Raw genomic sequence first — 57671 nt, forward strand, 5'->3', positions numbered from 1 at the left:
AGACATAGCTTATACCGGATGAACGGTAAAAAGGGGGATTGTGCAGACGGCTTGTCGGGGGATTGGGACGGTTGGTCGAGTGGGATCGGAGCTGCCTGTTAATCTGAAGCGGGCAATCAAACCGGGCTGGAAACTGCTGCCGAATTCCCGGTGCTACGTGCATGATTGCTGAGTTACCGAAAATAAAACCAACGATCTGCGCTTTCCCGCCACGGTTTTTCGATCCTGTCGCGGATGCGCCGCCATTTTCCGCACACCCAATTCTTGCTGATGGATGCGTCAACCTTACAGCAATACGCGCATTTATGCGTCGAAGAGCCGGAAAACGCCCGCTGTACTGATATACTCCAGCATTTGCAGCCGGAAGAAGCCGCCGTTTACCAGCGCTTGCAACAAACCCATCAGCGGCTGGAGCAGGAACGGATTCCGATGGCATATTTCCAACAACAATTGACCCAGTTGAACATGACTTCGATATTTGACGAACAAAAATTCCTCCATCTCGCCGAAAGTACCCAGCAGTTACTGGAATTCATGTCCATCATCTACGCGCCGATAGCGGCTACGCCATTGTCAAAACTTGCTCCAGTGGCGCTGGATGTCAAAGTATTACGCCCCTTGTTAAACGATTTGGTCAACCTCGGTTTTCTGACGGTCAATGGCGTTAATTACTACGCTTGTGTAGAGGAAATTCGTGACGAATTGACCCGTCGCAGCTTGCGTGAAGGACGTTTTGTTAACTGGGCAAAGATTGTCGTGGAAAACCTTAGCCCCGAAGCCCCGCGTCATGCCTATGGTCATGAGTTCTGGGCAGATGTGAACCATGCTTTGCGTGATCTGCGCCTACAGGCATTGCTGGGAAACGGTCAATGGCTGGCAAAACTGTTGGAACATGCCAACCGACAGTATGCTGTTGCGACAAAGTTTCGCCCGCATCCGTGGTTCACATTGTGGGGAGATACGCTTGATCCCGCGTGGCTGCCGTTTATTCCTGAAACCATTTTCCTGCAATTTATCGCCCCGATTTACTTATCCGTCGCTGACAAGAATAACGAGAATGCCAGCCCACTTTGGGCGCATTGCCAGCAATTACTGCAAGCCGAACAGATGGATACCAGCGCAGTCTGGACAGTGTTTGGCAGCACGTATTACTGGCAACTGTTCCAACGTCAACAATGGGCAAGTCCCTTAGCGGCGCAACCTCCCGCCGATAGTGGAGGGCGATTGGAAGATTGGCATCTGTTTGCTTCGGCGCAAGCACTTTCCCAAGGTAAGCGGGATGAGGCTATCAACCTGTATCAAGCAGGTTTGAAACTGTTACGCAAACGTCAAAGCAGCCGCAAGGCGTTGTACGGTACACCGCTGGAAGCCTTGTATGTCCTTGCGCTATTGCTGGATGGTTCTGACAAAGCTATCAAAGAAATTCCTTCATATTTCAAAGAGTTTGGCGCTAAGAACCAAACATATCAAATACTGGTGTATTTCGCCAATTCTCGACTGTTCGGCAAGTCAGAGGCATTGGATAAGGACGTGGAAGCATGGCAACAAACGCCCCTATCATTCCTATTTGCTTTGATCGTGTGCCATTGGTTAGAGCAAGCGATCCCCAGCGCATGGTTGGATCGGGCAGAAAGCGTTAGTGAACAAGTTGCCCAAGTGGGTTATATCTGGTTGGTGGGCGAATATGCGGCTGTTTTAGCACAATGCCTGCCTAAGAATGACAAGCGCAAACCTATTTTTACCGATTTATCCGCCGCTGCGCACACCAAGGCAGGCACGCAACCGCTGATTACCCTGTACCAACCTCAACCCGCGTGGGAACGTACTTTGCAGGCGTTGCAGCGTTTGGGTGCTGCAACGCCCAGCAAATCGACTGGAACTGCCAAAGTCGGTGCTGAACGGGTCATCTGGGAATTAAGCAAGCAAAAATACGCTTCCCAAACCGAGTATTCGCTGCACCCCACCTTACAAAAAGCCACCAAAACGGGCTGGTCGGCGGGGCGCAATATCGCCCTGAAACGGCTTGCCACCGAACCGGAAACCGTTGCTGCGTTGACCGATGAAGACCGCCGCCTTTGCCAAGGCATCCACCTTTACAGCTATGGCTATTACGAAAAAAGCTACGAACTGCACATTACTAATGCATGGCAGCACCTGATCGGGCATCCGCGTGTATTCTGGGTAGGGGCGACGAATTCCCCGCTCGACATCCAGCAAGGACGCGAAGAACTGCAAATCCTCAAGGAAAAAGGCAAGCTACGCATCAAGCTATTCCCCGAATTACCGCATCCCAGCGACGCATACAAAGCCGACAGCTATTTTGTGGTGGAAGAAACCACCCTGCAACTCAAGCTCTACAAACTCACTGCCAGCGTGTTGCAATTGCACAGCATTTTGGGCAAAGACGGTTTGCTTGTCCCCAATGAAGCGGAAGCGACTGTCCGCCAAACTCTGTCTGCACTTGCGCCGTTGATCACCATTCAGTCCGACATCGCTGGCATGGATAATGCCGAAACGGTCGAAGCCGATCCGCGTTTGCACCTCCATCTATTGCCGTGGGGCGAAGGCTTGCGGATGTTAATGCGGGTGCAACCCTTCGGCGACATTGGCCCAATCTTTCCACCGGGCAGTGGGCGCAGCAATGCCATGACCGAAGTTGATCGCAAGCTGCTCAAAACCACCCGCAACCTCAAGCAAGAGCGCAAACAGGCGGATGCACTGCTACAAGATTGCCCCGCCTTATCCACTTGGGAAGATCCCAGCGATGACCTGTTGCTGGACGACCCCGAACAATGCCTTGAAGCACTGCAACAACTCCACGCCCTCGGCGACAAGGTAACGTTGGCATGGCCGGAAGGCGAGAAGTTGCGCATTACCCAGCAAGTCAGCGGCAACAATCTCTCGCTCAAGATCAAGCAGTCCGGCGAATGGTTTGACATCGACGGCAAGCTGCAAGTCGATGACAATCTCGTGTTGACCTTGCGTCAATTGCTCGACCTCAGCCAAACCGCGACAGGGCGTTTCGTACAATTGGCAGACGGGCAATTTCTCACCCTGACGCGCCAGTTCCAGAAAAAGCTTGATACCTTACGCGCTTATGCGGAAACGTCCGGCAAGCAGGGTTTGAAAGTCGGCGCACTCGCAGGCATGGCGCTGGAAGATTTCATCGACGAAGCAGGCAAACTCGAAACCGACAAACACTGGAAAGCACAAGTCACCAAGCTGAAAAACGTCCGTGATAGCCAGCCAGTTGTACCTGCCAACTTGCAGGCGGACTTGCGTGACTACCAGACGGAGGGTTTCCGCTGGATGATGCGTTTGGCGGAATGGGGCGTGGGCGGCTGTCTGGCAGATGATATGGGTTTGGGTAAAACCGTGCAGACGCTGGGCTTGCTGCTGGCGCGTGCTGACAAGGGCGCGGCGTTGGTGGTTGCCCCCGTGTCGGTGTGCAATAACTGGTACAGCGAATGCCAGCGCTTTGCCCCCAGCTTGCGTCCGGTGTTTTACCGTGGCAAAGACCGCCAAGCCTTGCTAGATGATTTGCAGCCGCATGACCTGTTGATTGCCAGTTACGGGCTGTTGCAACAAGACAGCGAGGCTTTCCAAGCCATCCGCTGGACAACGATTGTGCTGGATGAGGCGCAAGCCATTAAGAACGCCAACACCAAGCGCACCCAAGCGGCTTACCAGTTGCAGGGCGATTTCCGGTTTGTCACCACGGGTACGCCGATTGAAAACCATCTGGGGGAATTGTGGAGCTTGTTCCGTTTCCTCAACCCCGGTTTGCTGTTTTCGCAGCAAAAGTTTGGCGAACGCTTCCAAACCCCGATTGAACGCGACCACGACGACAAGAGCCGCCACGCGCTGAAAAAATTGGTACAGCCCTTCATGTTGCGCCGTACCAAAAATCAGGTATTGCAGGAATTGCCGCCGCGCACGGAAATTACCCTCTCTGTGAGCTTGAGTGATGCGGAAATGGCTTTGTATGAAGCCTTGCGCCAACAAGCCTTGGAGCGCCTTAGCGAAGAAACGGCTGAGGGTGAGAACAAGCATTTGCAAGTGTTGGCGGAAATTACCCGTTTGCGTCTGGCGGCGTGCCATCCGCAATTAGCGATGCCGGGCAGTGCGTTGCCGTCCAGCAAATTGCAGGCATTCGGCGAATTGGTGCTGGAATTGCGCGAAAACCAGCATAAAGCACTGGTGTTCAGCCAGTTCGTCAAACATTTAACGCTGTTGCGCGAATGGCTGGACGGGCAGGGCATTGCGTACCAGTATTTGGATGGCTCGACCCCGATGGAACAGCGCAAGGAACGGGTAGATGCCTTCCAGCGCGGCGAAGGCGACATTTTCCTGATCAGCCTCAAGGCAGGTGGATTTGGGTTGAATCTGACGGCGGCGGATTACGTGATTCACATGGATCCGTGGTGGAATCCGGCGGTGGAAGATCAAGCCTCCGACCGTGCGCACCGCATTGGGCAACAACGCCCCGTGACGGTGTACCGTTTGGTGGCGGAAAACACCATCGAAGAAAAAATTGTTAAACTGCACGCACTCAAGCGCGATTTGGCGGATAGTTTGCTGGAAGGCTCGGATGTGAGCGGCAAATTGTCGGCGAAGGATATGCTGGAGATGATTCGTTGCGGCGTTTGAATAGTTACCAAAGGATATTAAATTGAACACTTTAGTCTTCGACATCGAAACCATCCCCGACATTGAAGGCGGGCGCAAACTCTACGACCTTGGCGACCTTGGCGACCTCGACGCTGACGGCATCGCCAAAGCCATGTACCACCTGCGTTTCCAGAAAACTGGCACGGAATTTCTGGCGCACCACCTGCACAAAATCGTCGCCATTTCCGTCACCTTCCGTGGCAAAGGCGACGATTTCAAAGTCTGGACGCTGGGTGACGAATCCGCCGACGAAAAAGAAATCCTGCAACGCTTTTTCGACGGCATCGACCGTTACACCCCCACCATCGTGTCGTGGAATGGCAGCGGTTTCGACCTGCCCGTAATCCACTACCGCGCTATGAAGCACAAAATCTGCGCTCCGCGTTACTGGGACATGGGCGAAGACGACAGCAGTTTCAAGTGGAACAACTACATCAGCCGCTACCACACCCGCCACACCGACCTGATGGATTTGCTGGCACTTTACAGCGGACGCGCCAATGCGCCATTGGACGAACTCGCCTCGCTCTTCGGTTTCCCCGGCAAAATGGGCATGAGCGGCGCGAAAGTGTGGGATGCGTATCAGGCAGGCAAACTCGCCGACATCCGCAACTATTGCGAGACCGATGTGCTGAATACCTGGCTGGTTTACTTGCGCTTTCAGTTGATGCGCGGGCATATCCTCATCGACAAATACAACAGCGAGTGCGAATTAGTGCGCAAACATTTACAGCATTCCGGCAAGGAACATTTGCTGGCATTTGAGGCTGCTTGGGAGGTAGGTGCATGAATGCTGCGACCGTTCCACCCGATTACATGATCGAATTTGCCAAGGTGAATAAGTGGTACGGCAATCATTTCCACGTCCTGCGTGACATTGATTTGCAAGTCCGCCGTGGGGAACGCATTGTCATTTGCGGCCCTTCTGGTTCGGGCAAATCCACGCTAATCCGCTGCATCAACCGTTTGGAAGCACACCAGCAAGGCAAGCTCACCGTCGACGGGCTGGAACTCAGCGATGACGTGAAAGTGTTGCACGAAGTCCGCCGCAAAGTCGGCATGGTATTCCAGCAATTCAACCTGTTCCCGCATTTAACCGTGCTGGAAAATCTTACGCTAGCACCGATTCAGGTCAACAAACTCTCCAAAGCCGATGCGGAAGAACGCGCCATGGCGCAACTCAAGCGCGTACAAATTGCCGAACAAGCGCACAAATACCCGCTGCAATTGTCCGGCGGGCAGCAACAGCGTGTTGCGATTGCGCGTACCTTGTGCCTTACCCCGCAAGTGCTGCTGTTCGATGAACCCACCTCCGCCCTTGACCCTGAAATGATCAAGGAAGTGCTGGATGTGATGACCGAACTCGCCGAGCAGGGCATTACCATGCTGTGCGTCACTCACGAAATGGGCTTTGCCAAATCGGTGGCGGATCGGGTGATTTTCATGGATGCGGGGCAAATTGTGGAAGAAAACAACCCACATGACTTCTTCAACCGCCCGCGCAACGAGCGCACGCAGGCGTTTTTAGCGAAGATTTTGGCGCATTAAGCCTACAGCGTCACCTGCGTTCCAATTTCCACCACCTGATCCGATGGTAGATTGAAGTAGGTGGCGGCACTTTCCGACTGGCGCATCATCCAGCCAAACAGCGCACAACGCCAATACGGCAGCACGCCTTCGCAATCGACAATCGCGGTACGCGCCACGAAAAACGTGGTGCTAGCCGCTGGTAATGCCAGTTGGTAATTGATTGTCCCGCGCAATGCTTTGCTCAAATCCGGGTTTTCGCGGAAACCAAAGCGTACAGTCACGCTGTAAATCCCCGGTGCAAGCCCCGTCACCATCAAACGATCTTCCTCCTCAACATACGGCACTTCCTCATTATCCACATGCAGGAACACAATTTGCTCGTGCATCACCTTGTAATGCTTGATGTTATAAAACAAGCGGCTAGGCACAAGGTTGGGGTTAGAAGCCAGATACACCGCCGTCCCAGCCACACGCGGAATCTCGCTGTGCGGGTCGGCGACAAATTTGCGCATGGTCACATTGATTTTGCGCCGATGTTCCGCAATCAATTCGCTGCCTTTCTTCCACGTTGTCAGCAAGGTGAAAATGACCAGTCCCAGCAAAATCGGCAACCACCCACCATGCCCGATTTTGCTCAGGTTGGAACTGAAGAACATGATTTCAAACACAATCGCTACCAGTACACTGGCAATAATCGCCTTACGCAAGCGTTGATTGGGGCGTGCTAATGCGACCAGCAAAATCAGTACGCTGGTAATAACCATCGTGCCAGATACCGCAATACCGTAAGCCGCAGCCAAACCACTGGATGAGCCAAATCCCAACACCAGCAGAATAACCCCTAGCAACATCAACCAATTCACGCTGGCAATGTAAATTTGCCCTTGTTCCGAATCAGAGGTGTGTTGCACCCGAATGCGCGGCAAATAGCCCAAGCGCGTCGCTTGCTGGGTAAGCGAATACGCTCCAGAAATAGTGGCTTGCGAGGCAATCACGGTCGCCATTGTTGCCAATATGACTAACGGCACGAGCAAGCTATCTGGTGCGAGAAAATAGAATGGGTTCTGCGCCATTGTGGGGTCACGCATTACCAAGGCCCCTTGCCCAAAATAATTCAGCATCAAGGCAGGCCACACCAAGCCATACCAAGCCAGCCGGATGGGTTTTGCACCAAAATGCCCCATGTCGGCATACAAGGCTTCACCGCCAGTCAAAGCCAGAAACACAGCGGAGAGTAATACAAACGCGGCAATCGGGTGATGGAGAGTAAAGTCCAGCGCGTACAATGGGTTCAGGGCTTGTAACACCTCCGGCGTTTGCAGAATGCTGCTGATACCCAACGTTCCCAAACTCACGAACCACACCACCGTAATCGGGCCAAACAAGATGCCCACTTTCGCCGTGCCAAACCGCTGGATCAGGAACAGGCTGATTAAAATGCCCAAGGTAATCGGGATAATCAGGTGTTCAAATTGCGGGGTTGCCACGCTGATCCCTTCTATCGCCGACAATACCGAAATGGCGGGGGTAATAATGGCATCGCCGTAAAACAACGCGGCAGCAAACACCCCGATCAGTGCCACCGCTTTTGACCATTGCGGCAGGGTACGGCGCGTATGCCGATGCGCAAGGGCTTGCAAAGCCAACACGCCGCCTTCGCCCTTATTGTCGAAGCGCAAGACCAGCCATACGTATTTGAGCGAAATAATCAGGGTAATCGCCCAAAACAGTGCCGACAGCGTAGCCAGCACATTCGCGTGGCTGGGTGCTAACCCATGCGTAAAGGCTTCTTTGAAGGCATACAGCGGGCTAGTGCCAATGTCGCCGTAAACAATGCCCAAGGCGGCTAGGGTCAATGCCCCCAGCTTTTGTTTGGGAACGTGCGAGTGAGTCATATCAGGATTCCTTCCTACAGTTGGAAACGGTAGCCAATGCCGGTTTCGGTGAGTAAATGGCGGGGTTGGCTGGGGTCATCTTCGAGCTTCTGGCGCAAATGCCCGACATACACGCGCAGGTAGTGATTGCTCTCCACATACGTGCTGCCCCAAACCTCGCGCAGCAAATGGCGGTGAGTCATGACCCGACCTGCATTCAGCAGCAGCAGGCTTAACAGGTGAAACTCAATCGGAGTAATGCGCACGGCTTCCCCGCGACGGCGCACTTGGCGTTGGGACAAATCCACTTCAATATCACCGAAATGAATCAGCGGACTGGCGGTTTCCGGGTTGAACTGGCTGCGGCGCAACAGGGCGCGTACCCGTGCCAGCAATTCGCCCGTCGAAAACGGTTTGCTGAGGTAATCGTCAGCCCCGGCATCCAGTGCCTTGATCTTGTCTTGGTCAGCACTGCGGGCAGACAGCACCAATACCGGCAATTTTGACCAAGTGCGCAAGGTCTGAATGAGTTGCACGCCATCACCGTCGGGCAGCCCCAAGTCCAGAATGAGCATGTCCAGCCGTTGGGTGCGGATGTCTTGCAAGCCTTGGGTGCAAGTACCTGCTTCGGTAACTTGATAGGCTTCGCTTTCCAAGGCGGTGCGGACGAAGCGGCGGATGTGTTGTTCGTCTTCCACCACCAGAATATGGTTGATGGCTGTGGTCATGGGGTATTGCCTGTGGGGTGGAAGGGTTCGGGTTCGATGATCGGCGGCGTGCCGAGGGGCAGATGAAAGCAGATACATCCGCCGCCCTGCGCTGGATTGCTGGCAGCAATATCGCCGTCGTGTGCTTCAATAATGGCACGGCAAATGCTTAAACCCAGCCCCACACCGGGGATGGTGGATTCGTGGTTGCCGCGTTCAAACAGCTCGAACACTTGGTTCAGCTTGTCAGCCGGAAAGCCTTCGCCGGGGTTGCACACGCAAATTTCGACCTGTGTGGGCAGCAGTTTGGCGGTGATGTGCAGGGTGGAATCGGCAGGCGAATACTTCGCGGCATTTTCCAGCAAATTGCAAAACACCCGTTCCATGAGGATGGCATCGAATTCCAGCAAGGGTAAATCGGCGGGCAGGCTGACTTTGACGGGGTGATGGCGCAGGGCAACTTTGAGCAGCTTGGTGCTTGCGCCGATGACTTCTTCCAGCGGCTGCCATTCCTTGCGGAACTTCATGCCGCCTGCTTGCAGCCGTGCCATTTCCAACAAATTGCTGACCATGCTATTGAGGTGTAAGGCTTGGTCGCGGATGGCGGTAATGGTTTCCTGTGTGTCGGGCGGCAAGGGCGGTTTGCTCAGTTTCAGGGATTCTGCCAGCCCGTACAGCGAGGTGAGCGGGGTACGGATGTCGTGTGACAGGGCGGAGAGAATGGTATTGCGCAAGCGTTCCGAGAGCATTTGCATCCGCGCTTCGTGGGCGACTTTTTCGAGTTCGTACAGGCTCAAGGCTTGCTGTTCACGGGTGTTGGCATCGGTGGCTTGCTGGCGTAATCCGGCAGTCAGGTGGGTAATGATGAGGGCAACGACCAGCATGACGGCAAAGGTGACGAGGTATTGGGCGTGGGCAACCGAGAGTGACCAATGCGGTGGCACAAAAAAGAAATCGAAGGCAATCACGCTGCAAAACGCGGTGAGGATAGCGGGGCGACGACCCAGCTTGACCGCTACCAGTGCCACGGTCAGCAAAAACAGCATGGCGGTATTGGCTAAATCGAGGTGGTTATGCAGCGGCACTGCCAGCAGGGTGGTGATGCCGACCGCCAGCAATGCCAATAAATGCCGTTGCCATAAAGGGCGGGCTTCCAATCCATTTTTCATCTGACACCAGATTCACAGTGGGGCTATGGCGCGAAGTCTGGCAGTTTGGAAATAAAAATGGTGTAGAAATTTGTCGCCAAGGTTTGCCCCTTAACAATACTAGTGGTGGGCGTGGCGATTCCGTGAACCCATGCTAATATAGCTATAATCATCCACATGGAAACCACTATGCGAACCTTGCAAATGACCTTTGATGACGATCTGGTGGCTGAACTCGATCAGGTTGTTCAGGAAAACCGTACCAACCGTTCCGCTTTCACCCGCGAAGCCTTGCGCATGGCAATTGCACTCTATCACCAACGCAAATTGGTGGAAAAACACCGCGCTGGTTACTTGCGCCACCCTGTTGCCCCCGACGAATTTTCAGTGTGGGAAGAGGAACAAGCATGGGGTGATGAATGAAGCGTGGCGAAATTCGTTGGTACACGTTCAAAGAGCCGGATAAACGCCGTCCGGTAATGATTTTGCTGCGCTCTGACATTATCCCGTATTTGGGTGAAGTGACTATCGCACCGATTACTACCACCATCCGCGACATCCCCAGCGAAGTGGCATTGAGCGTGCAGGATGGTATGCCGCGTGAATGTGCCATCAATTTCGACCATATCCAGACGGTGCAAAAAGGCAAGTTGGGGGCTTTGATTACCACGCTTTCCGCGCACAAACTGGCGGAAGTGGATCAGGCTGTCAGCTTTGCCTTGAGTTTGAATGGTTTTGACGGGTTTTGATTAATCATGCCTCGCGCATAATCCGCAACACCCGCTCATCCATGCACGAACGCATAAACGCATTCATCGCGCTTTCATCACCCGAATCATAAAACGCCAGCATCAAGGTGTTGAATTCCAGTTGGCGTTTGGCGGGTAGGTTGATTGCGGGATAGCCGTGCTGGAGCAAATGCCCGTTCATCATGAAACGCCCCATGCGCTTGTTCACGTCGTAGAAAAACTGGCAACGCGCCATCGTCAGGAAAATGTGGATGGCTTGGTCGTAAATGTCGTCGATGTAGGCAAGGTCGGTAATCAATGCCTCGAAACGGGCGGGCAATTCGGCGACGGGTGGGGGCATGTAATCTGTTCCCGCGATGAATACGCCACCGGAGCGGAAGCGTCCCCATTCTAATGCCTCTTCTTTGCCCGCAGCGGCGTGGAGTGCGCAGGCTTTTTCGGCGGAAATAGTGAATTCGCCGCGTTCGAGCCAGCTAAACAACAGCCGCCATGCGTTGCCTTGATTTACCGTAATTTGCTGGTCGGAAAGTTTGTGTCCGCCTACGGTGATGCCGTCCAGTAGGGTCTGGACTTCTGGCAGGGTCATGTTGATGCCTTCCAGATTGACCGCATCGCAGACGAATTCGCTGAGTTGGCGTTTTGCCAGCATTAGCGCGGTGGCGGGGTTGGGGGGGATTTGCCAGTGGAGGTCGTTCATAATCATGAAATCCCTGCTTCTTTGCTAAGTTTTTCATATGTAACCATCATTTTTTTTCCAATATATTTTCTTATTTCTTCATCAGAAATTTGTAGCTCCCTGCAAATCAAAAACCAAAGACTTGACGTTATCAGAAACTTCGAGATGAAGATTGAGGTGATTCCCATTCCCACGCCAAGCCCAACTAAAAATAACAATGATGGCGTTAATAACAAAAATTTCTCCAAGCTCACATTTCCCACTACCGATAACATCCCCCACATCCCCGACAACGTCCCCAGCGACAAAAAAAACGCGGATAATGGCAACGACGATAAGCGCAGGCGTGGGAGCGGCGCTAAAAGACTAAAAATATAGATATTAATGAATGTTGCGACTGATTTTGCAAATGGAAAGTACTTGAATTGCGGTTCGTCAAATAATACGCGCCATGTTTTTTCTTGGATGGGTATCTCAGAGTGGTTTTTTGATAAATCGGCTTTTAACAGCTCTGCAAAGAATGTTAAGACTTCTTTTGTTCTTAATGCATCATTAATATGCATATTCATTGTGTTTTTTATAGAAGTGGCAGATGTTTTATTGAAGGAGAATAATTGGCTAATGACTTTGGCTTGCAGAAGTTCCATGTAGGATTTGTGAGCAAATTTGAACATGCCATCTTTGCTCAAGTCTGTTACCAATAAACCACAGGAACGTACATCAGTATTGATCTTTTCGATAATTTCAGTTCGGCGAGTATTCCACTCAAATCGTGCATTACTACGTAGAGGACATGCATCCTCACCTTTTAATGAACTGACGGAACGCGAAACATCTTCTGGAACTGCATCAATCAGTCTGTTGACCGTTTTGGTTAATTCATCTTTGCCTATTTGATTGGGTAAGTTTTTGACAGCCATGTATGCAGCTATCCCCATCATAAAATAATGACGTTCCGCTGTATTTAATATCATGAATGGGCGTTCATCATTTTTATCTTGTTGGCGTTTTAATGTTTGTTGAATGAATAGATCAATAACAGTTGCTGAATTGATATGTTCATGTTTATGAAGCTCTTCGCGTTTCCAAAGTAATGCCACCAAATGCAGTAACGATGGGCGTGAAGCAACCTCTAAAAATTTCTTATCTTCTTTGGCGAGTTGCACAATTTCATGGCGAACTTGCTCATCTGCTGAACGTAAGCTATTTTCAATCTGTTCAACATTAAATGGCTGAAGATACAGTGTATGTGTTTGGTCTGTTTCTCCTAGTGCGCGAGTTAACTCCTTGCTATCCAGAAAGAAGTTAGGTCGTCCGGTAATGATTAGTTTTGAGCGCTGATAGTTTAATTTCCACAAACTATGAAAATGACTAATTCGTGCTTCAGTATCACCACTCAAATCAATTTCATCAAAGCCTTCAAAAATCAGCAGCAATCTCCCCGCCATGTGTAAATGCAATAGTGCCTTAACATTAATCCCATAACGATAAGCCCATGTTGCCAATAACTCTTCTGGTGGAAGGCTTCTTAATGTTTTACCTCGAAGCTCAATCAGTATTGGAATACTAGTGTGAGTATCGAAACTGTACTGCTTGATCAAATGGTAACTAAGTAACAAGGAAACAGTACTTTTACCCTGTCCATATTCACCTAGCACTGCTAGTTGCTTGCTAGAATTATCTCGTAGCCATTGTTGAATATACACCTCTAATGATTCAGGTTGAGGTTCTGCTTCTTTTGCCAACCGATACAAAGAGGGAGTGTAAGTGTCCTGCAAAGTTAAATGACTTTCTGGAAGTTTTGCACGTTCAACCCGATATTGAATGTCGGCAAAATAATCGGAAAAGTCCACTAACTCCAATAACAGTGCGGCTTCATTGGTGTAAGTGATGCTGTAGTCAGGATGATGCTCTGCTGGATTGGGTTCACCCTCTTTATGGGTGATGATGAGTTCAATCGCTTTTTTCTCTTGATGATCAGCAACTTTGCGAGCGTAATCGAGCCACGCAGATAACGCAGCAGCACTAGGGACATACTGTGGGCAAGCGAGTAACACTAATGCCCCTGTATGCTTTTCCTCACCTATCCAACATTTGTGCGCAGGGTCGAATTCACCCCCAAACAAGTAGCTACGATTACGCAAGCACCACAATTGTTTGGCGCGTTCGTGCCATGTCAGTGTCTCCGGTCTATCCAACAGCGTATTGTACTGATCAGCTTCAGCGGAATAGGGTTTACGTTTCTCCTTCGCATCCGGTGTTCTTTCCAAGAACAGACGAATATCACGCAAAATACTGGCTGGGTCGCAGTTTTGCTCTTGTTCATGCTGGGCAAGGCTTTTTTGCCCATTCCAGTTTTTGAATACGCTTACGTATGCGACGGCTAACACCAGAATGACGAAGAAAAATAGCACTGCTTCCAATGGACTGAGCGGCGGTGTTAGCGGCTGAAGATTGAAGCCAAAAGGCTTAAGTAAGATCATCAGCACACTGCCGATGATGGAGTTCTCTAGGAGGAAGGCACTCAGATACAACCCCACAAAACCAAAGATCCCTATAAAACCAAAAAAGGCAAAGCGTTCGCGGGTGTGACGATCTTTCTTCCACCATACATAGAAAGCCCACAGTGCCATGCCACTCACCGCGATAAGTAGCGCGAAAAGAAGCCAGTCAAACGCAATACTATTGGTCATAAGAAATGATTTTAGTTAGACAAGAATTTGCGCAGTATAACATATTGATGACCTTCACCACTGTTCGCTTATGCTATGTTTGGTAGCAAGCACACAAGAGCTTTATCGCAGGGGTAAACGCATGAACCAAAACATCCTGACCATCAAAGTAGGCACAAGCATCCAGTCCTCACTGGCACTCGCCCAACAAATGCTAGAACGCCTCGAAGTCGGCGAAGAACCCGCTCCTTACTTCGGTGTAGGCTTCAAAAACGTCAGCCAGATGCTCAGTGTTTTCACCCCCAAACGTTGGGACTTGCTGGCAGTGTTACGCGAACACGGCGTAATGAGCATTGCCGAACTCGCCCGCACCTTGCAACGCGACTACAAAAACGTCCATAACGACGTGGAACGCCTGATGGAATGGCTTGCCATCGAACGCGATGCTAACGGCAAAATTTTCACGCCCTACTCAGAAATCGTAGTTGACGTGCATCTGCCCCAGCAAAAAGCGGCTTGAGGAAATAACGCTAACAACACCAAACAGCATTGATTTCACCCCTCATCCGTTGTCATAATGTCAACATGAAAGCAACACTCATCCTGAAAGACAGAATCGTGTACGAAGGCGGATACATACAAGAAATGGTGATCTGGGAAGTGCCGCAACCCGTGGCAGGCAGTCAGCATCTCTACAAATATCGCCTATTCTTCGGACTACCAAATGATCGGATTGTCGGTTATGACAACGAACGCCCCAAAGGTGATCACCGACACTATGGCGAGCGCGAAGAGGCTTACCCTTTCGTTACCATCCAGCAACTGGTTGGAGATTTTTTAGCTGATGTAGAAGAACAACGGAGGCAATACCATGCAAAACAACCCTAAACGCACCCTCGAAATCAAAATCCAATCTGAAAAACAGGCGATGCAAGCCTCAGCAGCGCGTTTCCTGACTGCGTGGAATAAAAGCGAATACGCAGGCGAATACCTGACGTTCACTTCCCCCAGCATGTTTTTTGAGGTGATCAACGCCCGTCGTTGGGATTTGGTTATAAAACTGCAAACCCTCGGTAAAACCAGCATCCGTGAACTAGCGCGGCAGTCAGGGCGTGATGTCCGACGGGTACACGATGACATTAAAATCCTCATCGAACATGGCATTGTCGAACAAGATGCGGAGGGTGTTTGCGTACCCTACGACGAGATTCATGCCGACTTCACCCTGATGGCAGAGGCTGCGTAACCCGCCAACCCCTGCTTGCTGCTCTTTGTCTGTAAACGGCACATCGCATCGGAAACGGATTTTCCGTATGACCTGACCTATACGACCCTGATTTTATCAGTTCTAATGGTCATGGTAGGCGGGATATTGTTAGCCTACCTGATACGCTACGTGCTATGAGAACAAAGGTCATTATGCGAAACACCGCCAAATTCACCATCACGCTGACAGCCCTGTTGCTGGGCGCTGCTTTGCTCAGTGCTTGTGGCGAGACCAAGGACGCGCAGGGCAAAGCGCCACCGAAAGAAACCGAAGTCGGTGTCGTCACCCTGCAACCCGAAACCGTCACCCTGACCAATGAATTAGCGGGGCGAGTCACGCCGTTGCAAAGCGCCGAAGTGCGCCCGCAAGTCACCGGCATTATCCAGGAACGCCTGTTCCAAGAAGGCTCGCAAATCAAAAAAGGCACGCCACTTTACCAAATCGACAGTGCCACCTACCAAGTTGCCGTCGATACTGCCGCCGCCCAGCTTGCCAAAGCCGAAGCCACCTTGAACGCCGCTCGCAGCAAAGCCCAACGCGGGCAAGGCTTGGCAACACGCGGATTAATCAGCCGCGACAGCCAAGATGACCAGCTCACCGAACAAAAACAAGCTGAAGCCGATGTCGCCGTGGCGCAAGCCGCCCTGAAAACTGCCCGCTTAAACCTTGCTTACACCCAAGTCAAAGCCCCGTTGGACGGTTTCATCGGCAAATCCGCCGTCACCGCTGGCGCATTAGTCACTGCCAATCAAGCCACTACGCTGACCACCATCCAGCAACTCGACCCGATTCTGGTGGACATTACCCAGTCGAGCGCGGAATTGCTTAACCTGCAACGCGATGCCGCCGTACCCGTCAAACTGCTTTTATCGGATGGCAGTGCCTACGCCCACGCAGGCAAACTGGCATTTACCGACCTGAACGTCGATGCCAATACGGGCAGTGTCACCATTCGCGCCGAATTCCCCAATCCCGACCGCCAGTTGCTACCGGGGATGTTCGTGCGGGCGTTGCTGGGTTCAGCCGTGCGTAACAATGCGCTACTCGTGCCGCAACAAGGCGTGACTCGCAAAGCCAATGGCGAAGCCAGCGTTTGGGTCGTGAAAGCCGATCATTCGCTGGAAAAACGCACCGTACAAGCCACTCAAGCGATTGGCAGCAAGTGGTTGGTGGAAAGCGGTTTGCAAGCAGGTGAACAGGTCGTGGTGGATGGCTTGCAAAAAATCAAGCCGGATACGAAGGTCAAGGCTGTGCCAGTCGGCGGGGGTAAGTAATGTCCCGTTTCTTCATTGACCGCCCGATTTTCGCGTGGGTTATTGCTATCGTCATCATGTTGGCGGGTATCCTCGCCATTCCCAAGTTGCCGATTGAGCAATACCCCGACATTGCGCCGCCGACCATTTCGGTGAATGCCAGCTACCCCGGCGCATCCGCCAAGATTGTCGAAGATTCGGTGACGCAAATCATCGAGCAGCGCATGACGGGGCTGGATGGCTTGCAATACATTGCCTCCAGCAGCAGCTCATCCGGCAGTGCCAGCATATCGCTCAGTTTCAGCGCGGATACCGACCCCGACATTGCGCAAATGCAGGTGCAAAACAAGCTGCAACTGGCGTTGACACAATTGCCCGAATCGGTGCAACGCCAAGGCTTGCGCGTGACCAAAAGTTCCAGCGGCTTCCTCGTGGTGCTGGCGTTTGTCTCCGCAGATGGCAGTATGAAACAGACCGATATTGCTGATTACATCACCACCAATATCCAAGATTCGATCAGTCGGGTGGAAGGGGTCGGCAATACGCAAGTGTTTGGCGCGGCGTATGCGATGCGCATCTGGCTTGATCCGTTCAAGCTTACCCAATACAAGCTGACCACCAGCGAGATCAAAAGCGCGATTCAAGCACAAAACACCCAAGTATCGGCGGGGCAATTGGGGGCAACGCCTGCCATGCCTGACCAGCAATTAAACGCTACTGTCACCGCGCAATCGCGCTTGCAAACCCCCGAACAATTCCGCGCCATTGTCCTGAAAACAGCGGCGGATGGGGCGGTGGTACGTCTCAGCGATGTGGCACGGGTGGAATTGGGTAGCGAAAACTACGACGTGATTTCGCGCTACAAGGGGCAGCCGTCGTCGGGTTTGGCGGTGACGTTGGCGAGTGGTGCCAATGCGCTGGCAACCGCCGAAGCCGTGCGTGCCAAACTCACCGAGTTGGAAGCCTATTTCCCGCCCGGTTTGAAGGCTGAAATTCCCAGCGATGCCTCGCCGTTCATTCGCATTTCCATCAAGGGTGTGATCATCACGTTGCTGGAAGCGGTAGCACTGGTGTTCTTGGTGATGTTGGTGTTCCTGCAAAATTTCCGGGCAACCTTGATTCCGACCATTACTGTGCCCGTGGTATTGCTGGGGACGATGGCGGTGTTGTACGTCGCGGGTTATTCCATCAATACCTTGACGCTGTTTGGCGTGGTGCTGGCGATTGGTTTGTTGGTGGATGATGCGATTGTGGTGGTGGAAAACGTGGAACGTTTGATGGTGGAAGAAAAGCTTCCAGCGCGTGAAGCCACCCGCAAATCCATGACACAAATTACCGGCGCATTGGTGGGGATCGCGCTGGTGTTGTCGGCGGTATTCGTGCCAATGGCGTTTTTTGGCGGATCGACAGGGGTGATTTACCGCCAGTTTTCGATCACGCTGGTGTCAGCAATGGGCTTGTCGGTGCTGGTGGCGTTGGTGCTGACTCCGGCGTTGTGTGCGTCGTTGTTGAAGGAGAAGAAGTCCCCCCCATCCCCAGCCCTTCCCCCGCAAGGGGTGAAGGGAGCAAGAAAAAATGTGTACCAAGCTATCGTCAAACGCATGATCCTAAGCCCCTTCCGCTACCTGATCATCTACGCACTAATCATCGGTCTGATGAGCTTTTTGTTCGTGAAACTCCCTACCTCTTTCCTGCCTGACGAAGACCAAGGCGCGTTATTTGTGCAAGTCCGCTTGCCACCGGGGGCAACGCAAGAACGTACCCTCAAGGTGATTGCACAGGTCGAACAGCATTTTATGGACAAGGAAAAGGACGTGCTGAAAGGCATGTTTGCCACTGCTGGCACAGGCACATCCGGCAATAGCCAAAACGTGGCGCGGGTGATTGTGCGTTTGGTGGACTGGTCGGAACGTCCCGGTGCTGATCAGACAGTACAAGCTGTGGCGCAACGGGCAACTGCCGCATTCAAGCGCATCCGCGATGCCAGCGTGGTGGCAAATGCACCGCCTGCGGTGCGCGGTTTGGGCAATGCGTCGGGGTTTGAAATACGCTTGCAAGACCGTGCCGGATTGGGGCATGAAGCTTTGGTGGCAGCGCGGGATGATTTCGTGAAGCAAGCGAGTCAGGACGAACGGCTTACCGGCGTGCGTGCCAATGGGCAAGACGATACCGCCCAGTATCAAATCGACCTCGACATTGCGCAGGCGGGGGCAATGGGCGTGTCGATTGCCACCATCAATGATACCTTGTCTACCGCGTGGGGTGGCTCATACGTCAGCGATTTCATCGACAAGGGGCGGGTAAAGAAGGTGTACGTGCAGGGCGAAGCCAGCAGCCGTATGTTGCCGGATGATTTGAAGCTGTGGTTTGTGCGCAATGCGTCCGGTGAAATGGTGCCGTTTTCAGCGTTTGCGACGGGGCGTTGGGTCTACGGTGCGCCCGTGCTGGAGCGTTTTAACGGCATGTCGTCGATGGAAATCACGGGTGCGCCAGCGGTGGGCGTGAGTTCCGGCACGGCGATGCAGATTGCGGAAGACATTATCAAAGGTTTGCCAGCAGGGATCGGCTTTGAATGGTCGGGCATGTCGGCACAAGAACGGGCATCGGGGGCGCAAGCACCGTTGCTGTACGCGATTTCGATGCTGGTGGTGTTTTTGGCGTTGGCAGCGTTGTATGAAAGCTGGTCGATTCCGTTTTCGGTCATGCTGGTTGTGCCGCTGGGAATTGTCGGCGCATTGCTGGCAACCTACACACGCGGTTTGAGCAATGACGTGTATTTTCAGGTGGGTTTGCTGGCGACGATTGGGCTGTCGGCGAAAAATGCCATCCTGATTGTGGAATTCGCCAAGGAATTGATGGGGCAAGGTTATGGGCTGATTGAAGCAACGTTGGAGGCGGTGCGGATACGCTTGCGTCCGATTTTGATGACCTCGCTGGCGTTTATTCTGGGTGTATTGCCGCTGGTGATTAGCACAGGGGCAGGGTCAGGCAGCCAGCATTCCGTGGGGACGGGCGTGATGGGCGGGATGATTGCCGCGACCGTGCTGGGGATTTTCTTTGTGCCAGTGTTTTTTGTGGTGGTGCACAAGATTGTTTCTCGCGCAAAACACCATTAGCCTAAATAGTGTCACGAAATTTATTTATTAATTGGTCAATCACCATCCATCAGATTGCCACTAAATTATGCAGCAACTAAGGGAAGCCACATTAGCCAACAGTCAAAATACTGAACGCCTGCTGTGTTTACGCTATCATAAGCAATCTGTCACTCTTTCCGACATGATCAAAAGGAGGATAACAATTATGTTGCTTGCACCCGACCACGACATTATCCACAGGATTGAAATCCTACCCCCCGAAGCACTGAAAGAATTACGCCAGTTTATTGATTTTCTGTACTTTTCCTACAAAGTTCGCTCTCCCGCAGAGAATGCAGCCACTACTATTTCTACCCCCAATCCATTAGCCGCATTGGCAGGTTGCTGGGAAGGCGAGTTGATACGTGAGCCGCAAGGGACATTTGAGGTTAGACGAGGATTAGACTGATGTGGCTGCTGGATACTAATGCTTGGATTGCCTATCTCGGCAAGAAGCCGTCTCCTGTCCATCAACGTGTAGCTGCCGCACCGCAAGGGACGGTGTTACTTTGCGATGTAGTGAAAGGTGAATTGTTGTTTGGCGCTTATAACAGCGCACGTCAAACGGAAAATTTTACCCGTCTGCACACATTGTTTGCAGTCGTTGACTCTCTGCCATTTGATGGTAAGGCTGCTGATCATTTTGGCGAGATACGTGCCTACCTGAAAAAACAGGGTAAACCCATCGGCCCGTATGACTTACAAATTGCTGCCATTGCCCGTGCTTGCGATTTGACGCTGGTCACACATAACACGGACGAATTCAAGCGTGTACCCGATTTACGCTTGGAAGATTGGGAACTGTAGTCAGAACATCGAGGATAACCTCACCATGTGGTGGTGCTGAAACTGGTTACAAAGCTGTCACCCAAACGCCCACCGTAAGCGTTGCCCCCGGTGGCCCGACGAATGCGCCTGCCACGGGTGGCACGGATTCGGGCAAGCGGGCGACCGCTACGGCGATGTGGTCGGTGCCGACGATTGCGCCAATGGTCGGGTCGAAACCTTTCCAGCCTGCGCCGGGGAGGAACACTTCTGCCCACGCATGAGTCGAGCCTAAGTCGGTTGGGGCAAGTTGGGTGTGCAAATAGCCGCTGACAAAACGCGCGGCGAAACCCAAGCTGCGGGCAGCTTCCATGAACAGATACGCCGAGTCACGGCATGAGCCTGTGCCACGAGTGAGCGTTTCGGTGGTGGATTGCACCCCCGGTTCTTCGCGCAATTGATACACCAAGGTTTGCTGGATGCGGATGGCAAGGCGTTGCAACAAGCTGTAGGTTTGAATCTTCTCGCCCGGTTGCCAGACGCTGGCTACCCATTGGCGCAACTGACCGTTACTCACGGTATTCATGTAGGGCGCGAGTACCACTTTGTCTTCCGGCTTGTAGGCGAAAGGGTAGTGTGTCGCGTAATCTTCCACCAAAAAATCGAGCGGCGACTGGTTGTATTGCTGGATGATGATTTGGCTTTCGATCGCAAGCTGCTGGGTCGGCGTGGTGAAGGTGGCGATGGCAACGGAATTGTCTTCCACGTCCCGATGCCAGCGCAGGGACGCGGCGGGCGTAATGTCGAGGGTGGAAGATTCGATGTGTAGTTCGTAGCCTTCGCGGGGGCGCAGGCGCAAAGTGTGCGGTTCAAGGCGCACGCTGGCAGGGAAGTTGTAGTAGGTGCGGTGTAGGATTTTATAGCGTTGCATAAAGGTGATGCTCTAAGGGATCATTCAGAAGCGAAATGACACTGTGCAGCATAACACTTCTTGTACCTGCCCGTGCTAAACTGACTGCATATATCAGTCAAAATGTTGCCATACTATGATCCAATTTCCCTACGGTATCAGTGATTTCCAGCGCATTCGCTCCCAAGGTATGTTGTACTTTGACCGCACTGCCCACATCCCCGCGATAGAAGCCGCAGGCGATCAGTTGGTGTTCCTGCGCCCGCGTCGGTTTGGGAAATCCCTGCTGTTGTCAACGCTGGCGAATTACTACGACCGCCACACGGCAGATGACTTTCCTGCGCTATTTGGCGATCTTGCCATTGGCAAAAATCCTACCGCCGAACACAACCAGTACCTGATCTTGCGTTGGGATTTTTCCAAAGTGTCGGGGCAGGGTGATATTGAACAGATTAAGCGCAATCTGTTTGAGCATATCAACGTGGCGATTGAGGAGTTCGTGGAAAAGTACCGCCATACCCTGACCTCTGCGGTAACGATTTTGCCTCACAATGCGATTGCTTCATTTGAATCCTTGGCGGGCGTAGTCAAAAACAGCGGGCATACCGTCTACCTGCTGATTGACGAATACGACAATTTCGCCAATGAAATCCTCACCAGTGACCCGCGTGATCGAGTACGTTACCACGACTTGCTGGAAGGCGAGGGCGTGTTGAAAACCTTGTTCAAAGTGATCAAGGCGAGTGCGTCCGAGGGCAAAATTTCGCGGGTATTCATCACGGGTGTTTCCCCCGTGGTATTGAGCGACATGACCAGTGGCTACAATGTTGCCACCAGCATTTATCTGGATGAACGTTTCAATGCCTTGTGTGGGGTGACGCAAGACGAACTGACGTTGTTATTGCAGCAAATTCTGCAAGCCCATCAGCAGGATAGCAGTAAAATTACGAGTATTCTGGATGTGATGCGGCGATTCTATAACGGCTACCGCTTTTGCGAAGTGTTGACGTTGCCGCTGGTGTATAACCCCACCTTGAGCTTTTACTTTTTGCGCCATTACCAGCAGAACGGCGATATGCCGCGCCAAATGCTCGACGGCAATCTGGCGATGGATGCGGGGCGTATCCGTTACATTGTCAACCTGCCAGCAGGCGCGGCAGTGATTGACCAGATTCTGGATGAAACCCGCACCACCCCCTTGCGGCAATTGGAAACCCGCTTCGGGGTAGAACAATTGCAACGGGTGCAACACGATCCGACTTACATGCTCTCCCTGCTGTATTTTTTTGGCGTGTTAACGATAGCAGATGTGGATGGCATGGGGCGGCTGGTGCTGGCAATCCCCAATCTAGTGATCCGTGGTGTGTATGTTGAGCAACTCAAAGAACAAACCTTGCCGCGCTTTGAAGACCAGCAAACCGCACAATACTTGGCAGAAAACTTCTACCAGACGGCTGACTTGCAGCCCGTGGTCGAATTTGTCGAGAAAAAATATTTCGCCGTGTTCAGCAACCGTGATTACCGCTGGAGCAACGAACTCACGGTGAAAACCGCCTTCATGACGCTGCTGTTCAACGATCTGTATTACATTATGGATTCGGAAGCGGTCATCCAGCGGCGTTATTCTGACCTGTTGATGATTATCCGCCCCAATATGCGGCGTTTCCCGCTGCTGAAAGACATTGTGCTGGAATTCAAATACGTGTCGCTGGCAGACGCCAAACTCACGGCGGAACAGGTGCGCAACCAATCCCGTGAAGCTTTGACAGCATTACCTGTGGTGCAGACAGCGATGCAGGCGGCGTTGACCCAGTTGCAGGATTACCGTCAGGCACTGGAAACCAAATACCAGCAACCTGAGCGTTTGCATTGTTTGGCAGTGGTGTCGCTTGGGTTTGAGCGTGTGTTGTGGGAAGCGTGCTAACGCCACATCCAATCCCGAATTTCCGGCATATCTCGCCCATACTGGTTAATGTACTGCCGATGTTCTACCAGCTTGTCCTTAAGCTGCTGCTTCAGATAACTACCCTTGTCGCCTGTTTGCGGCAAGCGGTCAATGGCATCCATCACTAAATGGAAGCGGTCGAGGTCGTTCACCACCGTCATATCAAACGGCGTGCTGATCGTGCCTTCTTCCTTGTAGCCGCGCACATGGAAATTGTCGTGGTTGGTGCGCCGATAAGTCAGCCGATGGATCAGCCACGGGTAGGCATGGAACGCAAAAATCACCGGCTTATCCTTGGTGAAAATCGTGTCGAAATCGGCATCGCTCAAGCCGTGTGGATGCTCGCTCTGCGGTTGTAGTTTCATCAGATTGACAACGTTCACCACGCGAATTTTCAGGTCGGGTAAGTGTTCGCGCAGGATCGACACCGCCGCCAGCGTTTCTAGCGTCGGCACATCGCCACAGCACGCCATGACCACATCAGTTTCCGCCTCTTGGTCGTTACTTGCCCATTGCCAGATGCTAATGCCTTGGGTGCAATGCTTGACGGCGGCTTCCATCGACAGCCATTGCGGGGCAGGGTGTTTGCCCGCAATCACCACATTGACGTAGTGGCGGCTGCGCAAGCAATGATCCATCACCGACAGCAGGCAGTTGGCATCCGGCGGAAAATACACCCGTACAACTTCGGCTTTTTTGTTTACCACATGGTCAATGAAACCGGGGTCTTGGTGGGTAAAACCGTTGTGGTCTTGCCGCCACACGTGCGAAGCCAGCAGGTAATTCAGCGAGGCAATCTTGCGCCGCCAAGGTAGATGCGCGGTGACTTTAAGCCACTTGGCGTGTTGGTTGAACATCGAATCAATGATGTGGATGAAGGCTTCGTAGCAATTGAACAGCCCATGCCGCCCGGTCAGCAAATAGCCCTCCAGCCAGCCTTCGCATTGGTGTTCGCTGAGCATCGAATCCAGCACCCGCCCGCTGGGGGCGAGAAATTCGTCATTCGCTACGGTCGCCGCATCCCATTGACGCTGGGTGACTTCAAACAGGGCTTCGAGGCCGTTGGACAACGTTTCATCGGGGACGAAGATGCGAAAATTGCGTTGCTTACCGTTCAGTGTTGCCACATCGCGCAGGAAACGTCCTAGCACATGCGTATCGCCAATGCCGCGCACGCCCGGTGTGGGTACATCCACCGCGTAATCCTGAAAATCCGGCATCCGCAAATCGCGCAGTAATATGCCGCCGTTGGCGTGAGGGTTTGCACCCATACGCCGTTCACCCGTGGGCGCAAGTTCTGCCAGTTCCGCGAGCAAACGCCCGTGTTTATCGAAAAGCTCTTCTGGTCGGTAGCTTTTGAGCCAATCCTCCAGCAATTGGAGGTGTTCGGGATGAGCGGCGGGGTTGGAAAGGGGCACTTGATGCGCTCGGAACGTGCCCTCGATTTGCACGCCATCGACGATCTTTGGCCCCGTCCAGCCTTATTGGCAACACCACCCCATCCGTGACCGGATCAAGGAACTTGTTGGAATGCCATGACGTTGCCAGCGGCCCCGTTTCTGCCTCGCCATCGCCGACCACGCACGCTACCACCAAATCGGGATTGTCGAATACCGCGCCAAACGCATGACTGAGCGAATAGCCCAGTTCGCCGCCTTCGTGGATCGAACCGGGGCATTCCGGCGACGCATGGCTGGGAATACCGCCGGGAAACGAAAATTGCAGGAACAGCTTTTGCAACCCGGCTTCATCTTGGCTGATGTCGGGGTAGATTTCGCTGTACGTGCCTTCGAGGTAGGTATTGCTCACCACCGCAGGCCCACCGTGTCCGGGGCCGGAGATGTAGAGCATGTTGAGATCATATTGCTTGATGATGCGGTTCAGATGCACGTAAATGAAATTCTGTCCGGGCGTTGTACCCCAATGCCCTAGCAGGGTGTGCTTCACATCCGCCAGTGTCAGCGGGCGTTTTAACAGCGGGTTGTCGAACAGGTAAATCTGTCCAACGGAGAGGTAGTTAGTGGCACGCCAGTAAGCATCCATCCGACCTAGCAGTTCGGGGGAAAGTGTGGTGGTCATGGTTCAAGATTCCTTATTCGGCGATACGTTGCGTAAGGATGGTTAGTAGCTTATCGAACGGCTTATTGAATTTTTCGACACCTTCGTCTTCAAGCTGTTGGGTGAGTTGGTCGAGGTCGATGCCTAGCGCGGGCAGTTGTGCCAATACTTGGTGGGCTTCTGCGATACTTTGTTCGAGCCGCGCTTGCGGTTCGCCGTGGTCGCGGTAGGCGTTCAGGGTTTCCATTGGCAGGGTGTTGACAGTATCTGCGCCGATCAATGCTTCTACGTATTTCACATCACTGAACGCTGGATTTTTGCTGCTGGTACTTGCCCACAGCAGCCGTTGGACGTTCGCACCTTGGGCTTCCAAGACTCCAAAGTGATCACTATTAAAGATTTCTTGGTAGATTTGGTAGGCGATTTTCGCGCTGGCAATCGCTACTTGCCCGCGTAATGCTTGTGCTGTTGGGGTTTCCAGCAACGGATCTAGCAGCGCGTCAATGCGGCTGATAAAGAAGCTGGCGACGCAAGCCACTTGCTGTACGGGTTCGCCTTGCGCGAGGCGGGTTTCAATGCCTGCGATATAAGCCTCAGCGACTTGCCGATAGCGCGGTAAGCTAAACAGCAACGTGACGTTGACGTTAATGCCTTCGCTAATGAGTTGTTGGATGGCGAGCAATCCGGCGGTAGTCGCGGGGATTTTGATGAAGACATTCGGGCGGTTCAAGGCTGTCCACAAGCGGCGTGCTTCCTGCAATGTGCCGTCGGTATTGTGCGCAAGGTGCGGGTTGACCTCCAAACTAACGTAGCCGTCTTTACCGTTGGTGCGGTCGTAAAGTGGGCGGAATGCGTCAGCGGCACTTTGTACGTCTTGTTGGCTGAGGGTTTCGTAGATGGTTTCGGCACTGTTGTCTTGCTGTGCCAGCTCGCGAATGGCTGCGTCGTAAACGTGGCTATCGGTGATTGCTTTCTCGAAAATGGCGGGATTGGAGGTGATGCCGCGCAAGTCATCGTCCTCAATCAAACGTTGCAGTTCGCTGCTGGTGATCAGGTCGCGGCGGATGTAATCCAGCCAGATGGATTGACCGAAAGTGGCTAATTGGTTTAGGGGGTTATTTTGCATAAAGGCACTTCTTGAGCGTAATACGGTTCTATGATTTATGATAAAAGCGCATGGGGTTTTTACGCTTAATATCCGATGATATTGTAACTGAACAGTCCCCCCTTACCCAAACGCACTAAATTTGCGACACTCCCCCGATGACCCAACAACTGAAAGACCACAGCCTCAAACAGCTTAACAGCCAGTACCTTGCCAAGCTCACGCCGGAGGAACTGCTGCACCTGTCGACCAAGTTGTTGCATGACCTGAAAGAAGCGCGGGAACAGATCAACCAAAACTCCAACAACTCCTCCAAACCACCCAGCAGCGGTTTCCCGTGGGAAACGTCACCCAAAACGGTGGCTTTGCCCGAAACAGAAGGGGTGGGTGCAGCCAGAGGAAAGCCAACCCCGGAACCAGAAGCTGTGGCGGGCACAAAGCCAGCCCAACCAGCCAAACGCAAAGCGGGTAAACAACCCGGCGCACCGGGTTATGGTCGGGTATGGCATCCGCCCATCAATGCAGACGAACACCATTACCCCAGCCGATGTGAAGCCTGTGGCAGGTCCCTGGATGCGGCTGTCTCCCGTATTTATACCGCCTATGACAGTGTGGACATCCAGTTTGGCACGGATGGGAACCCCGGACTGACCGTCATCACCACCCGCCACCACCTTCACGATAGCGTATGCACCTGCGGTCATGTGAGCCGCCATATCCCGCATCGCCAAGCTCCCGACCCGTTATACCCGGAGGTTGATGTGGGCGAGTGGCGGCTGATTGGGGGCAATCTGGCGGCACTTATTGTCCACCTACGGCTGCGCTCACGCTTGTCACTGCGTGGCACACAAGAACTGTTGCGGGAGGTGTTGGGCATTCCCCTAAGTGTCGGGGTGTTGCAGCAATGTTTTGAGGAAGCAGCCGCGAGTGCTTCTCCATTGGAAGATGCCTTGGTGGAAGGGCTGTTGGCAGAAGCCACCGCTGACGGCGGGGTGCTGTATATTGATGAAACCTCTTGGAAAGAGCGTGGCGAAGCCCTGTGGCTATGGACATTCGTCACCACCCTCAGCGTTTGTTTCTACGTAGGGCAGCGCACCATTGAAATGCTCGACAACGTGATTAGCCCCCACTTTGGGGGCTGGCTGATGAGTGATGGCTATGCCGCTTACCGCCACCACCCCAAACGCTTGCGTTGCTGGGCGCACCTGATCCGCAAAGCCCGTGGGCTGGCAGAATCACTGGACAAAGACGGGCGGACGTTTGGCAACTTCACCCTCGCTTGGCTGAGGGTATTACAGGACGACATTTACGCTTGGCGGGCAGCAGGCGGCACGGTGGGGACGCAAACCGACGTGATCCGTCAACGCCATCAGGCAAAACTCCTGGAATTCAGGGCATTATGCTTGATCCATGCCGTATCTGCCCATGACAAGACGGCGGCACTGGCGAAAGAGTTCATCAATGATTGGGATGCCATTTTCCGAATCCTTGACCACCCGTGGCTTCCCTTGACCAATAATGAGGCTGAGCGGGCGTTGCGCCATTGGGTGATCCTGCGCAAAACCAACCATGGCACAAAGAGTGCTACGGGGAGCCGTGCGTTTGCCATGCTGGCCAGCATCATCGGTACTTGCCGCAAACGTGGACAGTCTGCCTTGGCTTATCTTGCCAGTGTGTAACTGAACAGTCCCCCCTTACCCAAACGCACTAAATTTGCGACACTCCCCCGATGACCCAACAACTGAAAGACCACAGCCTCAAACAGCTTAACAGCCAGTACCTTGCCAAGCTCACGCCGGAGGAACTGCTGCACCTGTCGACCAAGTTGTTGCATGACCTGAAAGAAGCGCGGGAACAGATCAACCAAAACTCCAACAACTCCTCCAAACCACCCAGCAGCGGTTTCCCGTGGGAAACGTCACCCAAAACGGTGGCTTTGCCCGAAACAGAAGGGGTGGGTGCAGCCAGAGGAAAGCCAACCCCGGAACCAGAAGCTGTGGCGGGCACAAAGCCAGCCCAACCAGCCAAACGCAAAGCGGGTAAACAACCCGGCGCACCGGGTTATGGTCGGGTATGGCATCCGCCCATCAATGCAGACGAACACCATTACCCCAGCCGATGTGAAGCCTGTGGCAGGTCCCTGGATGCGGCTGTCTCCCGTATTTATACCGCCTATGACAGTGTGGACATCCAGTTTGGCACGGATGGGAACCCCGGACTGACCGTCATCACCACCCGCCACCACCTTCACGATAGCGTATGCACCTGCGGTCATGTGAGCCGCCATATCCCGCATCGCCAAGCTCCCGACCCGTTATACCCGGAGGTTGATGTGGGCGAGTGGCGGCTGATTGGGGGCAATCTGGCGGCACTTATTGTCCACCTACGGCTGCGCTCACGCTTGTCACTGCGTGGCACACAAGAACTGTTGCGGGAGGTGTTGGGCATTCCCCTAAGTGTCGGGGTGTTGCAGCAATGTTTTGAGGAAGCAGCCGCGAGTGCTTCTCCATTGGAAGATGCCTTGGTGGAAGGGCTGTTGGCAGAAGCCACCGCTGACGGCGGGGTGCTGTATATTGATGAAACCTCTTGGAAAGAGCGTGGCGAAGCCCTGTGGCTATGGACATTCGTCACCACCCTCAGCGTTTGTTTCTACGTAGGGCAGCGCACCATTGAAATGCTCGACAACGTGATTAGCCCCCACTTTGGGGGCTGGCTGATGAGTGATGGCTATGCCGCTTACCGCCACCACCCCAAACGCTTGCGTTGCTGGGCGCACCTGATCCGCAAAGCCCGTGGGCTGGCAGAATCACTGGACAAAGACGGGCGGACGTTTGGCAACTTCACCCTCGCTTGGCTGAGGGTATTACAGGACGACATTTACGCTTGGCGGGCAGCAGGCGGCACGGTGGGGACGCAAACCGACGTGATCCGTCAACGCCATCAGGCAAAACTCCTGGAATTCAGGGCATTATGCTTGATCCATGCCGTATCTGCCCATGACAAGACGGCGGCACTGGCGAAAGAGTTCATCAATGATTGGGATGCCATTTTCCGAATCCTTGACCACCCGTGGCTTCCCTTGACCAATAATGAGGCTGAGCGGGCGTTGCGCCATTGGGTGATCCTGCGCAAAACCAACCATGGCACAAAGAGTGCTACGGGGAGCCGTGCGTTTGCCATGCTGGCCAGCATCATCGGTACTTGCCGCAAACGTGGACAGTCTGCCTTGGCTTATCTTGCCAGTGTTATTACCGCTGCCCGCGCTGGCTTTGCCCTGCCCGCTTTACCGCAAGGGGTGGGGATGTGATCAATTACGCCAGTGTTATTACCGCTGCCCGCGCTGGCTTTGCCCTGCCCGCTTTACCGCAAGGGGTGGGGATGTGATCAATTACATGATATTTAGATAAATATCAGTATTTGTCTTGTTTTCATTAGGCGCTAAATTTGCTTATGTTGCAAGCTTCTGTCATTATTAATGCAGAATCTACTTATTTTAATAAAATAAATATTTCCGTAACATAATAATCATTTGACGGAGAAAAACGATGGACACGTCTACTAATCAACCCGCCACCTTCAAACAGGTATTGAAGGTTGATGCCGCACTGTTTGTGGGAATCACTTTTCTGGCCTTGTTAGGGGTGGGTGTTACCAATTACCGCATAGACAATGCCTACAGCTATTGGAGCTATATGCTGGTATTTCTAGCGTTGATGACGACAGCGTGGGGAAGCTGGCGTTCCAAAAAACTTGGGCTGTTGCATGGTGGTAAGCTATTGTATCAGCAAGCTATTTTGTGGGGTTCGGCGTTGGTTGCCGTGGCAGTGATTTATCGACTGCTTGAGGCGGGGCGTATCAATGTGGATACGACTGGCTTGCTAGTGTTATTGATGCTGACTTTCGCTACGTTTGTTGATGGAATGTTGGTGTCGTGGAAATTATATGTAGTGGGAGCGCTATTATTGTTGACTCTACTAATGGCTGCTTATGTTGGACAGTTTCTGTGGATCATTCTATTAGTCGCCGTGGTATTAATCGCACTGGTTTTGATTTTTGTGGTATGGAAAATACGCTCTTATTAAAATGAACTATACTATAAGGTATAGGATTCGTCATATTTAACAACAGAAGGAGTTAATGTCATGACAATTTGGATTGTTGTTGCGAATGCGACACTGGCACGTTTTTTTAGTGCAGCACCATTAAATGCAAATGCTGCGCTTATTGAGTTGGAAGATAAGGTGCATCCCAGTTCCCGTTTACATGGGCGTGATTTGGAAACTGACCCACCGTCGCGTGTCTTTGATTCGCAGGGGCATGGTCGCCATGCGGTAGAGCCATCCACCGATATAAAAGAGCAGCAAGCCGAAGCGTTTGCGCTTGAATTGAGCAACTATCTGGAAGAAATGCGTAGTGCCAACCGTTATGACAAGCTGTACCTCATCGCTTCACCGCATTTCCTGGGTTTATTGCGTGGGCATTTCAGGCAAGGGGTGACGGATTTGCTGGCTGAAACCGTGGATAAAGACCTGACTCGCCATTCGGTGGAAGAAATCCGCGCCCATCTGCCTGATTTTATGTAATGAAATGCAGGGGGGAATACGATGGAATACAAGGATTATTACAAAGTTCTGGGTTTGACCAAAGAAGCCACGCAGGATGATATTAAGCGTGTTTACCGTAAATTAGCGCGTAAATACCACCCCGACATCAGCAAGGAAGCGAATGCCGAGGAGCAGTTCAAAGAAGTGGGCGAAGCTTACGAAGTGTTGAAAGACCCGGAAAAACGCGCTGCCTATGATCAGTTGGGTGTTGATTTGCACGCCCAGCGTGATTTCCGTCCGCCGCCTTCCAATGGCACTGCGGGGGCGGGTCAGTCTGCCGATTTTGATGATTTTCTTGCCAATCTGTTTGGTCAACGTGGGCGGGGCGGTGCAGGGCGGACGCAAGCCATGTCAGGTGAAGACAGTCACTTCAAGGTGTCGATTGATCTGGAAGATGCTTACCGAGGGGCGACGCGCAGCTTGAATTTGCGCTCTCCCCAGCAAGATCGCACACTTAATGTCAAAATTCCCAAAGGGGTCAAGCAAGGCCAGCATATCCGCCTACAAGGGCAGGGCAACCCCGGTATCGGTGGTGGCAGTGCGGGCGATTTGTATCTGGAAATCGCTTTCAACCCGCATCCGCTGTACCGCGCCGAGGAACTCAATGTTTATCTGGAATTGCCGATTGCCCCGTGGGAAGCCGCATTGGGTGGTAGCGTTAAAGTGCCAACCCCGGATGGTGCGGTGGATATGAAAATTCCGGCGGGTTCTTCCAGTGGGCGTAAGCTACGGCTGAAAGGGCGGGGCATTCCAGCGCAGACACCGGGCGATTTCTACGTCACCTTGAAAGTGGTGATGCCGGATACCCTCAGCGATAAAGCCAAGGCTTTGTACAGTGAATTGGCACTGGAACAAGCCTTTAATCCGCGTGCCGGAATGGGAGTGTGAGTGATGCAAACTGCTTTAAATGAAGTGATCGGCAGGATTCTGGAAGACGACGCACGCTTCTCGCTGGAGGAGTTGTGCCGTTCTTGCAACCTGCTACCCGAACAGCTTTTGGAAATGGTGGACGAGGGCATTATTGATCCCATCGACTACCAGCAAACCACCACCGCTTGGCAGTTTGCGGGCAATAGCGTGGTGCGGGTGCGTACCGTGATCCGGCTTCAGCGTGATTTGGGTGTCAATCTGGCAGGTGCTGCTTTGGCGGTAGAATTGCTGGATGAAATCAAGGGTTTGCGGGGTAACGTGCCGCGTGGCTAGTCGTTTTGCCACTGACCCAGCGCAAGATTTCCAAACATACGCCAATTCCCAGCACTAGAGCCGTGCCTGCGAGCAGTTGGGGTACGCCCATGACACTAAACCCCATAACATCACGCAGCACGGGAACGGTAAAGACCACCACGAGCAGTAATCCCACCGCGCCAAACATGCGCCAAATCCACGGATTGCTTGCCGTCAATCCATGCAACAGCGTCCGCGCCGCATCACGATTGGCAAGAATGAGCAAGCATAACCCCAGCACCAAGCCCATGAACATGGCGCCGCGTATTTCATCCGCCTGAAAACCTTGCCCATCCAGCAGCCAATACCCCAGCAGCAACACTTCCGCCACTGCAATGCCTTGTAGCAGCGGGTAAAGCAGCGCACTAAACGCAAACGGCGAATCCGTTAGTTTACGCGGGGGGCGCGTCATAATGTCGCTGGCTTCCGGTTCAGCCTCGAACACAATCGAACAGGCAGGGTCGATCAGCAATTCCAGCAACACGATATGCACGGGCAGCAACAGCACCGGCCAATGCAACAACGCCGGAATCAGTGCCAATACAATAATCGGCATGTGTACTGCGAAGGTGAACGCGGTAGCCTTGGTGATATTGTCGTAAATGCGCCGCCCTTGGCGAATCGCCGCGACAATGCTGGCAAAGCTGTCATCCAGCAGCACCAGGGCGGCGGCTTCGCGGGCGACATCCGTGCCGCGTTCGCCCATGGCAATGCCAATATTGGCGGCTTTGAGGGCGGGCGCATCGTTGACCCCATCGCCGGTCATGGCGACCACTTCACCGTTTTGTTGCAGTATCTGCACCAGCCGCAGTTTTTGTTCGGGTTGCAAGCGGGTGAACATATCCACTTGCTGCAACTGTTCGTGCAATTCGGCATCGCTGAGTGCCGCCACTTCCGCGCCCGTCATCACCGCCGTGCGGGTGCTGAGGTTGACCTGTTGTGCAATGGCACGAGCAGTGGCAGGGTGATCGCCCGTCATCATGATAATGCGCACCCCAGCGGCACGGCATTCGGCAATTGCAGCGGGTACTTCGGGGCGAGGCGGGTCAACAAACCCTACTAATCCCAGAAACGTAAAGCTGAAATCGTGTTGGCTGGGCGGTAATTCTTTGCTTTGCCATTGACCTTTGGCAATGCCCAATACACGCAAGCCGCGCTCTGCCATGCTCAGCACTTGCTGGTGGATAATGTCGCGTTCAGCAGCGGGCAGATGGCATAAATCCGCCACCGCTTCGGGCGCACCTTTGCACGCCAGCAAATGCGTGTTGGGGTCATTGCTGGAAAATACTTGCGTCATTGCCAGTATTTCCGCAGACAGGTCGTACTGAAATTCGGGTGCTTGTGAATGCCAATGTTCCGTACCCTTCAGCCATTGCTGGGCGAATACCCGAATGGCTTTTTCCATCGGGTCGAAAGGGTCGAGCGGCGTGGCTAACAGGGTGAATTCAGCGAGTTCGTGGAAGGTTTCCGGCAGGGCGTTTGCGCCTTCATTGCGGAAGGTTGCACCCGCTGCCACCAGTTCTTCCATCTTCATGCGGTTTTGGGTGAGCGTGCCGGTTTTATCCACTGCCAGTACCGTGATTGCGCCCAAGGCTTCGACCGCTGACACGCGCCGCGTCAAGACCTTTTGCTTGGAAATACGCCATGCACCCAAGGCCAGAAACACGGTCAGGATGACGGGGATTTCTTCCGGCAAAATCGCCATCGCCAGCGCAATACCGGACAGCAAACTGTCCAGAAACGCCCGTCCATCCCACAGCCAGCCTAGCAATACTAGCAGCGTGGCGAAGGTCAAACCCACGATGGTCAGGATGATAATCAGTTTGCGCGAGGCTTGTTGCAGACCGGAAGGGGCTTCTTGCGTCGAGGCCAAGGCTTGCCCGATGCGCCCGACAGCGGTATTCACGCCGATCGCGCTGACTTCCGCCAGCCCCACGCCTTTGGTGACGACGGTGCTGGCATACAGGGACGCGCTGCTTTCGCCCTCTGGTGGGGCAAAGGTTGCGCCAGCCGTGGGCGATTTGTTGACCGGCACGGCTTCACCCGTGAGCAGGGATTCATCCACGCTCAATTGCCCATCGAGCAGCAAGGCATCAGCGGGGATGCGGTCGCCTTCGTGCAATACCAGTACATCGCCGCGTACCACTTCGCGCCCCGGAATGCGGATTTCCTGCCCATCACGTACCACCAAGGCTCGCGGGGCGGAAAGGTCACGCAAGGATTCCAACGCACGTTGCGTCTTGCGTTCTTGCGCCAAGGTAATGCCGATCACGACGAACACGAAACCGAGCAGGAACGAGGCTTCGGCACGATCCCCCAAGGCGAGGTAGATGCCGCCCGCACCCAACAGCATCAGGAACATGGGTTCGGTAAACACGCTTAAGGCGATGGCAAACAGGGATTTGGGGATACTGCCGGGGAGCATGTTTTCGCCGTCGGCTGCTAAACGGCGGGCGGCTTCGGCTTGGGTAAGGCCAGTGTGGTTAGTTTTCATCATGGGGAAGACACTCGGTTGGCTTTGTCTGAATCAATGCGCCCGTCCACCAACTCAATAATGCGGTCGCAACGTTGCGCCAAGCGCGGATCGTGGGTGACGATTAAAAAGCTGGTATCGCTGGCTTCATTCACGCGGCGCAGCAAATCAAACACATTGTCGGCGGCTTTGGTATCGAGGTTGCCGGTAGGTTCGTCCGCCAGCACCAGCGCGGGTTGCATCACCAACGCGCGGGCAATGGCGACGCGCTGCTGTTGACCACCGGATAAATCATTGCTCATGTGTTTGCCCACGTCAGTCAGCCCCACTTGCTCAATCAATTCGGCAGCGCGTAAACGCATGGCTTCATCGGGTCGACCTCGTGCCGCCAGCAATGGCAACATCACGTTTTCCAGCGCGGTAAATTCGGGCAACAGATTGTGGAACTGGAACACAAAACCAATCGACTTGGCGCGTAACAATGTCAGCTCCCGATCCTGCAATTGCGTCGTCGGTTGCCCCGTAATCAACAATTCACCCGCCGTCGGTTTGTCGAGCAAGCCAATCAGGTTCAACAGCGTGCTTTTGCCCGACCCAGAAGGGCCAATCAGCGCCACGAATTCGCCGCGTTCGATGGTTAAATCCAGCCCGTGCATCACTTCGGTTCCCGCAGGCAAACCCACATTGTAGGCTTTGCGGATGCCCTTGAGTTGCAGGGTAATGGCGTTGAAGTCAGCCACGAATCGCCACCGCTGGGTCAAGCCGCGCCGCTTGCAGAGCAGGGAACAAGGCGGCGAGTATCCCCACCAGCGTTGCGCCCACGGCTGCGTACACAAACAGCATCGGGTCAAACGTAATCGGGAAAAGCTGCGTGCCATCCGCATTAATGGCGATATTGCGCCACGCGATTAAAAACAACCAACCGACGAATGCACCCAATAGCGAACCAATCAAGCCCGTCAACGCCCCTTGCAGTAAAAACAGCCGCAGGATTTGTTGGCGCGATGTACCCGTCGCCCGCAAGATGCCAATCGCTTTGGATTTTTGCACCACCGACACCACCAACACGCTGGCAATGCCCAAGGCAGCAGTCAGTCCCACGAAAAAACGGATCACGGTGTTGGACATGGATTGTGCTTCCAACGCGCTAAAGAATTGCGCATTGGTAGCAATCCAACTATCCACTTTCAAGCCGGTTTGCGCTTGAATGGTTTGCGCCACGGTTTCGGCAGTAAACGGCGCATCCAGATTCACTTCGACGCTGGTGACACCGCCCGCCAAATCGAGCAGGCTTTGCGCGGTGCGTAATGCGATGTATACCGAGCGCGAATTCATCCCGCTATTGCCGTAATCGAAAATGCCGCGAATGCTCAGGGTTGCCGTGCCGCCGGACGCGGTTTGCAAATTGAGTTTGTCCCCCGTCCACACGCCTAAATCTTTCGCCAAATCCAAGCCGACCAGCATATCCGTGCCAGTGATATTGGCTGTGCCTGCGATGATTTTGCTGTTGAGGGCGATGAGTTGCAGGTAGGTTTCTGGCTCAATACCGGTCAAGCCGACGGCTTTGTTAGCCTCGCCGCGCACGATAAAACCCGCACCCGCTACCACTGGCGCAACGACGCTAACCCCGTCCATTTTCGCCACTTGCGCGAGGACGGTTTGCCATTGGTCGACCGATTGCAAGCGTTGCGCCCGTGGTTGTACCAGCGTGGCAAGCATCGCCCCATCTTCCGCTTGATGCAGTGGGCGCGACACTTCTTTGGGCGGCAGAATGATGATTTGCGCCTGAAAATCCAGCGTGCGTTTGAACAAATTGGTTTGCAGCCCGCTAATCAGGGCAGAAATGAACACAATCACTGATACGCCGAGTGCGACACCCGCCATAATCAGCAAAGTTTGCATCCGTGCTTGGCGCATGAAGCGAATCGCTAAAATCCATTCAAAGGGCATGGCTGAATTCATGGTAGCAATGTCACCCGCACGCGCTGGTCGGCTTTGATCAGGGCTAAATTTGCCGGAATCACCGCTTCACCTGCTGCAAGACCGCTTAACACTTCCACGTTTTCGTCGCCGTGCAAACCGAGGGTGACGGTTTGTTTCACCGTGCGATCATTGCGCACTACCAGCACCCACGGCGTATCGCTGCTGGGTTCGTGTAATGCGCCAGTAGGGATTACCAGCGCATCCGGCTTTTTAGCGGTTTCTATATCGACTGAAACGGTCATGTCTTGGCGCAAGTACGCCGGTGGCTCTTTGACCCGCAGTTTTACCTCCACCGCGCCGCGTGTCGCATCCACGCCGGGGTTGATGTAGGCGACTTCGGCATTAAAACGCTGTTGGGGGAAAGCATCGGCGGAACTCAGTGCAACTTGTCCGACGGCAAGTTTTCCGAGGTTTTTTTCGTCGATTTGCACTTCGATTTGGGTTTCGCCTTGCGCTGCCAACACCATGAGGGCTTTGCCAGCGGTGGCAATATCGCCCGGTTCAATGCTGCGGCTGATCAGCGTGCCATCGGCAGGGGCGAGGATGGCGGTTTGCGCCAGCTTGACCTGTGCGAGTTGCAAGGATGCACGAGCTTGATTCAGGGCGGTGGTGGCAAGTAGTGCGTCGCTGCCTTTGGTTTGGTTGCTTTTTACTTGTAATTGGGCGGCTTCCAGCTTGCTATTGGCAACATCCAGATTGCGCTGGGCGGTGTCCAGTTCGGTTTTGCTGATGTATTTCTGGTTGTTGAGCGAGCGGATGCGGGTGAGTTGCTGACCGGTTTGTTCGACATCGGCTTGTGCTTGGCGCAGTGCTTCTTGCGCGGTGGGTAGCGCGACTTCGCGTTGCTGGCGCAGTTTGGCTTCGGCGAGTGCTACGGCGGTGGTGGCTTGGGCGAGGCTGGCGCGGTCGGTGCTGTCGGCAAGCTGGATTAACAAATCGCCGCGTTTGACCGCTTGACCTTCTTTGACGGGAATGTGAGTGACGCGCCCCGTGATTTCCGCCGCCACTGATACACGTTGAGGCCAAGTGATGCGCCCGCTGGCAACTACGGTTTGGCGTAATTCGCCCTGAACGACGGCTTGGGCTTCAACGGGTGTGCCAAAGAGCAGATTGCGTGCGAAATAGCCGCTGATGAGTAGCACAATCGCGATCACAAGGGCGGGGCGATAAAAGCGTTTTAATGTATTAAGGAATGCAGCGGACATTAGGTGATTTATCCATAACGGTATTTTCTTGCTCTTTGAGAAGCTGCACGCAAACGGTTTGGGCGGTGGGGTGTACCGCAGGGCCAAACTGATTGTAAACCGCGACATCCGCCGCATCCCGACCGTAGCCCAGTACCACATAGCCGCCGTTGAGTTCGGCTTGCGTGGCATCAAACGTGTACCAACGTCCACCGACATAGGCTTCAAACCAAGCGTGTAAATCCATCGGGTCGAGTTGGTAGAGATAACCCACCACCATGCGGGCGGGAATGCTCAAGCTGCGGCACAAGGCAATGCCAAGGTGCGCAAAGTCGCGACAGACACCCGATTGCTTGCGGTTGACTTCGATTGCCGACACCGGAATATTACTGCTGCCCGGTGCAAAAAGGATGGTGGCACGCAACCAAGTCGCAATCGCTGCGACCTGATCGTAACCTGCTGGCTGCCCTGCGGTAATCTCGGTTGCCATCTGCCCAAAACGATCGGATTCACAGTAACGGCTGGGCAACAAGTAGCTGAGTTCAGCATCGGGCAGATCCTGAACTGCCACGAACGGCGCTCCCGGTGCTTGATCCACGTCATTGGCGGTCATGACTTCGGCAGAGGTGTACACGGTGAAAATTCCCCGTGGGGCTACCAGCCGTTGACAGAGGTTGCCGTAGTTATCTGTGAATTCAAACACTGGCACGCTAGGGACGAGGCGGTATTCCTCGCGGGTAATCCATTGCTGCATACCACTGCGTGGGCGCAACATCAGCACAAACGGTGTCGGCGTAAGAATCTCGAACGCCAAATCGCAGCTCGTATATAAGCGCATAGTTGTTACTCAGGTGCATCCACGCAGGAGCGTATTTCTCCTTACTGAAATCGTAGTAGGGTTTAACGAACACCGCTGCCAATGATTCCACCGACGGCTGCACCACCAATTGTTCCGGCGGTTGAGCCACCTGTTACCGCACTACCGGTAACTGCACCAACACCTGCGCCCACGGCGGTATTTTTCTCACGGGTTGTCATCCCGGAGCACGCTGTCAAACTCAGTAAAACAGCGATAGTGACTGCGCTAGCAGTTAATTTACGTATCGTTTTCATTTCAAATACCTCATATTAATTTAGCATCGACCTTATTTAAGGCGATAGGTAACGCCCATGAATAATGACTTGTCGATTTCGTCATTGCCATTGTCAGTAATATCGTCACTGACTTTTGATAAAGCCGCTACCGTGTCAAATGCCAGTTTATTACTGATGTAATAACGGTAGGTAGAACTCACCGCATTCGTCGTAGTATCAGCACTGGTAACATCATTGTGATCGTAATTCATTGCCCAGCTATTTAACCAATCCACGCGGTCAGTTAATTCATGCGTCAAACTCATGGCATTTTTGGCGGTATAGCTGCTGTCGCTATCTTGCAAAATGGCAGAAGCTGATGCTTCATTGGAAAACTGGGTTTGGTTATTCAATGGACGGTGGTATTCCGCACCCATATCCAATGCTGGTTTGGTATCACTACCATCATAATCTTTGAAAACTTCGCTCACGCCGACTTTGGCTAACCAACCGTATTTGCGGGTAGAAATGCGTTCATTAACCAAAACGTCACGCGCTCTGAGAATGCCAATAGCGCCTAATTCACCAGCGGTTTTGCCCGTGGCTTGCAGGACTTTTTCAATATCCGCCATCCAATTTTGCTGATAATCGGCTGCGCCATATTGCGTGCGGTATTCAGCTTCTTTAGCAATAATGTTGGCGACTTGGTTATATTCGGCTTTGGTCAAACTGCCGGTTAAACGCTTTTTATCCGTTAACGCCTCTACTAAGCGAATCGCTTGTGCCATTGGAGTCACATTGACAACGCGACCATAACCCACACCAACGCCCGCTTTAATACGTGGGTCATCAGCGCCTTTTTTAACGCCAACTTCGCCTTCGCCATACCAAAAAGCACCTTTGCTATTGGGCTTGAGGTATTTATTCATTCCCACCGAACCTGTGCCGATGTAATTATCTTGGGTCGCATCGTCGGTATTCGGACCGCGTTTGGATGAGCCTTGCAGATCCCCGTTGATTTTAATATCACGGTCGGGGGAGCTGAAAACCCGTTCGTAGTTCATATCCAGATTCAAATCATGACTGGTTTGATCCTGATTACCGCTGTTGACGTTCAAACGACCGGATAAGTACGCATCTTCATACGCACTGGTCGGTTGTTCGTAATCAAATAGGGTTACGTCTTCTGCCATCACGGGTGCAGTTGCACCCAACAGCACAGACGTAACCGCGAAGGCTAGCATTGGCATTTTCATTTTATTCATGTCCATCAATAATCATTAAAACACACCACGGAAGTCCCGTAGGGTCTTATTTTTTCAGGGCTTCTTCTTGTTTTTTCAAAGCGTCCGCCGCTTCTTGCTTTTCTTGTGCTGCTTTGGCTGCAACGCTATCGGCTGCATTCTCGACAGCGTTAGCCGTTGCTGCTTTGGCTTTTTCCGCCTGTTCTTTCATGGCATCCGCCGCTTCACTGGCTTTTTCTTGAGTGGCTGCTACGGCATCTTTGGCTTTTTCATTAGCGTTGTGTGCAGCGTCTACGGCTTTCTTTTCAGTGTCGTTGTCACAGCCCAGCAAAGTGGCAGCGATGAACAGAGAAAGTAAAATAGGGTTGGTTTTCATAAAAACTCCGGGATTGGTTAAATGTTGGTTTCTAGTTTCATGCCTTCGGCATCAATTTTTAAGCCAGTGACGGCGGCTTCCGCTTCTGCAAGGCTCAGGTCATAACGTTCTTGCAATTTACCCACAAGAAGTTCAACTTTGCCGCCGATCTCAAGCAAGTCATCATCGGTTAACTTGCCGAATTGCTCGCGCACGCTGCCTTTTATTTGATGCCAGTGTGCTGACAGATAATTCGTATCCATGAGATTAATCCTTTAAAGCGCCTATTGGCTTTAATTGCGGGGGATTAAAAAGTAAGGCAGCCCGCCTTTTGGGGGGCAAAGTCAATGGGCTACCTTAAAATGCTAGTGTGTTAGCAAAAAATGATTAGAGAGAGGAGAGAGAGCAGAGTCAGGCTTTGAATTTGTCAGCAGCATCTTTAACGGAAGCACTCAGAGAATGCCATGCAGTTTCCACGCCATCCTTCAAATTTTCCCATGCGCCATCACTGGCTTCACCAAACTCTTTTAATTTCGCCTTAGTCGCATCAAATTTTTGTTCCATGTCATGCATGTGTTCGTTATAGCTAATGCGGGTATCGGCCGAGGCCATTTTCGCACGCGCTTGGAACTCGGCTAATTTGGCTCGGGCTAAGGCTAACTCACCTTCGATTTTTTGTTTGTAATCTTCTTTGGTATTCATAATATATCTCCTTTATCTGTAGTGATGATTTTTCTTTTCTCTTTTTGTTGTAAAACCAACAAATTTAAGAGGAAAAACTTTATGTATTTATTAGGCGCTATATTTGCCATTATAGCAAGGTAAATCATAAGGGAAAGCGGGAATAAACAGACTGATTAGAAAGTTAAATTAGCCTTGATTATTTAAATTCATTTAAACTGAGCGATTGGCTATTATTTTAACCTCAATGTAATGTTCAGTCCGGTCATCTTGCAACAAAATATTACCTTGAGGTATTTCAATACCATCCAATGTAATTGTTTTGGTACTTTCCTGAGTGTTTAACTGTGTAATCACAATGTGGTAAAGCGTTTCCCGATAACGATACAGCATTTTGAATCCTGCCCACTCTGGCGGTAAACACGGCTCAAAGCGCAAACTATCGCCTTCGCGCCGCAATCCCAGCAACGATTCGGTAATCAGCCGGTACATCCAGCTTGCCGAGCCAGTGTACCAAGTCCAGCCACCGCGTCCGGTATGCGGTGCAACCGCGTACACGTCGGCAGCAATCACATACGGCTCGACCTTGTACGTTGCCACGGTTTGCGGGGAAGTGGCGTGGTTGATCGGGTTAATCATCCCCAGCAATTCCCATGCGCGTGCGCTGTCGCCCAAGCGGGCAAATGCCATCGCTGCCCAAATTGCGGCATGGGTGTATTGCCCACCGTTTTCGCGCACCCCCGGCACATAGCCACGGATATAACCGGGGTTTAAGTCGGAAGTATTGAAGGGCGGGTCTAACAATTGCACCAGCGCATGATCGCGGCGCACTAAATGCGTATTCAGCGATTGCATCGCCTGTGCGGTGCGTTCGGGCGCACCGACCCCAGAAAGTACCGACCAGCTTTGCGCAATCGAATCAATCTGGCATTCGGGGTTGCTGCTCGAACCCAGCGGCGTGCCGTCGTCGAAGTAAGCGCGGCGATACCATGCGCCATCCCAGCCGTGGCGTTCGAGGTTTTGGCGCAATTGGTAACGTTCCTGCTGGCAACGTTCCGCGAAGGGGATGTCATTGCGCTGTTTTGCCAACTCGGCAAATTGCCCCAACACTTCGCACAGGAAAAAGCCCAGCCAGATGCTTTCGCCTTTGCCCTCGATGCCGACCAGATTCATGCCATCGTTCCAGTCGCCGGAACCCATCAGCGGCAAACCGTGTTCGCCAAAGCGCAAGCCGTGCAGGATGGCGCGGACGCAATGCTGGTACAGGCTGGCAACGTCAGCCGAATGCCCCGGCAAGTCGTAGTACGAATCTTCCCCTGCACTCACCGCACGCCCGCTCAGGAAACCGCGCTGCTCATCCAGCACCGCCATGTCGCCCGTTGTCAGGATGTAACGGCACGTCACCAGCGGCAACCACAAATAATCATCGGAACATTGGGTGCGTACCCCACGGTCGGACGGCGGATGCCACCAATGTTGCACATCACCCTCTGCAAACTGATGCCCTGCACACAGCAGCAAATGTTCGCGGACTTTGTGCGGTTCGGCATGAACCAACGCCATCACGTCCTGCAACTGGTCGCGGAAACCGAATGCGCCGCCGGATTGGTAATAACCGCTGCGTCCCCACAAACGGCAACCCAGCGTTTGGTACAACAGCCAGCCGTTGGCGAGCATATTCACCGCAGGATCAGGTGTTTCTACCTGCACCGTACTCAAGGTTTGCACCCAATAATTTTGTACCTGTTTGAGCGCGTCGAGTGTCGCCGCCATGCCACGGAAACGTTGTACCAAGGCTTGCGCATCGTGCATATCACGCCCTGCACCCAGCTTGAAGACAATCACCCGCTCACGTCCTGCCGCCAGTTCAAACGGCACTTGGATTGCTGCACACGGGTCAAGTGCTGCGCCAACTTTGCCGGACAAATACGCGCGTTGCAGTGCCGCCGGATTGCGCAACGAACCATTGCGCCCGATGAATTCGGCACGGTCGCCTGTGACAGTGCGGTTGTTATCATCCACCGCGAAGAACGCTACCCGTTCTGCAAACTCCATGCTGTAAGGGTTGCGGGCGAATAATGCGCCTTGTGGAGCAGTGCATTCGGTAATCACATGCGGTGCTGATTTCGGGGTTAAATCGCCCAGCACCCATTCCACGTAACCTGTGGCAGAAAGCTGGCGGGTACGACCGGAGGCATTGCGTACTTTCAGCACCGAGAATTTGACCGAGGCATCCAGTGCCACAAACACCGTGAGTTCCGAGTAAATGCCGTTTTCATTGTGTTCAAACACGCTGTAGCCGAAACCGTGGCGGCTGATGGTCGCGCCCGTTCCCGGACACGGTAGTGGCGTGGGCGACCAGAACTCGCCGCTGTCTTCGTCGCGCAAATACAGGGCTTCACCGCTTAAATCGCTCACCGGGTCGTTATGCCACGGGGTTAATCGGTATTCGTGGGCATTTTCGCCCCACGTATAGGCTTGCCCGCTTTCTGAGATCACCGTGCCAAAGTGGGGATTTGCCAGCACGTTCACCCACGGCGCGGGTGTGGTCTGGTCGTTGGTCGGGGTCATCACGTATTCGCGCCCGTCAGCGGTAAACCCGCCCAAGCCGTTGAATAGGATCAGGTCATCACGCGGTAATAACTTGCCCACGGTTGGCGGGGCAGGGAAGGGGTATCGAGTAGGTTTGAACGGCGGCACACGCACGTCCAGCAAGCCGCGCCGATTCACTTGATCGGTCAGCGAACCTTTGCTGTCGGTGATAATGACGCGGGCAACCGACTGGATCAGGATGCGGTCTTCGCTGGAAATCTGGTCGGCATGGCGTACAAAAATACCACCGGGGCGGTCAATGACGTGCGCTTCTACGCCCCACGCAATCAGCCCCATGATTTGTTCTTGCAGCAATTGGCGGTAGCCTTCGCGGTCTTCGTTCCAGATCACCAGATCCACCGTCAAGCCTTTCAAACGCCAGTAGGCATGGGCTTTGACCAGTTGGCGCACCAGTTCGATATTGTCCAGATCCTTGATTTGCAACAGCACAATCGGCAAGTCGCCAGAAATGGCGTGCGCCCACAGGCCGGATTGCCCCCGGTGGTTACTGATTAGGGTGCTGGCATCCGCCCGCAGCAAAGCGTGGGAATAGATCACCGAATTGGCAAGCCGCCCGTAGAGTTGCGCTTCGGCTTCGCTGGCATTGAGCTGGCGCAATACCACTTGGCTGTGCGTCCATGCCAGATCGAATACGCGGTCAGCGAGGCGGCGGTCACGGTATTTTTCCACCAATTGCAGGCTGGCTTCACGAGTATCGGCAATACCGATGACCATATCGAGTGTCACCGAGGCTTCCGGTTCGAGGGTGATGCGGTGGCGGATGGCTACGATGGGGTCAAGCACTGCACCGACGCTGTTCGACAAGTGATCGGCGGTGGTCATGGCGTGCGGTGCAGCGAGGGTATTGCCGCGCCCGATGAATTGCGCCCGGTCGGTTTCATACGAAATGCTGCTGGAATCGCCTTCATGCACTGCCATCAAATGGAACAGCCACGGGCTGTGTTCATCGAGTGCGCGGGGGCGGCGCGTACACAGGATGGCTTGCAGCGGGTCGATGATTTCGGTCTGCACAAACAGCTTGCTGAACGCGGGGTGTAAGGTGTCAGAGGCAGGGGATGCCAATACCACTTCGGCGTAACTGGTGACTTCGATGGTGCGTTGCAGCAGTGAATCGTTGGTGATGCGCACGCGGCGCAATTCGATGTCGTCTTCCGGCGACACCACGATGTCGATGTGCGTGTCGTAGTCGTGGTCACGGCGGCGGAATTCCGCACGACCTTCCGAGAAAATCGCTTCGTAATGGTTTGCCGGAGCAAGCGTCGGTTGATGTGCGGTTGACCAGAATTCGCCACTGGCTACGTCGCGGATGTAGCAGAATGTGCCCCAATGGTCGCGGGTACTGTCTTCCTGCCAGCGCGTGACGGCAAAATCCTTGCACCGACTGTAGCCGCCGCCCGCATTCGTTATCATCACGTTGTAACGCCCGTTGGAGAGCAACTGCACTTCGGGAAGGAGCGTATTCGGGTTTTTGAGTACCCGGATCGGGATTTGCGGTTCGCTGGAAGCCAGCAATACTTCTGCCACTTCCGCCGCTTGGGTATAGAACGCGGTGGCTTTGGGAATGCGTTCTTGCAGCAATAACAGCGTCGCCTGAAATTGCGGGTTCGCGGCAAAACGCCGTTGCATCGGGCGATCCAGCAGCAAATACGCCAACGCCAGCAAACTCATGCCCTGATGGTGCGCCATGAACGACTGGATGACGACCCGCGCTTCCCCGCGCCGTTGCCGGGAGGGGGTGTAATCGACCGCTTCATAGAAGCCAAACTTGCCTACCACACCATCAGCAGCAAGACGTTGCAAGTTTTGGCAAGCGGCTTCGGGGTCAACCATCAGCGCGAGTGCCGAGGCATACGGCGCAATCACCAAATCTTCCGCCAACCCGCGTTTCAGCCCCAAACCCGGCACGCCAAACGCACGGTATTGGTAGTTGAGATGCACATCGACGGTGTTATAACCCGATTCCGACGTACCCCACGGCACGTTGCGCTGTTTGCCATAGGCAATTTGGCGTTGCACCACCGCATGGTAGGTCTGGTCGATCAGGGTATTGGTATAGGTCGGCATGACCAGCAAGGGCATCAGGTATTCAAACATCGAGCCGCTCCACGACAACAGCGTTGGCTCGCCATCGGTGGTGATCAGCAGCCTTCCTAAGGCAAACCAGCTTTCCTGCGGCACTTGTTCCTGCGCAATCGTCACGAAATTGCACAGCCGCGCTTCGGATGCCAGCAAGTCGTAATAACTCGCATCGCGGTGGCGTTCGGTCACGTTATAGCCAATCGCAAACAAGCGGCGCGGCTTGTCATAGAGGAAATCGTATTGCATACACGCCAGTTCGCTGGCTTGCCACGCTAGTTGTTCAAGCGCCGCAATGCGCTCTTGCGCCCGCCGACTGCTTGCCGGAATCAGCAACAATTCGCGTAAGGTCGGAATGCCTGCACTGTCATCTTTCCCACCATCGGGGACAAGGAAACGCAATTCATCCAAATGCCCCCGGCATTGCCGCACCAACGCAACTCCCCATTCGCTGCTATCGACGGATGCAAGCGCGATTAGGTGTTCGAGGCAATGTTTCACCGTTGCCAACGTCATGGGGCGGGTAGTAGCCGCAACATTCAGCGCAGTTTGCAACGCAATCCAGTGCGTCTTATCCGCCGTACTTTCCAGCACAATGCCGAATGTATCTTGCAAGCCTTCCAACCACCGCACCGTTAGAATCGGCTGATCCGGCAATGCCAACAACCCTGGCTGCAAGGTCAGCAAATGCCCGCCCAGATTGCCGCTATCCACCGTAGACACATACATCGGCAACAATGGCTGCAACGATTGCGTGTCGTACCAGTTGTAAAAATGCCCGTGGTAACGTTCCAGACGCTCCATCGTGCGCAAGGTATTCGCAGTACGCTCAATCAGCCCGCCCAGCGGCAAGTAACCAAAATCGTAAGCCGCCAAATTCGCCAGCAACGCCATGCCCATATTGGTCGGCGAAGTGCGGTGCGCCACGCCAACATCACGGTAGACCTGATAATTATCCGGCGGCAGCCAGTTATCTTGCACTCCTACCAAATTCTCGAAATAAGCCCACGTCTTGCGGGCAGTCTTGCGCAAAAACACGGTTTGGTCGGGCGTTAGTTTGCTGGTACGCCGCGCCAGTGGTTCACTCACCCACCAAATAATGGCAGGCGATAACCACCACAACAGTAGGATAGGCGCTGCGATCAGTAAGGTTTCTGGGCGTATCATTACCAGATACAAACCCGTGACCACGGCAATAAACGGCGCAATCCACATTGCCCGGTAAGCGGCGGACAGGTTCGGGCTATGATGGTTGGTTTCGCTCGATGGATTCCATTCCAATAGACGTTGCTTGGAAACCGCCATCCGCCAGAGCGTGCGGATAATCGCATCCAGACTGAAATAGGCTTCGTAAGGCAGGCAAATCAGCGTCAATGCGGCTTGGGTAAAATGCCCTTCCGCCGCCCGCATTTCCGCAGCAAGGTGTTGGCTTAACAGCAAGTCGGCAGGCTTGCGCACCAGACTCAACAAGGACGCGCTTACCGACGGAATCAGCAAAATCGCCAGTACTGCCAGTGTCCAGAATCCTGCCATTGGCAACACTGTCCAGCCCAGCAATAACAGTAAGGTCAATGCCGCTGCGGTAAGGCTGCGCCGTAGATTGTCAAAAATCTTCCAGCGCGACAGCCACGACAGCGGGTTTTTCTGGCGTTCCTTCCCTGCTCCCGGCACGGAGGGCAATAACCAGCCCAGCAATTGCCAGTCGCCACGAATCCAGCGATGCCGACGGCTGACATCTGCGCTGTAACGCACGGGGTATTCTTCATACAACTGCACATCACTGAGCAAGCCCGCCCGCGCATAACAACCTTCCAGCAAGTCATGACTGAGGATGCAGTTTTCTGGCAAACGCCCGCCCAGTGCTTGCTCAAACGCATCCACGTCATAGATGCCTTTGCCGATGAACGAGCCTTCGTTGAACACATCCTGATACACGTCAGAAACAGCGCGGGTGTAAGGGTCGATGCCCGATTCCCCGCCGTACAAGCGTGCATAGCGCGATAGATTGGGAGCGGAAAGGCTCACGCTGACGCGGGGTTGCAGGATGCCATAACCTTGCGTAACCCGTTGCTTGGCAGGGTCGTAAACCGCGTGGTTGAGCGGATGCGCCAATGTGCCGACGAACTGGCGAGCCGCGTCACGCGGAAGCTGCGTATCGGTGTCCAACGTGATCACGTATTTCACCCCAGCCAGCGGCGTAATGTTGCCCACGATCAGCGCGAAAGCGTCCTTTGCACCACCGCGTAGCAGCGCATTCAAATCCGCCAGCTTGCCGCGCTTGCGTTCGTAGCCCATCCACACCTGCGCTTGCGGATTCCAGCGGCGCGGACGGTGGAACAGGAAGAAAATGTTACCCGATTCGCCCGGATATTTGGTATTCAGGTGGTCGATGCCTGCTTGTGCCAGCCGCAATAGCGCATCATCCCCCGGCTGCGTTTCTAGCGGCGCATCCAAGAAATCGGTTAATAAGCCGAAATGCAGATGCGTATCGCGATTGGCGAGAAAACGCACTTCCAGCGTTTCCATCATGCTTTCAATGCCGGAGGTGCTACTGAGCATGGTGGGTACGATGACCAAAGTGCGTGATGGCGCGGGAATGCCTTCAGAAAAATCCATGCGCGGCAAGGCATACGGCGTATTCAACAAGGTTGCCAGCCAGTTCACCAGTGCCACCGACAGGTAGCTTGTACCGAGTGCCAACACGATGCCTAACAATGCCAGCGACCAGCCCTGTACGCCGTCAGCGTGGGCGTGCAGCAGTAAGCCGCCAGTAAACAGCACGGTTAGCAGCGCAATGCCGCCCAGAAAAGATAGCAGCGGTAAGCAGCAAGCGGTTCTGTGGAGTTTCGTGAGCAGCGGCAGCCGTGCTTGCGCGGCTTGTTCGAGTGGGTGCAAACCGTCGTCGATCAGGTAAAAACCAACGTGCGCGGTACGGTCGTCATTGCCATGTTTTTCCGCGCCCGCTTGCGCCAGTTGCACGGCTAATTGTGCCACTTCGCCTTCGGAATAACGGGTGTATTTGGCAATTTTTTCTACGACGTGGCGGTAACGGTCGCGGGTAGCAAACGTCATTTCGCCGTATGCACCTGCGGGATCGTCGATCAGGGCTTGTTCGACCACGCTCATGTTTTCGACGAATGCTTGCCAATCCATTGAGCCAAGGAAGCGCAGGCTGCCAATGCTATTGCCAATGGAGACTTGATCAGCGGCTTGTTGCTGGCTTTCGATTTGCACCAATTGTTCGATGGTCAGGTGTGATTCCGCCAGCAATTGTTCAATCCAGCTCAACGGCAAGCCGAGTGCGGCACTTTGCCACTGCAAGCGGCGTACCAATTCCGCCACAAACGGCGTGCTCATCGGCGGGTTGGAACGCGCCATGTCGGCTATGACAAGAATCAGGCTTTTGGGGTCTTGCTCTGCTGCTGCGACCATGCGGTTTGCCCACGTATCGGCAAGGTCTTGGTCAATTTTGTCGGTGGTAATGCGTGCCGCAATGCGCCGCAGGTTTTCGATCAGTGCCAAGCGCAACATGATGGGGATTGCCCATAATTCACCCAGCTTCAACGGCGTGACGGTTTGGTAAGCGGTGACGAAACGGCTGAGGCTGTCGGGGTCAACCCGCCCATCGCCGTGCGCAATGTTTTCCAGCGCAATGTCATACACACGCGGCAAGCCGCTCGATGCACCATCCGCCAAGCGCGGTAATTCGCGGCTGTAACCTTGCGGCAAATGGCGTTTGGCGGTGCGGATTTGCTCATCAATCAGGTAGAAGTTATCCAGCAACCATTCGCCCGCCGGGGTGAGGCGGTGATTGGAACTGACCGTGGCGGTTAATACACGGGAACATTCCACTAGCACGGCTTCGTTGTCAGAGAGGCGATCGAGAAGCTGATCCTGAACCGATTGCTGGGTGAGTTGGTGGGTGTCGGCTAACGTTCTGCCGTGGCGTTCCATCTGGTCGGCGCTGAAGAGTTCGGCGCGTAAGGGTTGGGTTTCTTTGAAAGACTGTGCCCCCCATTGACGAACATGGTTTAACAGGGTTTTACGGTGTGCTTTCATGAGGGGAAGAACTCTTATTTTGAATAGACTAAACAGAAAAAATAAATAGGGCAGGCAAGGGGTTTTAACAGATTCCGTAAAATCTATTGATGTGATGAGAGGGGTTTTGCATTAAAAACCAGACGTTATATTAAGCGATGCTACGTGTAGTAAATTAACGTATTAAGAAGGGCTATAGCCATTAGGCGCTATATTTTCTTGTATAGCAAGACATATCATTGTAAAGACCATTTAAAGCATAGGGTTAATTACCAAGAATTAAACCCCGATAAATAAATAAGTATGGCGCTCATACCGATTTACAGCGTCATTTTTGGGTATTTGGGTTAATAAGTGGCATCACAATTTGCTTTACGATGTCGATGGGCATGGCAAAGCCAACGCCTTCTGAGCCGCCTGATAAGCTATAAATGGCTACATTAACACCAATTACTTGACCCGCACTATTCAACAGCGGTGCACCAGAGCTACCGGGGTTAATGGCGGCATCGGTTTGAATCAGGTGATAGATTGCGCCGTTTTGCTCATCACCAAACGTGCGATCAAGCGCAGAAATCAGCCCTTCGCTCAGGTTAGGGCCAAGGTCAAACGCATTGCCGATACTGAAGACGCGTTGCCCGACTTGCAAGCGTTGACTGCTTCCCAAGCGAGCAGCGGGGGGGCATTGTTGAGGCGTGGGAGTTGCAGCACCGCAAGGTCTTGTTCTTTATTGTAGCCGATGACCTGTGCTTCCACGGTGCGTTGGTCGGCGAGGCGCACCTGCATCACGGTTTGCCCTTGAATCAGGTGTTGGGTGGTTACAATATGCCCTTGCGTATCCCATACAAAACCTGTGCCGGAAGCCGTGCCTTCCCATGCGTTGGCGAGGGGATTTTTTGCGTTCAAGGAGACAACAGAGGGATTACTGCGCTCGAATAAGGCAATGGTCTGGTGTTCGTTGGCGGTCAATGTTGCTGCATTACCGAACGATTGCGCGGGCATTAGCGTGCAACCTTGCAGTAATCCTAGACTGAGTAACAGTGTGTTACTCATGTAATTTTTCATCATTGTTTTACCTGTGCTGAAAAGTACAGCGTTTAACCTAAATAGATCTGTCCGGCGGGATAGCGTACCCTAGGCGCGGCTTGTGTTGCTAGGAAGAATCCTAATGTTAAAGGCCCCACCCGTCCGATAAACATCAATAGCATCAAGATGGTGCGCCCCGTATCATCAAATTGCGCCGTTAAACCACGGCTAACACCGACGGTACACAAGGCAGAGGTTGCTTCAAATAGAATGTCCAAAAATTTTCCATCATTGGAAATCGTCAGGAAAAACATCCCTGCCATTAGGGTTAATACGGTGAGTACTGAAATAGCGGTGACTTTTAGTACCTCATCCATGCCAATACTGCGTCCGAAGACATGCAATTGTTTTTGCCGCCGAAAAAATGCCACCGTCGCGAGAATTAAGACGATAAAGGTGGTGACTTTAATACCGCCTGCGGTGGAGGTGCTTCCGCCGCCGATCAGCATCCAGGCAATAAAACTCAACACGGTACTGTCGTGCATTCCTGCTAGATCAATGCTATTAAACCCCGCCGTTCGCGCAATCACGGCTTGAAACCAACTGGCTTGCCAGCGATCTATGGCGCTGTCTAGCGTACCTAAGGTTTTCACGTTATCCCATTCTAGTGCGGCGAATATCACGGTAGACCACACCAGTAAGACCCCAGTTCCCACCAACATCAATTTGGTATGCAGTGAAAATAACCGCCACTGCCGCAACTGAAGCATATCCGCCATTACGCTATAGCCTAACCCGCCGATAATCACCAGCATTGGCAGCGTGAAATTCACGATAGGGTTGGTTGCCCAACGCATCGCACTGTCAGGAAATAACCCAAAGCCTGCATTATTGAACGCCGAAATGCTGTGGAATAGGGCTTGCCACAAGCCGCCCGCCCAGCCGAATTCTGGCACGGTCACGAATGCGAGCAAGGCCATGCCGCTCAGTTCGCATACCACGACCACGCGCAAAATCACCCGCAACAAGCGTACCAGCTCACTCACCGAGGTTTGATTCAAATCTTCGCGCAGGAAGACATGGTGCGACATACCAATCGGCAAACCCATAGCGGATAATATCAGCACCGCAAACACCATGATGCCTAAGCCACCGAGCTGGATCAGCAGCAAGATAAACGCTTGCCCGGTCGAGGTGAAATAACTCCCCGTATCCACCACCGCCAAACCGGTAACAGTCACGGCTGATACCGCCGTAAACAGCGCATCCCACCACGCAATACCATTGTGGGTAGCAACCGGCAATTTTAATAACAGCATCCCGATAACAATCAAGATGGCATACGACAACGCTAATAGGGCAGGGGGCGGTAAACGCACACTCCGCTGGAAAGCCAACGCACGCAGGAATACAAACATGGGATACTCCGCCGCTGGTTACACACTATCACTGAATTTGCGTAACGACGTGCGCCGCCCTAGCAGCAGCAATTTATCATCGGGGTGCAGTTGTGCCTTGCCATCGTTGCAGGACACAAACTCACTCCCGCGCATCAACCCAAGGCAGCGTAATTCAAACTTTTCGGTGAGCTTGAGGGAAGCGACGGTCACGCCATCCAAATGATTGGGCACGGTCATATTGACGATGTGGAAACCGTTGCCGAGGCTAACATAATCGCGTACTAGCGGGTTGTGGAGCATTTGTGCAATGTGCTGCCCGATTTCTTCTTCGGGGTGTACGATGCGGTCAGCACCGAGTTTATTGAGAATGCGGTGATGGGTGCGGCTGCTGGCTTTAACCCAAACGGTTTTTGCGCCGAGCATCCGCGCATTCATGGTGCACAAAATGCTGGCTTCCAAATCTTCGCCCATCGCAATTAATACCACGTCGTAATGCCCAATACCGGCTTCGCGTAGCGCATGTTCATCGCGTCCATCCACAATCAAGGCTTCGGAGAGGCTATTGGCTAAATGGCTGACCCGTTTTTCATCAAGATCAATGCCTAAAACATGATTGCCGAAGCGAACCAATTCGGCTGCAACTGTACTGCCGAATGTACCAAGACCAATAATGGCGAAACTTTTGTGCTGATGAGCCACGGGCGATTCCTTTTTGTTTGAAATTTGAACAACTCTGTCACAATTCTGGGGTGAGTTTAATGTTAAGATTTTATTACAAATTGATGAATGTAAGTAAAAACAATAGGAGAACCAAGAATGGAACAAGATCTTGCTAATGTAAAGTATGTAGGCCCTGCCACCATTAAGCGTCTGGCAGAACACGGGATTAGTAGCGTTGCGCAATTGGCAGCCATGCCGCCGGAGACATTAGCGGCGTTACCGGGCATTGGTGATAACACTGCGCCGCTGATTATTGCTAGCGCTCAAGCCTTGCTGGCGGATGCTCAGCCGAACGACGACGTAGCGGTAGCAGATGCGGAATGGCTTGTTGAGCCTGAAACGGGTGAAATGCTGGCGGAAGAGATTCCCGCTGACTATCATGTGGTCACACCTGAGCCAGAGTTGTCTAAAAAGGAACTCAAAAAAGCCGCGAAACAAGCTAAGAAAGCGCTGAAGAAGGAACTCAAAAAAGCTGAGAAACAGCAAAAAGCACTCCACAAGGCTGAGAGAAAAGCGGCAAAGAAAGCGAAAAAGGCAGAAAAGAAGGCTCAGAAAGCGCAAAAGAAAAAAGACTAATACTGGCGTTGCGTAGAAGAACCTCCTCCTGTTGGGGAGGAGGTTCTGTTCTTTAAGTCTTATGCTGCCAGTGCGAGTAAATCAGCCCAAGATGCCGCCGTAATCGGTCGTTGGTTCTGGTCTTTCAGCACACCATTCAGGTCAGTCGTTAAGCGTTCAGCGGTGCGCATGAAATCATTGATCGCTTCCGCGTCATCAATCGGGCTTGGCAAATTCAGAATCATGGAAAGCCCAGGTGTGTTTTGCACCAATAATTCTTCAGGAATCAATGTCCATGGTTTAACCCCGTTAGCAATGCTAAACAAGCTGGCCTCACCCTGTTCGGTCAGGATATAGCGGTGGAAAATATTCATATCCCCGAAATTCAACCCCGCATTATCCAGCGCGTGTAAGACGTGTTCACCGTCAAAGCCTGCTTCAATATCTGCCGCAATGAACAACACCAATTGCGGTGGCAAGCTGACAGCAGCTTTGGATAGCGGTGTTACGTTGTCGGGATGCTTGCCTGACACATTCGTCATCATTACATCGGACATATTACGCGCGTTGGAAGATGGGCGTTTGCCATCGCGGGCGGGTACATCGTCAGCCACGCTGGAAAGCTCGTTGCCATCTGCATCGCGTAATAGGGGTACGTTTTCATCGCGCTTTTGGGGAGCATGGCGTGATACGCGGCTAATCACGTAAATACCGACCAATGCCGCAAGACCCAGCACCATGATAATCAGGCTTACCAGTTCCATTTAAAATCCTTTAATCCTTATTTGTTGTCGTCTTCATCCATTTGCCAGCTTGACGGCTTCCGCCATGTCAACCGCCACCAGCCGCGAGACACCCGCTTCCCGCATGGTAACACCGATAAGATTTTCGGCAAGTTCCATTGTGGATTTATTGTGGGTGATAAAAATGAATTGCACACGTTCCGACATATGCCGTACTAGCTCACAAAAACGCCCGACGTTCGCTTCATCGAGGGGGGCATCCACCTCATCCAGCATACAAAACGGTGCGGGATTTAGCTCGAAAATCGCGAATACCAAGGCTACGGCAGTCAGGGCTTTTTCGCCACCTGACATCAGGTAAATGGTCGAAATCCGCTTACCCGGCGGGCGTGCCATGATCGCAATACCCGTTGTCAGCAAGTCATCCCCTGTCATTTCTAGATAACATTCGCCGCCACCAAACAGACGCGGAAACATATCCTGTAAGCGGCTGTTGACTTTATCAAAGGTTTCTTTGAAACGCGCACGGGTTTCGCGGTCGATTTTACGGATAGCCGTGTCTAATGTCTCTAAAGCGGCTACTAAATCAGCATTTTGTTGATCTAAATACTGTTTGCGCTCGCTTTGTTCGCGGTATTCGTCGATAGCAGCAAGGTTAATTGCGCCCAAGCGCTGGATGCTGCGTTGGATGGTTTCCAACGGTTGTTGGAACTGTTCCGGTGTGGCATCGGGCGGTAAGGTGGCTTGCAAGGCAGCAACGTCGAATTCGGTTTTGGCGAACTGTTCGGCAGTGGTTTGTTCGCGTACTTGCACCGCTTGCCATTCAAGTTTGCGATTTTCTTGCTCGGTACGGGTGTGTTCGACGCGGCGTTCGGCTTGTACGCGGGCAGCTTCTTGTTGGCGAATCTCGTTTTCTATGCCTTGCAAGGTATGGCGGGCGTGAGTGAGGCGTTGTTCAACATCGGCACGTTGCGCGAGGGCGGTATCGCGTTCGGCTTGCAAGGCGGTGGCGGGGTCGTCTTGCATTTGGAGTTGTTCGAGCAGGGTATCGCGTTGTTGTTCGAGTAATTCAAGGCGACTGTTGAAACGGTCGAGTTGGCGTTGGCTATTGTCGCGCTGGGTACGGTTGGTTTCGAGTTGCAGGCGAATGTCTTGGGCGGTGTCTTGCAGCTCGCGTAAATGGCGGCGGGCATCGCTGACGGCGTGTTGTCGTTCGTCACGGCTGGCGGCGAGGCTGTCGCGTTCGATTTGCACGCTGTCGAGCAAGTCGAGGGCGGTGTTGCGCTGCTCGGTGGCAATCAGGTGATCTTCTTCCTGTTGCTGGCGTTGCGCGTCGAGTTCTGCGCATTCGGCAGCGATTTGCTGGCGGCGGCTGTGTAATTGCGCAATGCGTTGTTGCAGGGCGTGTAAGCGGCTGCGCTGTTCGGATTCGGCGCGGTGCAAGCGGTTGGTGTCGGCTTGTGCTTGATGGCGCTGCTGTTCGTGGTGGTGGATGCTGTCGCGGAGTTGCTCAGCTTGTTGTTGCCAGTCGGTGAGGGCGGTTTCTAGCGTGGCAAGTTGTTCGCGCAAGGTTTCGATTTCTTGCTGGCGTTGGAGGATGCCGCTGTGCGCGTCGGTTTGGCGGCGGCTGCGTAGCCAGTTGCTGCCTAGCCAGATACCAGCGCGGGTGACGATGGATTCGTGCGGGGCTAGGGTGTGGCGTTGCGCTAGGGCTTCGTGCAGGGTTTCGGTGCAGTGGATGCTGGCGACGAGGGTTTGGGCGGCGCGGGGGGCTTGGAGTTTGCTAGAGAGGTAGCAAGAGGCACTGGGTTCCCCAGTGTTGCCCCCTTCCCAGCCTTCCCCCGCAAGGGGGGAAGGAGCAAGAGTATCTGACTCCGTTGTTAGCAGTGTAATGCCCGCTTTGGGGAATACACTTTCTTTGCTCCCTTCACCCCTTGCGGGGGAAGGGCTGGGGATGGGGGGTAATGCGGTTGTACAAACCGCATCCAAATCTTCCCCCAACACTGCTTCAAACGCGCTTTCCCAACCCGCTTCGACTTTGAGGATTTCGGCAATGCGCGGGGCGCTGTCTAAGTCGTGTTCTTTGAGCCATTGGTTACGCGTTTTGTCGGCTTTTTCTAAGCCTGCTTGTTGCAAGGTTTCTAGCGAGGCGAGCCGTCCTTGTAGGGCTTGGCGGCGGGAGCGGGCTTGGTCTAGTTGGGTTTGAACCTCGCGCTGCGCTTGCTGTTGCTGGTTAAGTTGAGTACTGAGGTCGGCAAGCTGTTCTTCCGCGATGACATGGGCGGCGGCGGATTCCTCGCATTCGGCTTCGAGTAGTGCTTGGTCGTCTTCAAAGCGGCTGCTGGTGAGGCTGGCGGTTTCTTGGTGCAGGCGTTCAAAGCGTTGGCTGGTTTGGCTCAGTTGGCGTTCGAGTTGTTCCATGCGGGCTTTTTCGACTTGCGCTTGGCGGGTCGGTTCGGCAATACGCTGTTGGATGTTTTGCCAGTGTTCTTGCCAGTCGTTGAGCTGGTCTTCGGCATCGTGTAGTTGTGCGTCGGCGAGGTCGAGTTGCTCGTTCAACGCCTCTTCGCGGGGTTCGAGATCGGCAAGGGTTTGTTCGCAAACGTGTAATTTGTCGCGGTCTTCGGCGGCGTGACGCAGGGTTTCTTCGAGGCTTTGTTCGGCTTGGCGCAAGGCATCTTGCTGGCGGCGTTGGATGTCGCGCTGGTGTTGGATGCTTTGTTCGATGCGGGCAATGTCTGCTCCGGCTTGGTAATACTCGCCTTGCACCACGTTGAGGGTGTCGTTGGCGGTGGTGTATTGCTCGCGCAAGGCTTCGATCAGGGCTTCGAGGTGGCGAATGTCGGCAATCTGTTGCTGATAATCAGTGGAACGTTGGCTGAGGTCGCGCAGGCGTTGTGCGCCGTCGGCTTGGAGGGCTTGCCATTGCAGGAGCAGGATGCTGGCTTCGAGGTGGCGTTCTTCGTTACGTAATTCGCGGAAACGTTGTGCAGCTTTGGCTTGTTTGTCGAGGCGTTCGAGTTGTTTTTCGAGTTCGTCGCGCAAGTCGGTGAGGCGTTCGAGGTTTTCGCGGGTGTGCGCCATGCGCGTTTCGGTTTCGCGGCGGCGTTCTTTGTAGCGTGAAATGCCAGCGGCTTCTTCGAGGGTATTGCGCAATTCTTCGGGCTTGGCTTCGATCAGGCGCGAAATCATGCCTTGTTCGATAATGGCG

General features: G+C 53.4%; 44 protein-coding genes and 1 pseudogene (1 of these 45 running past the window's edge). 20 read left to right on the plus strand and 25 right to left on the minus strand.

Annotated features, from left to right (window positions below; genetic code table 11):
- Positions 1–222: 222 nt before the first annotated feature.
- Genes J1836_RS11220 through J1836_RS11230 form a run of 3 tightly spaced genes read left to right on the plus strand, consistent with a single transcriptional unit; the run spans position 223 to position 6219 of the window.
- Positions 223–4650: an SNF2-related protein gene (locus tag J1836_RS11220; protein WP_278189490.1), complete on the plus strand. Its 4428-nt coding sequence runs from the start codon at positions 223–225 to the stop codon at positions 4648–4650.
- A gap of 22 nt (positions 4651–4672) precedes the next feature.
- Entirely contained in the window at positions 4673–5461 is a 789-nt protein-coding gene (locus J1836_RS11225) for a 3'-5' exonuclease (RefSeq protein ID WP_207251171.1), read from the plus strand.
- Positions 5458–6219, plus strand: a complete 762-nt coding sequence (locus J1836_RS11230) for an amino acid ABC transporter ATP-binding protein (protein ID WP_207251172.1) — start codon at positions 5458–5460, stop codon at positions 6217–6219. Before J1836_RS11225 ends, J1836_RS11230 begins: the two co-directional genes overlap by 4 nt.
- Positions 6220–6221: 2 nt before the next feature.
- Here J1836_RS11230 and J1836_RS11235 read toward each other — a convergent pair whose 3' ends face one another.
- From J1836_RS11235 to J1836_RS11245, 3 genes are read right to left on the minus strand one after another with little or no spacing between them, the layout of a single operon-like run.
- Entirely contained in the window at positions 6222–8096 is a 1875-nt protein-coding gene (locus J1836_RS11235; RefSeq protein WP_207251173.1) for a potassium transporter Kup, read from the minus strand.
- A 14-nt stretch (positions 8097–8110) separates the two neighbouring features.
- Positions 8111–8803 (minus strand): response regulator, encoded by a 693-nt coding sequence (locus J1836_RS11240; protein ID WP_242632796.1) that lies wholly within the window; start codon positions 8801–8803, stop codon positions 8111–8113.
- Positions 8800–9951 carry a DUF4118 domain-containing protein gene (locus J1836_RS11245; protein ID WP_207251174.1) on the minus strand — a complete coding sequence of 384 codons (1152 nt, stop codon included), beginning with the start codon at positions 9949–9951 and terminating at the stop codon, positions 8800–8802. Before J1836_RS11245 ends, J1836_RS11240 begins: the two co-directional genes overlap by 4 nt.
- 156 nt (positions 9952–10107) lie before the next feature.
- Between J1836_RS11245 and J1836_RS11250 the strand changes: the two genes are divergently transcribed.
- Both J1836_RS11250 and J1836_RS11255 read left to right on the plus strand, forming a co-directional pair.
- Positions 10108–10353 (plus strand): CopG family ribbon-helix-helix protein, encoded by a 246-nt coding sequence (locus J1836_RS11250; RefSeq protein ID WP_207251175.1) that lies wholly within the window; start codon positions 10108–10110, stop codon positions 10351–10353.
- Positions 10350–10679 (plus strand): type II toxin-antitoxin system PemK/MazF family toxin, encoded by a 330-nt coding sequence (locus tag J1836_RS11255; protein ID WP_207251176.1) that lies wholly within the window; start codon positions 10350–10352, stop codon positions 10677–10679. The genes J1836_RS11250 and J1836_RS11255 overlap by 4 nt, the downstream gene beginning before the upstream one ends.
- A 4-nt stretch (positions 10680–10683) precedes the next feature.
- Here J1836_RS11255 and J1836_RS11260 read toward each other — a convergent pair whose 3' ends face one another.
- Positions 10684–11376, minus strand: a complete 693-nt coding sequence (locus tag J1836_RS11260) for a Fic family protein (protein WP_207251177.1) — start codon at positions 11374–11376, stop codon at positions 10684–10686.
- Between the two features lie 2 nt (positions 11377–11378).
- A complete protein-coding gene (locus J1836_RS11265; RefSeq protein ID WP_207251178.1) occupies positions 11379–14048 on the minus strand; it encodes an NACHT domain-containing protein in 2670 nt (889 codons plus the stop codon).
- Positions 14049–14169: 121 nt separating this feature from the next.
- Between J1836_RS11265 and J1836_RS11270 the strand changes: the two genes are divergently transcribed.
- The 7 genes from J1836_RS11270 (at position 14170) to J1836_RS11300 (ending at position 20491) form a co-directional block, all read left to right on the plus strand.
- Positions 14170–14547: an HVO_A0114 family putative DNA-binding protein gene (locus tag J1836_RS11270; RefSeq protein ID WP_207251179.1), complete on the plus strand. Its 378-nt coding sequence runs from the start codon at positions 14170–14172 to the stop codon at positions 14545–14547.
- Positions 14548–14612: 65 nt separating this feature from the next.
- A complete protein-coding gene (locus J1836_RS11275) occupies positions 14613–14915 on the plus strand; it encodes a toxin-antitoxin system TumE family protein (protein ID WP_207251180.1) in 303 nt (100 codons plus the stop codon).
- A complete protein-coding gene (locus tag J1836_RS11280; RefSeq protein WP_207251181.1) occupies positions 14899–15273 on the plus strand; it encodes an HVO_A0114 family putative DNA-binding protein in 375 nt (124 codons plus the stop codon). Before J1836_RS11275 ends, J1836_RS11280 begins: the two co-directional genes overlap by 17 nt.
- A gap of 173 nt (positions 15274–15446) precedes the next feature.
- Positions 15447–16568: an efflux RND transporter periplasmic adaptor subunit gene (locus J1836_RS11285; RefSeq protein WP_207251182.1), complete on the plus strand. Its 1122-nt coding sequence runs from the start codon at positions 15447–15449 to the stop codon at positions 16566–16568.
- Complete coding sequence (locus tag J1836_RS11290; protein ID WP_207251183.1) at positions 16568–19663, plus strand: efflux RND transporter permease subunit; 3096 nt, start codon at positions 16568–16570, stop codon at positions 19661–19663. The genes J1836_RS11285 and J1836_RS11290 overlap by 1 nt, the downstream gene beginning before the upstream one ends.
- A gap of 187 nt (positions 19664–19850) precedes the next feature.
- Complete coding sequence (locus tag J1836_RS11295; RefSeq protein WP_207251184.1) at positions 19851–20093, plus strand: hypothetical protein; 243 nt, start codon at positions 19851–19853, stop codon at positions 20091–20093.
- The gene (locus J1836_RS11300) at positions 20093–20491 is read left to right on the plus strand and encodes a type II toxin-antitoxin system VapC family toxin (RefSeq protein WP_207251185.1); all 399 of its coding nucleotides are present in this window, start codon (positions 20093–20095) and stop codon (positions 20489–20491) included. The genes J1836_RS11295 and J1836_RS11300 overlap by 1 nt, the downstream gene beginning before the upstream one ends.
- A 46-nt stretch (positions 20492–20537) precedes the next feature.
- Here the strand turns inward: J1836_RS11300 and J1836_RS11305 are convergent, their stop codons facing one another.
- On the minus strand, positions 20538–21380 hold the full coding sequence (locus tag J1836_RS11305; protein ID WP_207251186.1) for a transglutaminase family protein: 843 nt from the start codon (positions 21378–21380) through the stop codon (positions 20538–20540).
- A 115-nt stretch (positions 21381–21495) separates the two neighbouring features.
- Between J1836_RS11305 and J1836_RS11310 the strand changes: the two genes are divergently transcribed.
- Positions 21496–23283 carry an AAA family ATPase gene (locus tag J1836_RS11310; protein WP_207251187.1) on the plus strand — a complete coding sequence of 596 codons (1788 nt, stop codon included), beginning with the start codon at positions 21496–21498 and terminating at the stop codon, positions 23281–23283.
- Here J1836_RS11310 and J1836_RS11315 read toward each other — a convergent pair.
- From J1836_RS11315 to tal, 3 genes are read right to left on the minus strand one after another with little or no spacing between them, the layout of a single operon-like run.
- Positions 23280–24749, minus strand: a complete 1470-nt coding sequence (locus tag J1836_RS11315) for a phosphoketolase family protein (RefSeq protein WP_242632839.1) — start codon at positions 24747–24749, stop codon at positions 23280–23282. The genes J1836_RS11310 and J1836_RS11315 overlap by 4 nt on opposite strands.
- On the minus strand, positions 24631–25383 hold the full coding sequence (locus J1836_RS21550; protein ID WP_242632797.1) for a phosphoketolase family protein: 753 nt from the start codon (positions 25381–25383) through the stop codon (positions 24631–24633). Before J1836_RS21550 ends, J1836_RS11315 begins: the two co-directional genes overlap by 119 nt.
- Before the next feature lie 13 nt (positions 25384–25396).
- Positions 25397–26488 carry a transaldolase gene (tal, locus tag J1836_RS11320; protein ID WP_207251188.1) on the minus strand — a complete coding sequence of 364 codons (1092 nt, stop codon included), beginning with the start codon at positions 26486–26488 and terminating at the stop codon, positions 25397–25399.
- Positions 26489–26625: 137 nt separating this feature from the next.
- On the opposite strand from tal, the gene tnpC (J1836_RS11325) reads away from it, so the two are divergent.
- From tnpC (J1836_RS11325) to J1836_RS11350, 6 genes are all read left to right on the plus strand, one after another.
- A complete protein-coding gene (tnpC, locus tag J1836_RS11325; protein ID WP_242632798.1) occupies positions 26626–28146 on the plus strand; it encodes an IS66 family transposase in 1521 nt (506 codons plus the stop codon).
- A gap of 50 nt (positions 28147–28196) precedes the next feature.
- Positions 28197–29774: an IS66 family transposase gene (tnpC, locus tag J1836_RS11330; protein ID WP_242632653.1), complete on the plus strand. Its 1578-nt coding sequence runs from the start codon at positions 28197–28199 to the stop codon at positions 29772–29774.
- A gap of 238 nt (positions 29775–30012) precedes the next feature.
- Positions 30013–30549, plus strand: coding sequence for a hypothetical protein (locus J1836_RS11335; protein ID WP_207251189.1), 537 nt, complete (start codon positions 30013–30015; stop codon positions 30547–30549).
- Positions 30550–30609: 60 nt separating this feature from the next.
- A complete protein-coding gene (locus tag J1836_RS11340; protein WP_207251190.1) occupies positions 30610–31050 on the plus strand; it encodes a host attachment protein in 441 nt (146 codons plus the stop codon).
- A 21-nt stretch (positions 31051–31071) separates the two neighbouring features.
- Positions 31072–31959: a DnaJ C-terminal domain-containing protein gene (locus J1836_RS11345; protein ID WP_207251191.1), complete on the plus strand. Its 888-nt coding sequence runs from the start codon at positions 31072–31074 to the stop codon at positions 31957–31959.
- Between the two features lie 3 nt (positions 31960–31962).
- Entirely contained in the window at positions 31963–32274 is a 312-nt protein-coding gene (locus J1836_RS11350) for a chaperone modulator CbpM (protein WP_207251192.1), read from the plus strand.
- On the opposite strand, the gene J1836_RS11355 is transcribed toward J1836_RS11350, so the two are convergent.
- From J1836_RS11355 to J1836_RS11425, 14 genes and pseudogenes are all read right to left on the minus strand, one after another.
- Entirely contained in the window at positions 32240–34792 is a 2553-nt protein-coding gene (locus J1836_RS11355) for a cation-translocating P-type ATPase (protein ID WP_207251193.1), read from the minus strand. The two genes, J1836_RS11350 and J1836_RS11355, sit on opposite strands and share 35 nt — an antisense overlap.
- On the minus strand, positions 34789–35529 hold the full coding sequence (locus J1836_RS11360; protein ID WP_242632799.1) for an ABC transporter ATP-binding protein: 741 nt from the start codon (positions 35527–35529) through the stop codon (positions 34789–34791). Before J1836_RS11360 ends, J1836_RS11355 begins: the two co-directional genes overlap by 4 nt.
- A complete protein-coding gene (locus J1836_RS11365) occupies positions 35501–36730 on the minus strand; it encodes an ABC transporter permease (RefSeq protein ID WP_207251194.1) in 1230 nt (409 codons plus the stop codon). Before J1836_RS11365 ends, J1836_RS11360 begins: the two co-directional genes overlap by 29 nt.
- Positions 36727–37956, minus strand: coding sequence for an efflux RND transporter periplasmic adaptor subunit (locus tag J1836_RS11370; protein WP_207251195.1), 1230 nt, complete (start codon positions 37954–37956; stop codon positions 36727–36729). The genes J1836_RS11365 and J1836_RS11370 overlap by 4 nt, the downstream gene beginning before the upstream one ends.
- Positions 37937–38773 carry a transglutaminase-like domain-containing protein gene (locus tag J1836_RS11375; protein ID WP_207251196.1) on the minus strand — a complete coding sequence of 279 codons (837 nt, stop codon included), beginning with the start codon at positions 38771–38773 and terminating at the stop codon, positions 37937–37939. Before J1836_RS11375 ends, J1836_RS11370 begins: the two co-directional genes overlap by 20 nt.
- Before the next feature lie 62 nt (positions 38774–38835).
- Entirely contained in the window at positions 38836–39048 is a 213-nt protein-coding gene (locus J1836_RS11380) for a YMGG-like glycine zipper-containing protein (protein WP_207251197.1), read from the minus strand.
- Between the two features lie 32 nt (positions 39049–39080).
- Positions 39081–40280, minus strand: a complete 1200-nt coding sequence (locus tag J1836_RS11385; protein ID WP_207251198.1) for a DUF481 domain-containing protein — start codon at positions 40278–40280, stop codon at positions 39081–39083.
- A 40-nt stretch (positions 40281–40320) separates the two neighbouring features.
- Positions 40321–40629 carry a hypothetical protein gene (locus J1836_RS11390; protein ID WP_207251199.1) on the minus strand — a complete coding sequence of 103 codons (309 nt, stop codon included), beginning with the start codon at positions 40627–40629 and terminating at the stop codon, positions 40321–40323.
- A gap of 17 nt (positions 40630–40646) precedes the next feature.
- Complete coding sequence (locus J1836_RS11395; RefSeq protein ID WP_207251200.1) at positions 40647–40871, minus strand: CsbD family protein; 225 nt, start codon at positions 40869–40871, stop codon at positions 40647–40649.
- A 148-nt stretch (positions 40872–41019) separates the two neighbouring features.
- Positions 41020–41310 carry a sll1863 family stress response protein gene (locus tag J1836_RS11400; RefSeq protein ID WP_207251201.1) on the minus strand — a complete coding sequence of 97 codons (291 nt, stop codon included), beginning with the start codon at positions 41308–41310 and terminating at the stop codon, positions 41020–41022.
- Between the two features lie 192 nt (positions 41311–41502).
- On the minus strand, positions 41503–50037 hold the full coding sequence (locus tag J1836_RS11405) for a glycoside hydrolase family 94 protein (RefSeq protein WP_207251202.1): 8535 nt from the start codon (positions 50035–50037) through the stop codon (positions 41503–41505).
- A gap of 307 nt (positions 50038–50344) precedes the next feature.
- A pseudogene (locus tag J1836_RS21995) lies at positions 50345–51084 on the minus strand (S1C family serine protease).
- Positions 51085–51113: 29 nt separating this feature from the next.
- Positions 51114–52460: a TrkH family potassium uptake protein gene (locus J1836_RS11420; RefSeq protein WP_207251205.1), complete on the minus strand. Its 1347-nt coding sequence runs from the start codon at positions 52458–52460 to the stop codon at positions 51114–51116.
- Between the two features lie 18 nt (positions 52461–52478).
- The gene (locus tag J1836_RS11425) at positions 52479–53141 is read right to left on the minus strand and encodes a potassium channel family protein (RefSeq protein WP_207251206.1); all 663 of its coding nucleotides are present in this window, start codon (positions 53139–53141) and stop codon (positions 52479–52481) included.
- Positions 53142–53258: 117 nt separating this feature from the next.
- On the opposite strand from J1836_RS11425, the gene J1836_RS11430 reads away from it, so the two are divergent.
- Entirely contained in the window at positions 53259–53738 is a 480-nt protein-coding gene (locus tag J1836_RS11430) for a helix-hairpin-helix domain-containing protein (protein WP_207251207.1), read from the plus strand.
- Between the two features lie 59 nt (positions 53739–53797).
- On the opposite strand, the gene J1836_RS11435 is transcribed toward J1836_RS11430, so the two are convergent.
- Positions 53798–54481 (minus strand): cell division protein ZipA C-terminal FtsZ-binding domain-containing protein, encoded by a 684-nt coding sequence (locus J1836_RS11435; RefSeq protein WP_207251208.1) that lies wholly within the window; start codon positions 54479–54481, stop codon positions 53798–53800.
- A gap of 33 nt (positions 54482–54514) precedes the next feature.
- Positions 54515–57671: the 3' portion of a chromosome segregation protein SMC gene (smc, locus tag J1836_RS11440; RefSeq protein ID WP_207251209.1), read on the minus strand. Its footprint extends 422 nt past the window's final position; 3157 of the gene's 3579 nt are visible here — the last part of the coding sequence; its start codon lies beyond the right edge, outside the window — the gene reads right to left on this strand; the stop codon is at positions 54515–54517.

It is taken from the genome of Thiothrix fructosivorans, assembly GCF_017349355.1.
GTDB classification, from domain to species: Bacteria; Pseudomonadota; Gammaproteobacteria; order Thiotrichales; family Thiotrichaceae; genus Thiothrix; species Thiothrix fructosivorans.

What these genes read in the sequence shown, in the direction of transcription:
- J1836_RS11395 (WP_207251200.1), bottom strand. Translation starts at nt 40,871, where the DNA reads ATGGATACGAATTATCTGTCAGCACACTGGCATCAAATAAAAGGCAGC.
- J1836_RS11345 (WP_207251191.1), top strand. Translation starts at nt 31,072, where the DNA reads ATGGAATACAAGGATTATTACAAAGTTCTGGGTTTGACCAAAGAAGCC.
- J1836_RS11235 (WP_207251173.1), bottom strand. Translation starts at nt 8,096, where the DNA reads ATGACTCACTCGCACGTTCCCAAACAAAAGCTGGGGGCATTGACCCTA.
- J1836_RS11260 (WP_207251177.1), bottom strand. Translation starts at nt 11,376, where the DNA reads ATGAACGACCTCCACTGGCAAATCCCCCCCAACCCCGCCACCGCGCTA.
- J1836_RS11230 (WP_207251172.1), top strand. Translation starts at nt 5,458, where the DNA reads ATGAATGCTGCGACCGTTCCACCCGATTACATGATCGAATTTGCCAAG.
- J1836_RS21550 (WP_242632797.1), bottom strand. Translation starts at nt 25,383, where the DNA reads ATGACCACCACACTTTCCCCCGAACTGCTAGGTCGGATGGATGCTTAC.
- J1836_RS11365 (WP_207251194.1), bottom strand. Translation starts at nt 36,730, where the DNA reads ATGAATTCAGCCATGCCCTTTGAATGGATTTTAGCGATTCGCTTCATG.
- J1836_RS11240 (WP_242632796.1), bottom strand. Translation starts at nt 8,803, where the DNA reads ATGACCACAGCCATCAACCATATTCTGGTGGTGGAAGACGAACAACAC.
- J1836_RS11370 (WP_207251195.1), bottom strand. Translation starts at nt 37,956, where the DNA reads ATGTCCGCTGCATTCCTTAATACATTAAAACGCTTTTATCGCCCCGCC.
- J1836_RS11420 (WP_207251205.1), bottom strand. Translation starts at nt 52,460, where the DNA reads ATGTTTGTATTCCTGCGTGCGTTGGCTTTCCAGCGGAGTGTGCGTTTA.
- J1836_RS11245 (WP_207251174.1), bottom strand. Translation starts at nt 9,951, where the DNA reads ATGAAAAATGGATTGGAAGCCCGCCCTTTATGGCAACGGCATTTATTG.
- J1836_RS11265 (WP_207251178.1), bottom strand. Translation starts at nt 14,048, where the DNA reads ATGACCAATAGTATTGCGTTTGACTGGCTTCTTTTCGCGCTACTTATC.
- J1836_RS11275 (WP_207251180.1), top strand. Translation starts at nt 14,613, where the DNA reads ATGAAAGCAACACTCATCCTGAAAGACAGAATCGTGTACGAAGGCGGA.
- J1836_RS11340 (WP_207251190.1), top strand. Translation starts at nt 30,610, where the DNA reads ATGACAATTTGGATTGTTGTTGCGAATGCGACACTGGCACGTTTTTTT.
- J1836_RS11430 (WP_207251207.1), top strand. Translation starts at nt 53,259, where the DNA reads ATGGAACAAGATCTTGCTAATGTAAAGTATGTAGGCCCTGCCACCATT.
- J1836_RS11270 (WP_207251179.1), top strand. Translation starts at nt 14,170, where the DNA reads ATGAACCAAAACATCCTGACCATCAAAGTAGGCACAAGCATCCAGTCC.
- J1836_RS11400 (WP_207251201.1), bottom strand. Translation starts at nt 41,310, where the DNA reads ATGAATACCAAAGAAGATTACAAACAAAAAATCGAAGGTGAGTTAGCC.
- J1836_RS11305 (WP_207251186.1), bottom strand. Translation starts at nt 21,380, where the DNA reads ATGCAACGCTATAAAATCCTACACCGCACCTACTACAACTTCCCTGCC.
- J1836_RS11280 (WP_207251181.1), top strand. Translation starts at nt 14,899, where the DNA reads ATGCAAAACAACCCTAAACGCACCCTCGAAATCAAAATCCAATCTGAA.
- J1836_RS11355 (WP_207251193.1), bottom strand. Translation starts at nt 34,792, where the DNA reads ATGATGAAAACTAACCACACTGGCCTTACCCAAGCCGAAGCCGCCCGC.
- J1836_RS11285 (WP_207251182.1), top strand. Translation starts at nt 15,447, where the DNA reads ATGCGAAACACCGCCAAATTCACCATCACGCTGACAGCCCTGTTGCTG.
- tnpC (WP_242632798.1), top strand. Translation starts at nt 26,626, where the DNA reads ATGACCCAACAACTGAAAGACCACAGCCTCAAACAGCTTAACAGCCAG.
- J1836_RS11290 (WP_207251183.1), top strand. Translation starts at nt 16,568, where the DNA reads ATGTCCCGTTTCTTCATTGACCGCCCGATTTTCGCGTGGGTTATTGCT.
- J1836_RS11385 (WP_207251198.1), bottom strand. Translation starts at nt 40,280, where the DNA reads ATGGACATGAATAAAATGAAAATGCCAATGCTAGCCTTCGCGGTTACG.
- J1836_RS11310 (WP_207251187.1), top strand. Translation starts at nt 21,496, where the DNA reads ATGATCCAATTTCCCTACGGTATCAGTGATTTCCAGCGCATTCGCTCC.
- J1836_RS11295 (WP_207251184.1), top strand. Translation starts at nt 19,851, where the DNA reads ATGTTGCTTGCACCCGACCACGACATTATCCACAGGATTGAAATCCTA.
- J1836_RS11350 (WP_207251192.1), top strand. Translation starts at nt 31,963, where the DNA reads ATGCAAACTGCTTTAAATGAAGTGATCGGCAGGATTCTGGAAGACGAC.
- J1836_RS11375 (WP_207251196.1), bottom strand. Translation starts at nt 38,773, where the DNA reads ATGCGCTTATATACGAGCTGCGATTTGGCGTTCGAGATTCTTACGCCG.
- J1836_RS11250 (WP_207251175.1), top strand. Translation starts at nt 10,108, where the DNA reads ATGGAAACCACTATGCGAACCTTGCAAATGACCTTTGATGACGATCTG.
- J1836_RS11335 (WP_207251189.1), top strand. Translation starts at nt 30,013, where the DNA reads ATGGACACGTCTACTAATCAACCCGCCACCTTCAAACAGGTATTGAAG.
- J1836_RS11390 (WP_207251199.1), bottom strand. Translation starts at nt 40,629, where the DNA reads ATGAAAACCAACCCTATTTTACTTTCTCTGTTCATCGCTGCCACTTTG.
- J1836_RS11300 (WP_207251185.1), top strand. Translation starts at nt 20,093, where the DNA reads ATGTGGCTGCTGGATACTAATGCTTGGATTGCCTATCTCGGCAAGAAG.
- J1836_RS11405 (WP_207251202.1), bottom strand. Translation starts at nt 50,037, where the DNA reads ATGAAAGCACACCGTAAAACCCTGTTAAACCATGTTCGTCAATGGGGG.
- tnpC (WP_242632653.1), top strand. Translation starts at nt 28,197, where the DNA reads ATGACCCAACAACTGAAAGACCACAGCCTCAAACAGCTTAACAGCCAG.
- J1836_RS11435 (WP_207251208.1), bottom strand. Translation starts at nt 54,481, where the DNA reads ATGGAACTGGTAAGCCTGATTATCATGGTGCTGGGTCTTGCGGCATTG.
- J1836_RS11255 (WP_207251176.1), top strand. Translation starts at nt 10,350, where the DNA reads ATGAAGCGTGGCGAAATTCGTTGGTACACGTTCAAAGAGCCGGATAAA.
- J1836_RS11380 (WP_207251197.1), bottom strand. Translation starts at nt 39,048, where the DNA reads ATGAAAACGATACGTAAATTAACTGCTAGCGCAGTCACTATCGCTGTT.
- tal (WP_207251188.1), bottom strand. Translation starts at nt 26,488, where the DNA reads ATGCAAAATAACCCCCTAAACCAATTAGCCACTTTCGGTCAATCCATC.